At 45.3% G+C, this 57,671-nt stretch carries 29 protein-coding genes and 1 pseudogene (1 of these 30 running past the window's edge); 22 read left to right on the plus strand and 8 right to left on the minus strand.

Annotated features, from left to right (window positions below; genetic code table 11):
* Positions 1–324: 324 nt before the first annotated feature.
* Positions 325–504, minus strand: a pseudogene (locus N5O98_RS27620) (helix-turn-helix domain-containing protein); the annotation flags it as partial.
* A gap of 213 nt (positions 505–717) precedes the next feature.
* Between N5O98_RS27620 and N5O98_RS21345 the strand changes: the two are divergent.
* Entirely contained in the window at positions 718–1,257 is a 540-nt protein-coding gene (locus N5O98_RS21345; RefSeq protein WP_229103022.1) for a DUF4143 domain-containing protein, read from the plus strand.
* Here N5O98_RS21345 and N5O98_RS21350 read toward each other — a convergent pair.
* Positions 1,197–5,207, minus strand: coding sequence for a hybrid sensor histidine kinase/response regulator transcription factor (locus N5O98_RS21350; protein ID WP_022199730.1), 4,011 nt, complete (start codon positions 5,205–5,207; stop codon positions 1,197–1,199). The genes N5O98_RS21345 and N5O98_RS21350 overlap by 61 nt on opposite strands.
* 35 nt (positions 5,208–5,242) lie before the next feature.
* On the minus strand, positions 5,243–6,676 hold the full coding sequence (locus N5O98_RS21355) for a sialate O-acetylesterase (RefSeq protein ID WP_009040673.1): 1,434 nt from the start codon (positions 6,674–6,676) through the stop codon (positions 5,243–5,245).
* A gap of 266 nt (positions 6,677–6,942) precedes the next feature.
* Here N5O98_RS21355 and N5O98_RS21360 point away from each other — a divergent pair, with 266 nt between their 5' ends.
* The 10 genes from N5O98_RS21360 (at position 6,943) to N5O98_RS21405 (ending at position 21,951) form a co-directional block, all read left to right on the plus strand.
* A complete protein-coding gene (locus N5O98_RS21360) occupies positions 6,943–10,215 on the plus strand; it encodes a SusC/RagA family TonB-linked outer membrane protein (protein WP_008775361.1) in 3,273 nt (1,090 codons plus the stop codon).
* Between the two features lie 29 nt (positions 10,216–10,244).
* Positions 10,245–12,056 (plus strand): RagB/SusD family nutrient uptake outer membrane protein, encoded by a 1,812-nt coding sequence (locus N5O98_RS21365; RefSeq protein WP_022199729.1) that lies wholly within the window; start codon positions 10,245–10,247, stop codon positions 12,054–12,056.
* A gap of 20 nt (positions 12,057–12,076) precedes the next feature.
* Positions 12,077–13,891 carry a heparinase II/III domain-containing protein gene (locus N5O98_RS21370; RefSeq protein WP_022199728.1) on the plus strand — a complete coding sequence of 605 codons (1,815 nt, stop codon included), beginning with the start codon at positions 12,077–12,079 and terminating at the stop codon, positions 13,889–13,891.
* Positions 13,892–13,915: 24 nt separating this feature from the next.
* Positions 13,916–15,847 carry a heparinase II/III domain-containing protein gene (locus tag N5O98_RS21375; protein WP_022199727.1) on the plus strand — a complete coding sequence of 644 codons (1,932 nt, stop codon included), beginning with the start codon at positions 13,916–13,918 and terminating at the stop codon, positions 15,845–15,847.
* Positions 15,848–15,862: 15 nt separating this feature from the next.
* Positions 15,863–17,041: a glycoside hydrolase family 88 protein gene (locus N5O98_RS21380; RefSeq protein ID WP_022199726.1), complete on the plus strand. Its 1,179-nt coding sequence runs from the start codon at positions 15,863–15,865 to the stop codon at positions 17,039–17,041.
* 15 nt (positions 17,042–17,056) lie between these two features.
* Positions 17,057–17,530, plus strand: coding sequence for a hypothetical protein (locus N5O98_RS21385; RefSeq protein WP_004298778.1), 474 nt, complete (start codon positions 17,057–17,059; stop codon positions 17,528–17,530).
* A 29-nt stretch (positions 17,531–17,559) separates the two neighbouring features.
* The gene (locus N5O98_RS21390) at positions 17,560–19,599 is read left to right on the plus strand and encodes a fimbrillin family protein (RefSeq protein ID WP_118160993.1); all 2,040 of its coding nucleotides are present in this window, start codon (positions 17,560–17,562) and stop codon (positions 19,597–19,599) included.
* A gap of 809 nt (positions 19,600–20,408) precedes the next feature.
* On the plus strand, positions 20,409–20,603 hold the full coding sequence (locus N5O98_RS21395) for a helix-turn-helix domain-containing protein (protein WP_004298788.1): 195 nt from the start codon (positions 20,409–20,411) through the stop codon (positions 20,601–20,603).
* A gap of 11 nt (positions 20,604–20,614) precedes the next feature.
* Positions 20,615–20,938 carry a HipA N-terminal domain-containing protein gene (locus tag N5O98_RS21400; protein ID WP_022199724.1) on the plus strand — a complete coding sequence of 108 codons (324 nt, stop codon included), beginning with the start codon at positions 20,615–20,617 and terminating at the stop codon, positions 20,936–20,938.
* Positions 20,939–20,940: 2 nt separating this feature from the next.
* Positions 20,941–21,951, plus strand: a complete 1,011-nt coding sequence (locus N5O98_RS21405; protein WP_022199723.1) for a type II toxin-antitoxin system HipA family toxin — start codon at positions 20,941–20,943, stop codon at positions 21,949–21,951.
* Positions 21,952–22,038: 87 nt separating this feature from the next.
* Here N5O98_RS21405 and N5O98_RS21410 read toward each other — a convergent pair whose 3' ends face one another.
* Entirely contained in the window at positions 22,039–22,950 is a 912-nt protein-coding gene (locus N5O98_RS21410; RefSeq protein WP_004322625.1) for a helix-turn-helix domain-containing protein, read from the minus strand.
* Positions 22,951–23,173: 223 nt separating this feature from the next.
* Here N5O98_RS21410 and N5O98_RS21415 point away from each other — a divergent pair, with 223 nt between their 5' ends.
* From N5O98_RS21415 to N5O98_RS21425, 3 genes are read left to right on the plus strand one after another with little or no spacing between them, the layout of a single operon-like run.
* The gene (locus tag N5O98_RS21415; RefSeq protein ID WP_004313771.1) at positions 23,174–24,280 is read left to right on the plus strand and encodes an efflux RND transporter periplasmic adaptor subunit; all 1,107 of its coding nucleotides are present in this window, start codon (positions 23,174–23,176) and stop codon (positions 24,278–24,280) included.
* A 14-nt stretch (positions 24,281–24,294) separates the two neighbouring features.
* Positions 24,295–27,474: an efflux RND transporter permease subunit gene (locus N5O98_RS21420; RefSeq protein ID WP_022199722.1), complete on the plus strand. Its 3,180-nt coding sequence runs from the start codon at positions 24,295–24,297 to the stop codon at positions 27,472–27,474.
* 12 nt (positions 27,475–27,486) lie between these two features.
* Entirely contained in the window at positions 27,487–28,851 is a 1,365-nt protein-coding gene (locus tag N5O98_RS21425) for an efflux transporter outer membrane subunit (protein ID WP_004308479.1), read from the plus strand.
* A gap of 157 nt (positions 28,852–29,008) precedes the next feature.
* Here N5O98_RS21425 and N5O98_RS21430 read toward each other — a convergent pair whose 3' ends face one another.
* Positions 29,009–32,953 carry a hybrid sensor histidine kinase/response regulator transcription factor gene (locus tag N5O98_RS21430; RefSeq protein ID WP_118160990.1) on the minus strand — a complete coding sequence of 1,315 codons (3,945 nt, stop codon included), beginning with the start codon at positions 32,951–32,953 and terminating at the stop codon, positions 29,009–29,011.
* Positions 32,954–32,989: 36 nt separating this feature from the next.
* Positions 32,990–35,437: a glycoside hydrolase family 95 protein gene (locus N5O98_RS21435; protein WP_022199719.1), complete on the minus strand. Its 2,448-nt coding sequence runs from the start codon at positions 35,435–35,437 to the stop codon at positions 32,990–32,992.
* Positions 35,438–35,922: 485 nt separating this feature from the next.
* Here N5O98_RS21435 and N5O98_RS21440 point away from each other — a divergent pair, with 485 nt between their 5' ends.
* The 7 genes from N5O98_RS21440 to N5O98_RS21470 all read left to right on the plus strand — a co-directional run bounded on the left by N5O98_RS21440 (position 35,923) and on the right by N5O98_RS21470 (position 52,163).
* On the plus strand, positions 35,923–37,656 hold the full coding sequence (locus N5O98_RS21440; protein ID WP_004312058.1) for an ATP-binding protein: 1,734 nt from the start codon (positions 35,923–35,925) through the stop codon (positions 37,654–37,656).
* 838 nt (positions 37,657–38,494) lie between these two features.
* Entirely contained in the window at positions 38,495–41,821 is a 3,327-nt protein-coding gene (locus N5O98_RS21445) for a SusC/RagA family TonB-linked outer membrane protein (RefSeq protein ID WP_032856250.1), read from the plus strand.
* Positions 41,822–41,836: 15 nt separating this feature from the next.
* Positions 41,837–43,702 (plus strand): RagB/SusD family nutrient uptake outer membrane protein, encoded by a 1,866-nt coding sequence (locus N5O98_RS21450; protein WP_004312055.1) that lies wholly within the window; start codon positions 41,837–41,839, stop codon positions 43,700–43,702.
* Between the two features lie 28 nt (positions 43,703–43,730).
* On the plus strand, positions 43,731–45,623 hold the full coding sequence (locus N5O98_RS21455; protein WP_004312054.1) for a DUF5006 domain-containing protein: 1,893 nt from the start codon (positions 43,731–43,733) through the stop codon (positions 45,621–45,623).
* Positions 45,624–45,730: 107 nt separating this feature from the next.
* A complete protein-coding gene (locus N5O98_RS21460) occupies positions 45,731–48,055 on the plus strand; it encodes a glycoside hydrolase family 20 protein (protein WP_022199717.1) in 2,325 nt (774 codons plus the stop codon).
* Positions 48,056–48,127: 72 nt separating this feature from the next.
* Positions 48,128–49,261, plus strand: a complete 1,134-nt coding sequence (locus N5O98_RS21465; protein WP_022199716.1) for an acyltransferase family protein — start codon at positions 48,128–48,130, stop codon at positions 49,259–49,261.
* A gap of 22 nt (positions 49,262–49,283) precedes the next feature.
* The gene (locus N5O98_RS21470) at positions 49,284–52,163 is read left to right on the plus strand and encodes a hypothetical protein (protein ID WP_004312051.1); all 2,880 of its coding nucleotides are present in this window, start codon (positions 49,284–49,286) and stop codon (positions 52,161–52,163) included.
* Between the two features lie 200 nt (positions 52,164–52,363).
* On the opposite strand, the gene N5O98_RS21475 is transcribed toward N5O98_RS21470, so the two are convergent.
* Complete coding sequence (locus N5O98_RS21475; RefSeq protein WP_004312050.1) at positions 52,364–54,043, minus strand: SulP family inorganic anion transporter; 1,680 nt, start codon at positions 54,041–54,043, stop codon at positions 52,364–52,366.
* Between the two features lie 248 nt (positions 54,044–54,291).
* On the opposite strand from N5O98_RS21475, the gene rbr reads away from it, so the two are divergent.
* Positions 54,292–54,870, plus strand: coding sequence for a rubrerythrin (gene rbr, locus N5O98_RS21480; protein ID WP_004312048.1), 579 nt, complete (start codon positions 54,292–54,294; stop codon positions 54,868–54,870).
* Positions 54,871–55,000: 130 nt separating this feature from the next.
* Here the strand turns inward: rbr and N5O98_RS21485 are convergent, their stop codons facing one another.
* Positions 55,001–57,671, minus strand: partial view of a hybrid sensor histidine kinase/response regulator transcription factor gene (locus N5O98_RS21485; protein ID WP_118160991.1) — the 3' portion only. 1,283 nt of this gene lie beyond the right edge of the window; only the last 2,671 of its 3,954 coding nucleotides appear in the window; its start codon lies off the right edge, out of view — the gene reads right to left on this strand; the stop codon is at positions 55,001–55,003.

Consider the following 57,671-nt stretch of genomic DNA (forward strand, 5'->3'; position numbering starts at 1 on the left):
TAGCACCGCAAAACGCTGAAAATAGCACAGTTGCTAACTCGTTACCACTGTTTCTCAAATACTCAGTTAAATGTTTATTCTTCAAACGGTTATATTAAACCGTTGAAAATCTAAAATATAATTTAAACAGGGATATATTTCTTCTTGATAATACGTAAGAAAATTAATATAAGAGGGCGAACCTATAGAATTCAGAAGTTTTATACTTCCTATTCTATTGCTCGCCCTTTTATTGGCTTCATGAGCTGTTTCAGCCTATTCTGACAAGGGTATATTCTCACTTCGATGAGAAAAAGTTCTCATTGCAGTGAGAGTTTTTTCTCATTATAATGAGTATTTTTTCTCATCGCAGTGAGAATGCTTGAGAATGTGTACTTCCCTGATAATGTTTCCTTTCTTCACATAATCTTTCGGCAATATCCCGAACTGCTTCTGAAAGCAACGGGCAAAGTACGAAGGATTATTGAATCCTACAATGAAACAAACCTCATTGATCCGGTATTTACGCCAAGTGTTATCTGCAAAACGTTCTTTATAAAGAACACTCCTTCCAGATTAAAGGGCTTATTTACCTAATTATGTTTCCTGTAAATACTCATTTTACCGAAACATAGTTAGGTAAATAAAATAAAGTTCTTATATTTGCATGAATTGAAGGTTATTAAAAAACTGATTTTGGTATGGAAAAGACTCTGATACGCCAGAATGCCCAATGGAATGGCAAAATGTTTGATCAATATGGGGAGCCGTTTTTCTATACCGGCTGTGGGTAAGGCACTGAAAAGCAATGAAAATACAGTTGCGTCCTATCTCAACTTTTTGTGTGACAGTTATATTTGCGTCGATGTACGTAACTTTTCTTATTCTTTGAAAGAGACTTCCCGTTCCCAGCATAAGTGTTATTTCATTGACAATGGCTTGGTTTCAGCCAATGTCTTTCGTTATTCTCCGCAAAGTGGTAGTGCCTTGGAGAATCTTGTTTATAATGAGCTGAGAAATAAAGGGTATATGAATATTTCATTCGACAATAGTAAGACGGAATGTGATTTTTTGGCGTATAAAAACGGGAAAGCTTATGGCTTTCAGGTTTGCTATGAACTGAATGACATGAACCTGAAACGTGAACTGTACGGATTCGAACTGGAAAATGTGATGCTCGAAAAGAAGACCCTGCTTACTTACAACCAGAAGGAAACTTATGGGGATATTGAAGTTGTTCCCTTTTGGGAATGGGTTATGTCACCACCTTTCACATAATCTTTCGGCAATATCCCGAACTGCTTCTGAAAGCAACGGGCAAAGTACGAAGGATTATTGAATCCTACAATGAAACAGACCTCATTAATCCGGTACTCCCCTTTCCGCAAAAGTTCTCCGGCTGTTTTGAGCCGTATCAACCGGATATAATCATTGGGTGGCATTCCGGTCAGCCCTTTCAACTTGCGCTGTAAGTTGGAACGGCTGATAGCCATCTCCTCTGCCATCTTATCGATGGTAAATTCTTCATTGGTGAAATTGCGGGTAATGATTTCATTGATCGTGTTCAGCCATTTCACGTCTGTTTTGTTCATTAATGTCTGGTCGTATGACATATTCGGAACGGTTGTAAAGTGGTTGAACAGCATGCGCCGGTTTTCAAGCAGATTATTGATAGTGGCTTTCATGTGGCTTAGCGAGAAAGGCTTTTCTATATAAGCGTCCGCACCATAGTCAAGACCCGCAATTTTCGAATCGATGCTGTCGAGTGCCGAAAGCAGGATAAACGGGATATGGCAAAGCATATTGTCGGAACGGATGGACTTTAATAATTCGAATCCGTCCATGTGAGGCATGACGATGTCACTGATAATAAGATCTACTGTTGTGGTCTCCAGACACTCCAAGGCTTCCTTGCCATTGGCGGCTGTATGGATGGTGTAGGTATTTCCCAGATTCTTAGCCAAAAACTCCAGCATATCCGTCGTGTCTTCCACTACCAGAAGAGAGTAACCGGCGGGTTCGCCTTCTTCTTCCAAAGCGGGAACCTTGTCGGGCATGGAAGTAATGGAGGGGCTGACAGAGATGCTTTTCTCCAAATACGGAATTTCCACACATACCTCGCACCCTTCCGTATAGCTGGGATTGATATAAACCTTTCCCTTATGCTTCTCCACCAACAATTTGACGAGACTCAATCCGATGCCTACTCCCGATCCGTTATTTCCTGTATTTCCCACCTGATAAAACGGTTCGAAAACCTTGCTGCATTCCTCTTGCGGAATACCCGGACCGTCGTCACGTACACACAGGGAGAGCGTGCGCCTTTCAGAAGACAGATGTTCGTCCATAATGACCATAATGCGGGTGCGGGCATATTTCATGGCATTCGTCAACAGGTTGCTGACAATTTTAGTCAGAGCTTCCTGGTCTACATTATATTGCAGATGTTCTTTCGGCAGCGAGACACTGAAAGATATTCCGGTCAGGGAGATGGCACGGAAACGGTCGATGATGTCCTCTATCATTCGGTTGATGTCTACCTGATTGAATGAAAGCGTATAACCTTCCTTGTCCACTTTACGGAAGTCGAGCAATTGCTTGATAAGCTCCATCAGCCGGTTGGTGTTCTTCCGTATCACAGACAGGTTGCTTTCCACTTCACTGTTCCATTCATGTGTTTCCAAAATAGCTTCCAGCGGAGCTTTGATGAGACTTACCGGAGTCTTGATTTCATGCGCCACTTGGGTGAAGAATGTAATTTTCGACTGGAACAACTCCTGATTCTTGATTTGTTCCATCTCTTTCATCTTTCTTATTTTCACGGCCTGTTGCTTACGCAGATAAAGCCTTACCAGAAAATAAGTGAAGCCACATGCAATTAGTAAATAGAAAATCTTGGCGTAGATCGTTTTCCAGGGTGGAGGAAGAATTTCAATATGCAGGCAACAGTCGTTATTGCTCCAATATTCATCGTTGTTACTGGCTTTCACACGGAAAGTATATTCACCCGGAGGCAGGTTGAGAAAAGATACGTTATGTTTATCCGTGTATATCCATTCTTTGTGAATACCGTCCAGTTTGTAGGCATATAAATTCTTGCTGGGAGCCACATAACTAAGACTTTCGAACGTGATGTCGAACGACACCACCTGATAAGGAACAGTTACCTGTCCGCTAAGAGCAGGTATACGCTTGCTAAGGCTTACTTTGTCGTCGGGGCTATGCATATATACCGCCGAGATAGACGCTGTAGGTCTTACCTTATTAATAGATAATTTGAACGGATAAAAACAATTAAACCCGTTCACCCCACCGAAATAGAATTTCCCGTCACTGGCTTGCAGGGAAGAACGGAAATTGAACTGGTTGCTTTGCAACCCATCCTCGATGGTATAGAGCTGTGCCCGTTTGTTCTGCGGCTCATACCGGATCAGTCCCCTGTTGGAAGAAAGCCAATAGTTACCCGATTGATCGTCCAGTATGCCATAGATGATATTGTTTGGCAGATTCTCTTTGGTAGAGAAGTTTTCAAAACGGTCTTCCTGATAGTGATAACGGCAGATGCCACCGCCTTCGGTGCAGAACCATAGATGCTGTTTATGATCGATATACACACGGATTACCCAGTTGCTGCAAGGAGAATCAGGATTTGCCGGGTCATTGCGATAGTTGTGTAATTTGCCGGTTTGGCGGTTGTAACGCCAGATACCGTCCCTTTTGCTTGCCAGCCACAGGTCTCCGTATGGGTCTTCAACCATATCGTAGATAAAGATATGGCTTAAAGGTTCCAATGTCCGGAAAGAATCACTTTCCGGGTCATACTGACAGAACCCGGAGAGCGTTCCCAGATAAATGCTGCCATCCTTCGTTTGATAAATGGAGTAGATATGATCGTTAGGAATTGAATGTGGGTTTGCGCGGTTATGGCGATAGTTTTTCATTTTTCCCGTTTGAATATCCAGGATATATAATCCACGGGAGAAACTGCCAATCCACAATTTCCCTTCATTGTACAACAGTGCATGGATATTGTGATAACCGATATTAGGGTTATTGCTTCTCAACAGATGGTTTTTAAACTTCTTCGTGCGGGGATCAAAGAGGTTCAGTCCCCCGTCTTCGGTGGCAATCCAAATGTTGCCGTTGGGATCTTCGCAGAATTGGCTGATTACATTTCCCGAAAGAGAATTTTCCGTACCATTGGGATAATACCACTCGATATCCTTATGCTTGGGAGACAGGTAACTCACTCCACTGAAATAAGTCCCGATCCAAATTCCCCCCTCCCTATCTTGATAACAGGCATAGATACTTTCTTTATTTTGTTCGTCGTCGGTAGGCAGACATTCTCCTGTCGTGGTGTTGAATGTATAAAGTCCGTCGTCGGAGCCGAGATAGAAAGAGTTGGCCGTCCGTTGAAACAAGGTGCGGATGCGTGGAATGGTAAGCGTGTCCCCTTCTCCGAAATAATAGCGGAATTGTCCCGTTTCCTTATTGAACCGTGCCAGTCCTCCGTACCATGTGCCCGCCCATAATACTCCCTGCGAACTTTCCATCAAAGAGATAATCTCGTTGCAGGCAGGACGTCCGAAAGAAGTGTCCTCGGATATATACCCTGTGAAGTTGTCCGTGCGTTGGTTGTATTTCGCCAAACCATTCCGGGTACCTATCCAGATAGTTCCGAACGAGTCGTTGTAGATCACCCACACGTGATTGTCCGGCAATGAATGGGGATCGGAAAGAGAATGTAGATACTGCTTCAACGTACCTTTTTTCTCGTTGTAGACAAACAGTCCGTTGGTTGTTCCGATCCATAACTGCCTGTCATTGTCGTATGCCATTCCGAAGACACTGTTGACTGTCACTCCGTCTTCCGTCTGTGTATCGAATACGGAGAATTTCTCCTCCCGCGAATCGAATAAATACAGTTTTTCCGTACTGGCCACCCAAATCTGATTGTTATCCTGATGGCGGCAGATCGTTACTATATTCATATAACTGTTTCCACCGTTTTCTGACGAATGTCCGTAGTTGGTGAACTCGATACCGTTGAAACGATTCAATCCATCCTGTGTTGCAAACCACATATATCCGATGCTATCCTGAAGGATGCTTCGGACACAATTGCCCGATAACCCCGATCTAACGTCATATTTCTTGTAGATATTGGCGAAGACCAGGGAAACCGATGCTAGCAGTATACATATAGATAAGATGGATCGTTTCATAATTTCCTTTCTTTGTATCTCCTTTGTAGAAGCCTTTATTTCACATCATCCCACGTATCTGTGCGGAATGGGAAAGCACTCAATCCGAAAGTATTCCGCAGCGTGATATTTCCCACATAATTACGGAAAGCATAGCGCACGGCAATCGGTTGGGCTACCTCTTCACTCCACACTTCTACTGTGTTGGTACGTCCTACAATCTTTGCTTTCGCCGGATAGAACTTCTTGTCCGCTCCCGCAATCTCAAATCCTTCCAGTTCGGAGAAAGTAGGGAACAACCCCGCAGGTGCATTATCAAATGTCACTATGGCCTTTTTGTCCGCATAGTCCACTTTGGTCATCGTCGGACCGTTGGATGGCAATCGGCGAATACCGTATGTTTTAGTCAGTGCAAGCGTAGCCAACCGAAGCCCTACTACATCCTTCTGTGGCGGATGGATACAGAATTCATCACCAATATCCGTAGTAGGCACCATGCCCGAATTAGGAATTGTTTTCAGTGCTTCCATCTGTGCTTCCCGCAATAGAGCGGCCCCTGTATCACGGCTGTCCTTATATTTATGAGGAGCAATCTGCACATAATAGAAAGGCATATCGGGAGCCTCCCATACATTTCTCCATAGCTGCACCATAGCAGTCATCATCGGAGCATAGAATTGATAGTTGGATATATTCGATTCTCCCTGATACCAAAGGAAACCGCGTGCCGTGAAGTTCTTAACAGGCCATAACATCGAGTTGTACAGACATTCCAAACGCTGGTGCACCCCTCTTTTAGGATTTTTGGCAGCTTCAATGTTCATACCTTCCACGGTTTTCAATGTCGGTTCATCCATCCATGCTTCAATCGCCGAACCTCCCCAACTGTTGATAACCAGTCCTACCGGGAGATGGAGACTTTCAGTCAGTTGGCGGGCAAAGAAATAGGCGGCGGCACTGCAATCAATGCTCGTTTCGGGTGACGATACTTCCCATTTTCTTTTCTCGAAATCCGTGCGGCGTTCTGTATCATTGGTTCTCGGTACGGTAATAAAACGAATACGGTCGCGATAATTTCCCGAGTTCAGCAGCGTTTCAAGTGAGTGGTCAATGGGTTGTGCTGCATTTCCCATCATACGCATTTCCATGTTCGACTGTCCGGAGCAGATCCACACCTCCCCTATCAGTATATCCGAGAGAGTGACCGGAGTGCCGTCACTGATCGTAATAGAATAAGGAGTATATCCTCCTTCGGGAGTGTCTACTTTTACCAGCCAGGCCCCGTCTTTATCCGTAGATGCCTGATAAGTCCGGTTGTTCCACGAAGTGGTGACAGTTACTTTTTTGCCATCCGCCCAACCCCATAACTTAACGGAGCTGTTCTGTTGAAGTACCATGTGATCTCCCATCATTGCAGGGAGTTTTACTTTGCCTTGTGCAATCGGCAGGAATAAAAGTGATAAAATAAGAAGTAGAAAATGTTTTTTCATACTGTTTTTATTAGATATTCGACGAATAATTATTAGGTATCAGGCAAAAATACAACCTATTTTTAAATATGGAATAAAACTAGCTAGTCATTTTCTGATAAAAGCTGGTCGAAATCTTAAAAGCTTGTTTTTCCTTTCCATTCTCCGCCGAATTTTCTTAATTAGTGGCATCAATCGCCTAAACAGTATTATTAGATTGGCTAAATATCCCATTTCTTTGCAGGGTGAGTATTTAACAACCTAATTGTTTCATTAAATCTAATAAAATGAAAAAGAAGCATTATCTATTATTTTTATTGGCTTCGCTCTTTTTACTGACAGATGTGGTGTGGGCACAAACATCTGCCACGGTAAATGGAGTAGTGATCGATGAGAATGGAGAAACCCTGCCGGGTGTTTCCGTCGTCGAAGTAGGTACAACAAACGGTGTCCTGACAGACCTGAACGGACACTATACCTTAAAAACAACTTCTGCCAAACCTTCCGTTTCTTTCAGTTACATTGGTTATCAGACCACCACGCTTCCCCTGAACGGGCGTACGAAACTCGATGTACAGATGAAAGTGGAAACGAAAGTGCTGGATGAAGTAGTGGTAGTGGGCTACGGTGTACAGAAGAAAGTGAACCTGACCGGCTCCGTGACTTCCATCAACTTTGCCGACCAGACGGAAGGACGACCCATCATGAGTGTTTCTTCCGCCCTTTCGGGACTCGCCGCCGGTATGAACGTCACACAAGCTTCGGGACAACCCGGCTCGGACGGTGCCACCATCCGCGTCCGCGGTAACGGTACGTTCAATACCAACTCCCCATTAGTCCTGGTGGACGGTATCGAATGGAGCATGGATAATGTGAATCCCAACGACATCGAAAGCATCTCCGTACTGAAAGACGCTGCCTCCACAGCTATTTACGGTACGCGTGCCGCCAACGGAGTCATCCTTATCACCACCAAAAGCGGGAAAGGCAAACCGCAAATCTCCTATTCTTATTCGGGAGTTGTGCAGATGCCTTACAATAACCTCTCTTTCGTGAGCGACTATGCCCGCTATATGGGACTGGTGAACGAGGCTTGCGACAATGTGAATACCAAAGGTATCTTCTCGCAGGAAAGCATCGACCGCTGGAGGGCTGCTTCTGCCGATCCGAACGGGTTGAACGAGTACGGAGTACCCAATTACGTAGCTTATCCCAACACCGATTGGTTCGACGAAGTATTCGACACCGGATATTCGCAAGAGCACAATCTGTCTGTCTCCGGCAGTTCGGAGAAAGTGAAATACATGCTTTCTTTGGGCTATCTTGACAATCAGGGAGTCATGAACCGCTGGAACCTCGACTCAAGTACGCAGAAAATCAATTTCCGTACCAACCTGGAAGCCAAGATAGTGAAATGGATGACCGTCGGCACCCGTCTCTACGGACAAAAGCAAGATTACGGGATGGCTAATATCAGCAACGGATTCAAGTATCTCTATCAGACCACTCCGGGTGTATACCCCGGCGAACCGAACTACTGGGGACGTGCCGCACTGGCCAGCGAAGAATCTTCCAATGCCAATAATATCTTTGGTCAGATGGCAGGAGCCACCGGTTTCAATACCGTCTGGCGTCTCAACGCATCAGTCTACGGAATTATCACTCCCTATAAAGGGCTCAACATTGAAGGTACATTCAACTATTCGCCGACATTCACCGACAAGTCTTCTTATAGCCGCCAAAATGGTTATTGGGACTACGTCACCGACCAGCGCGTCAGTGAAAGCGCGTTGGAGAACGCTTCCATCACCAATACGAGTGCACGCACCTGGCGTCAGAGTGCCGAAATACTGGTACGCTACAATACAACTATCAAGAAAGACCACGACCTGGGCGCACTGCTCGGATATTCCGCACAGGAATATTACAGCAAGAGCTTTGCCGTTTCCCGTAAAGGCGCTACGGACTGGACGCTGAACGAATTAAGCACTTACGAGACGCTCGTCAGCTCTTCCAGCTCGGCACCCGCCAAATGGGGATTGCTCTCTTATTTCGGCCGTGTCAACTACGGATATAAAGGACGTTATCTCTTCGAAGCCAACCTTCGTGCCGATGCCTCCTCCCGTTTCGGTGTGAACCAGCGTTGGGGATATTTCCCCTCGTTCTCCGGCGGATGGCGTATCTCGGAAGAATCATTCATGCAAGGCGCATCGGACTATCTCTCTAACCTGAAACTCCGTGTTTCTTGGGGAAAGACAGGTAACAACTCTACGGGCAACTACGACTGGCAGGCAAACTACGCCACAGGCAATGTCGTAATCGACGGTGAAGGAACCAAAGGACTGGTACGCAAGAAACTAAGCAACGACAAGCTGCATTGGGAAAGTACCGCCACCACCGACATCGGACTTGATTTCGGCTTCTTCAACAACCGCCTGACGGGTGAGATAGACTATTATAATAAGTATACTTCGGACATTCTCTACCATCCCGAACTCTATCTTTCGATGGGTGTCGTAGGCTCTGCTCCCGAGAATCTGGGTGAAGTGCGCAACCGTGGTGTTGAATTTACCCTCAACTGGAACGACCGCATCGGAAAAGATTTCGAATACCGGGTGGGTATGAACTTCTCTTTCAACGCCAACAAAGTAATGAAGTTCAAAGGCGAACTCCAGAAATACTGGACGTATGATGCGCAGGGAAACAAAGTGAGCTATGTCAATAACTTCAGTGATGTGTCTGAATCCGGTTTCGGAGGTTATATCTGTGAAGGCCGCCAACTGGGGGAAACCTATATGTATAAGGTGTACAGAGGTTCCGGCGAAGGCTATACCGGAGGTGCGGTGGATATCCATGCGGGACCGAAGGACGGAATGATACGTACGAAAGAAGATATGGTATGGGTGCAGGCTATGATTGACTCCGGTTATTCGTTCGGAGGAATGAAGACGGTTGCCAAAGACCAGCTTTGGTATGGTGACATACTCTATGCCGACAGCAACGGTGATATGAACTACGGCGATACCAACGACCGGGATTTCTCCGGACACACCAGTGTCCCCAAATTCAACCTGGGTTTCAACTGTGCCTTCTCTTACAAGAACATTGATTTCTCCATGTTATGGTCGGGAGCTTTCGGGCATTACCTCAACTGGAATACTGATTACTACAACTCGACACTGGTCAGCCATGGATATGGCATTATCGAGCATATCGCCGATAACCATTACTTCTTCGATCCTTCCAATCCGGACGATCCGCGCACCAACCAGTCGGGCAAATATCCCCGTCTGACATACGGTACTACCTATAATAACAGAATCCAGAGCGACTGGAACGAATATAAGGCCGACTATTTCAAATTGAAGAATATCCAGATCGGCTATACGTTGCCGCAACGGATTTCCAGCAAGTTCTTTGTTAGCAAGCTCCGTGCTTTCGTGTCGATGGACAATATCCTGACGATTACCAGCTATCCGGGACTCGATCCGGAGATAGGAACAGAAATCGGTTATCCGTTGATGCGTCAGATCTCTTTTGGCGGACAGATTACCTTTTAATGATGTAGAACTAAAAAACAGAATCTGATATGAAAAAGATATTAATGATTTTAACGATGGCGCTGGCGGCTACCTCCTGCATGGATATTCTCGATGTGGCTCCGGAAGACCAAATAGCAAGTGAAAACATGTGGACCACGGAGGAGCTTGCCGACAAGGGAATGGCAGGACTCTACTTCCCGTTCTATGCCACCCAACTCTCCTCCACCCAGCTTCGTCGTGCCGACGGACTGAACCGTCAGGGAATCGAAGCTATGAGCTTTGCAACCGATTATTATTCCAACAACTATCCGGTGGAACTGCTTTCGCTGGCCACCAAACCTGCCAATGACTTTCAGGTGTGGTATGAATGGAAGTTCTGTTACACCATCATCCATGCGTGTAACGATGCGATTTCCAATCTGCATAAAGCGGATATGAGCGCTAATAAACTGGCGCGTTACCAATGCGAAGCCCGTTTCCTCCGTGCCTGGGCATACAATCGTCTGAATATGCTTTATCAGGGAGTCCCCGTTTATCTGGAACCCATCAATAACGAAGACTGTACCCGTGGTCAATCTTCGGTAGATGAGGTATGGCAAGTCATTCTGGATGATTTGACGTATTGCATCAACAATCCCGACTTCCCCCATAACACGCTGAATGAAAACTACGGCCGTCCCTCTAAAGGAGCCGCTTATGCCCTGCGTGGTATGGTATATATGTGGAAGAAACAATACAAGGAAGCGGGCAACGATTTCAAAGAAGTGGAAACGTGCGGTTATGGCTTGTGGACAGGCGAATATGCCGACTTCTTCAAATATGAAAACGAAAAGGATAAAGAAATGATCTTCTCGCTCCAGTTCAGCGAAGAAACCGGTTATTGTGATAACATTCAGCAAATGACCGGTGCCCGCGATACGTATGATGGCTGGACGGAAATAAAACCTTCCGCAGACTTTGTGGACTACTATAAGAACGCCGACGGATCGGACTTCAAATGGTCGGAAGTAGACGGCCTGGAAGACTGGGACTTGCTGACTCCGCAACAGCGTGAAATCTTTTTCTGCCGTGACGGATTGGAATCTATGTCCTCACAAAAAAATGCCCTTATCAAACGGGTTGGCGAAGATATTTATCAGAAATATTACCTGAACAGCGGTAATGAAGCCCGTATTAAAAAGGCGTATGACAGTCGTGACCCGCGTCTGCAACAGACCGTCGTCACTCCTTATGTGCCGGTGGACTGTTACAAGCCTAATTATGCAGGAGATGCTAACCAGATCGGTAAACAACTCCGTTGGCCGTTGAAGGAACAGGGAACGAATGGCGGAGACTTCTGGCTCGATAAACGTACTTCTGCTTTCTACTGCTATCGCAAGTACAATGAGTTTGAGAAAGGCCGTTTGATTAGCCGGAGCCGTTGCCATACCGACTGGCCGCTGATTCGCTATACCGATGTACTGTTGCAGTATGCCGAAGCATTGGCACAGACCGATCAACTGGGAGAAGCCATCCGTTTGGTGAATAAAGTACGTACCCGTGCCCACATGCCCGCACTGACAGAGGGCGGAAGCGGTCCGTGCGCAGTGAACGGAAAAGAAGACATGCTCGAAAGGATACGCTATGAACGTCGCGTGGAATTCTGCCTGGAAGGAATCAACTTCTTCGATGAAGTACGTTGGGGAACCTACAAAGAAACCAAATTCCAGGGAAAAGACGTGAATGGTGGCAAGTCCTGGTGGGGCGAACTGGTAGAGTATAACTGGTATTACACCGATTACATGTGGCCGTGGACTGCTCCTATCGTTGAAACGCAAAAGAACCCGAACCTGACTAAACGAAGCGGTTGGGCGTATTAATCATAAAGATTTGAATAAGGATGAAGAAAATACTTTTACTATTACTCATTTTTGTATCCGGTTGCACGGGTGTAGTTGCGCAACAGTTTGATTATGGCAAGATAGCGCCTCATCCCCGGCTGTTATTGCCGGAGGGTGGAGAAGAAGTTATCAAGAAAGCTATTGCGGAGTATCCCCCGTTGGCAGCAGTTCACCAACGGATCATGGAACTTTGCGACCGGACACTTACGGAACCACCTGTGGAACGTATCAAGGAGGGCAAACGCCTGCTGGCGATTTCGCGCATCGCATTGAAGCGTATCTATTACCTCTCATACGCTTACCGTATGACGGGAGATAAGAAATATGCTCACCGTGCGGAACAGGAGATGCTGGCCGTCAGTCGTTTCACCGACTGGAACCCCACTCATTTCCTGGATGTGGGTGAGATGGTAATGGCATTGGCTATCGGTTATGACTGGCTGTACGATTCTTTGCAGCCCGACACCCGCCGGGTAGTGCGCGAAGCAATCATCGCGAAAGGCTTCGACGCGGCAAAGAACACCCGTCATGCCTGGTTCTATACAGCCAAGAATAACTGGAATTCCGTATGTAATAGTGGATTGGCATATGGCGCGCTGGCTCTTTTTGAAGAGATTCCGGAGGTATCGAAAGGCATCATAGAGAAATGCATGGAGACAAATCCGAAAGCGATGGTAGGTTATGGCCCCGACGGAGGTTATCCCGAAGGATTCGGATATTGGGGGTACGGGACAAGTTTTCAGGTAATGCTCATTGCTGCGCTCGAAAGTGCTTTCGGCACAGACAATGGGCTCTCCCAAGCCCCCGGCTTCATGGAGTCTGCCCGTTTCATGCAGTATATGACGGCTCCGGGTGGAGACTGTTTCTGTTTCTCGGATTCTCCGGTAGAGGCGGAGTGCAACATGATGATGTTTTGGTTTGCAGGCAAAGCGAAAGACCTTTCCCTGTTGTGGATCGAACGTCAGTATCTCGACCGGCCGGATATGCCGTTTGCCGAAGACCGTTTACTGCCCAGCCTGATGGTGTTCTGTTCGCAGCTCGATTTGAAAAATATCGGCACGCCGAAGAAAAACTTCTGGTTCAGTCGCGGAGATACGCCTGTGTTTATCTACCGTGGCGGATGGGACAGCAAGGAAGATACCTATCTGGGAGTGAAAGGCGGTTCGCCTTCTACCTCTCATGCGCACATGGATGCCGGTTCGTTTATCTTCGAGAGAGACGGGGTGCGTTGGGCGATGGACTTGGGTATGCAGAGTTACATCACGCTCGAAAGTAAGGGAGTAGACCTGTGGAATATGTCGCAGAACGGACAACGCTGGGAAGTATTCCGGCTAAGCAATATCGCTCACAACACCCTGACGATTAACGGCGAACGCCATTTGGTAAAGAGTAATGCTCCGATCACCCGTACTTTCGAGTCGAAGAAACAGAAGGGGGCGGAAGTAGACCTGTCGAGTGTGTTTGCCAACAACGTGAAGAAAGCCGTCCGCACCGTGATATTGGATAAGAAAGACCATCTGGAAGTAACCGACCGGTTGCAGACGGGGGACAAGGAAGCTACCGTATCCTGGATAATGGTCACTCCGGCGGAAGCCAAAATTACAGGCAAGAACCGGATGGAATTAACCAAAGACGGACAACGGATGCTATTGACGGTAGATGCCGATACGGAAGTAGAAATGAAAACCTGGTCGAACGTGCCCCCGCATGAATATGATTTCCGCAATCCGGGAACCATCCGCGTGGGTTTTGAGACGGTGATTCCTGCCAATCGTGCCTCGCAACTGAAAGTACGACTTATTCCTTTGAAGTAGTAATACAAATAAATTCATTGAACCATGAAAACGATTCTTTTTAAAACAATCATCATAGCTTTCTTTGTAGGAACAGCCGTTAGTTGTTCCGATGAAGATGAGAACAGATTCCGTCCGGGATCTACCCATGAGAAACCGAATCCCACGGAGCCGGAGGGCGGATTGGATTATTCCAAACTGACCGCGGACAATCATCCCCGCCTGTTGATGAACGCCGAGGCCTTCACTGCGTTGAAAGCCAAAGTGGATGCTAATTCGAGTGCCAATCTGACCTTGCTCCATAATACCATTATGGGGGTATGCAACAGCAAAGGGATGAACGCCACGGCACTGACTTATAAATTGGATGCCAGCAACAAACGTATCCTCGATGTATCCCGCGACGCGTTGCTGCGTATTTTCACCTGTGCTTATGCCTACCGGATGACCGGCGATGCCAAATACCTGACTAAAGCGGAGACGGATATGAACGCTGTCTGCAACTTTCCCGACTGGAACTCGAAACGCCACTTTCTCGATGTGGGCGAAATGGCTACGGCTGTTGCATTCGGCTACGACTGGCTCTACAACGAACTAAGCGCAGCCACCCGTACAAAAGCGGCCAACGCACTGTTGAAGTTTGCCTTCCAACAGGCACAGAACAAGAACTGGAACCTCAACTTCTACGAAGCCACCAACAACTGGAACCAGGTTTGTAATGGTGGACTGGTCTGTGCGGCACTGGCTTCTTATGAAAACAATCCTTCCGAAGCAAAGGACATGATTGAAAAAGCATTGGAATCCAACAAACCTGCATTGGAAGTGATGTATTCTCCCGACGGCAACTATCCGGAGGGTAGCGGTTACTGGTGTTACGGCACGCTCTATCAGGTATTGATGCTTGCCGCCCTCAACAGTACGCTCGGCACGGATAACGGGCTTTCCGATACACCGGGATTCTCCAAAACGGCAGAGTATATGCTGTATATGACAGGCTTGAACAGCAAGTTCTTTAATTATTCCGACTGTGCCCCCTCCTCTACTGCGGCATTGGCTTCGTGGTGGTTTGCCGATAAATACAGTAACCCGTCCTTATTATATAATGAGCTGAAAATGTTGAAGAACGGCGAATACGCTTCCTGTGCCGAAAACCGCTTACTGCCAATGATTATGGCGTTTGCCAATAATCTGAATCTAGACGCAATCTCCGCTCCTTCCAATAAACTATGGAGTGGAAAAGGGGAAACGCCCGTGGTGATGGTACATACCGACTGGACGTACACCGATACGGATAAATACCTCGGAATCAAAGGCGGCAAGGCAGGTTCGAGCCACGGACACATGGATGCCGGTTCGTTTGTGTACGACGCGTATGGAGTGCGCTGGTCAATGGATTTCGGTCTGCAAAGTTATACAACGCTTGAGTCGGTATTAGCCGGTTTGGGTGGTGATCTTTGGGATATGGGACAGAACTCGATGCGTTGGGATGTATTCCGCCTGAATAATTTGAATCATAGCACGATTTCAATCAATGACGCCCGTCACCGGGTAAATGGGGCGGCTACGCTGACTACTACTATCAATACCGCTACGGAATTGGGAGCCACTTTCGATCTGACTGAAGTAGTGTCCGATCAGGCGGCGTCCGCTACCCGTACCGTGAAAATCGTGAACGATAAAGATTTAGTAGTCATGGATGAGATCAAGGCGAGAACGGATAAATCCGCCAAAGTGCGCTGGTGTATGGTGACGCCTGCCGTTCCGACGGTGGAAAGTAACCGCATCGTACTAACGAACGGAAGCAAAGTGATGTATCTCACAGCCAGCGGAAGCGTGAAGCCTACCTACAAGCAATGGAGTACCACCAGTGAGAACTCTTATGACCAGGCTAATCCGGGCACCTATATGGTCGGCTTTGAAGCAACGGTCACCGCCAATCAGACCGCCACATTTACCACAACCCTGTCCCCCAAATAAAAAAGAATGGAACGTATGAGAATTCTATTAATATCTATACTCGGACTTTTGACATTGGCCTCCTGCACGAAGCAGGAGACGATGGAGGCATTGATTGACCGTGTATTTATCGTTGCGGAGCAACAATACACGAATATGGACACCCGCCTGACAGAAAAGACACTTCCCCGCACACTCTCTGCCGACGGTGGGTTTGTTCCCTCGAATATCTATTGGTGGTGCAGCGGCTTCTATCCCGGTTCCCTCTGGTATATCTACGAATATACAGGCAATGAAGCAGTGAAAACACTGGCCGAGAAGAACACGCTGAAACTCGACTCTATACAATACGTGACCAGGGATCATGATGTCGGTTTCCAGTTGAATTGCAGTTACGGGAATGCTTTCCGGTTGACAGGTAATGAGGCTTATAAACAAGTGCTCTATCAGGGCGCCAAGTCCTTGTCAACTCGTTTCAATCCTATTGTCGGTGTGATCCGCAGCTGGGACTTTGTGCGCAAAGGCTGCGACTGGAAGTTTCCGGTGATTATTGACAATATGATGAACCTTGAACTGCTGTTGTCCATGTCGAAAGCCTACGCCGACGACTCTTTGCAGAACATTGCCTGTACGCATGCCAATACCACTATCCAGCATCACTTCCGGGATGATTATTCCACGTATCATCTGGTGGATTATGACCCTGAAACAGGTGCAGTACGCGGCAAGCAAACGGTGCAGGGCTTCTCGGACGATTCCTCCTGGAGCCGCGGACAGGCATGGGCCTTGTATAGCTATACGATGATGTTCCGTCTGACGGGGTATCAGAACTATTTGCTGCAAGCCGGGCATATTGCCGATATGCTGCTCCGCCGTTTGCCTGCCGACGGTATTCCTTACTGGGATTTCGACGCTCCGGTAGAAGAACAGACCTATCGGGATGCTTCCGCAGCGGCTATCATGGCCTCCGCCTTTATCGAACTAAGCCGTTATATCCCCGGCACGGACGCCAAGGAATCTTATCTTGCCATGGCAGAAAAGCAACTCCGTACGCTTGCCTCGAAAGAGTATCTGGCAGAACCGGGTACGAACGAATGTTTCATCCTGAAGCACAGCGTGGGTGCACTTCCTGATAAAAGCGAAGTGGATGTCCCCCTGACGTATGCCGATTATTACTTTTTAGAAGCATTGCTGCGGTATAAGAATCTACAATAATAAAACTAATACAATATGATTATGAAGAACTTACATATAAATATGGCATTTATCTTCGTTCTACTGCTGATAACTGCCTCCTGCTCGGACAAGGATGATTCGGCTCCGCGTGTCATTCCCACCATGAACCTGACAGTTTCGGAGATTGCGGACAATACGGCTCTGATTACTTCCGAGCAGCAAACAGGAACTACGTTCGGAGCGAAAGTCATTGAATTCTATCCGGTGGCCGACATTGGCTTTGATTATAACATTGAAGTGAAACTGGTGAAATTCGTAGAAGAGAACGGAGAACCCGTATCTCTGCCCTATACGCGCAAAATCACCGAAGGATTACGTCCGGGAGTGAATTACATCAGTGCGATTATCGCCTATAATGCCGAAGGGCGTGCCGTGTGTTCCGCTTTTCAGACCTGGAAAGCTTCAGGAACGGAAGGAGCATGGAGTGACGGCGGTTCTGCCGGTGATCTGGAAGAGAATGAATGGTAAAAATGGTGTAACTCAAAAGAATGAATGGTATGAAAAATAGATTATTTGCAATAGGTGCAATGATTCTCATGATGACAAGTTGCACGCAGGACGAACTTATTTCGTCCGATAACGGCAAAGAACCGGCAACGGCAGGTTCATGTCTGACATTGGTTGGACTCTCGTCTCCGCAGACGCGTGTTTCTATCGGTGACAAAACAGGGGATGTTTATCCGGTGCTCTGGAGCGAAGGGGATGCCTTGGGTGTTTTCTCCCGTACGGCAGGGACCGACATCAATAATGTGCAGTCTTTATTGAGTGATGAGTCGATCGGGCAGAACTCCGGCGTCTTTACTTCGGACGACGTGAAGATGGCGGAAGAAGGAGCTACGGAACTTCTTATTTACTATCCTTACCGGGCAAGTACGGAACTGGCCGAAAATGGCAACAAGATAACTTCTACCCTGTCTGTTGAGCAGGAACAAAGCCGTCCCGGCGATAGCCATCATATTGGAAAGTATGGTTTTGCGTTTGCCAAGGCTACAGTCAGCAGTCCGGATATGCTTGCTAAATTTACGTTGAACCATGCGATGGCGTATGTGAAGTTCAGCATCTCGTCCCAGGAGCTTTCTACGTACAAGCTAAAAAGTGTTTCTTTATATGACAAGGAGACAAAAACTCCTCTTTCCGGTGTATTCATAGCAGATTTGGATACGGACGAACTGACCTACGGTACAGATGTGAAACCGTATGCCACTGTTTCACTGACTACTCCCGAACTGCTCGCTTCCGCACAGGATATATACCTGACTACATATCCTGCCGATTTAAGTGGCAAAGAAGTGTACATTGTCATCACTTTGGAAAATGACCAGCAGACTGTTACCATTCCTATTCTCAAAGAAGGAAAGCAACTGAAAGCCAATGCTGTCAATACGATTGCTGTCAACAACCTGAAACTTTCGGATAACTCCTGCGAATGGTATGAGCCGGTAGAGACACGTTTATTGGCAGGAGGATGGGCTTATGGCGAGTCCAACTGTCTGTTGACGAATATTTCTACCAGTGGCGTGAGCAATACGATGAGTGTGAAAGCACGTGGTAACTTTATGGAAGTGGAAGAACCCAAGTATGCCAAGACTATTCTGGGTTGCGATTTGAACGTTAATCATAAGATGATTGCCGTGAATGGCTCTACTACGGACATCTCCCCGATTGGCAGTGATTACAATATTACGATCAACACCTATAAAGTAAGTGGAGGCTATGACGGCGGTTGCGGTCAGGTGGCTATCTATGGAGCGGATCAGACTACCGTCATCTGGAGTTTTATTATCTGGATGACCCCTACTCCGGCAGAACATCCTTATGGTAATACGGGATATGTAGTGTTGGATCGTAATCTGGGTACTTATATGACGTGTGAAGGAGACAACTGGAAGCAAAACGGTGTTTACTTCCAATGGGGACGTCCTACGCCGGTCGGCTGGTCGGGAACCGTGGGTACTAATATACCTACCGAAGCCACCAACGTCCGCTTCTCTATAGAAAATCCCCGTGCGTTGCTTTATACTAATAATGTGGAGAATACAAAATCCGACTGGTATCTGGGTGCATGGACTGGTGCACGTACCGATCGTAAAGATGACTTCTGGGGCAACCCGAACGAATCGAGCACTTATCTCAATCCTTCTGACGGTCATAAATCTATTTATGATCCTTGTCCGAAAGGTTACCGGGTTGTATCTCCTCGTGTATTGGATGAGATAGAGCAGAAAGGAGAATTTGTGAAACAGAGCGCAACTGCGGTATTTAAATATTGCTATGACGGTACGAATTACGCATATTGGCCGTTGGCAGGTTGTAAGTGGGGTTCCAACGGCGGTAATAATGGCAACAATACAGGATTGGATACCGCTAAGGGTGCCGCTTGCTATTGGTCTAACTCATCGGCTAGCAGTTATGGAAATGACAAGGATCAGGGAGCTACTTCTCTGTATTATAAAGTTTCCGATAAGACATGGACACATTCCTCCGGTCGTTCCCATGCGTTCTCCGTGCGTTGTATGAAAGATACCGAGAATCGTTGATTCTCTTCGTTGATTCTCTTCATTGAGAATATGAAATAGAATTCCCCGCTATATGAAAGTTTCTGCCTGTCTCCGGATACAAGGTACTTTCATATAACGGGGAATCTGTTCCGTTTTTAAGATATTCACGAAAAAAGGAAAGAAAGAAAAGGGCCAAACAGAAAATAAACTGCATGAACAATTGCAAGAATATACATTATATCTCTCTATTTTGTATTTATTTCCTTGAAATATGCACGATATGGTGTAATTAAACACTCTGTTTGCCGTAATCAAACCCTCTGTTTGGTTTAAACAAACCGTCCGTTTGCTATAATCAAACCCTTCGTTTCTTTTAAAGGAAGCTAAACTTGGTTTTTGAAGAGGATGTATTGAGCTACTTTGTCTTTTTCTACTGTTGATTTATAAATAGCAATCTGATGCATCTCTTGTGAAATGATAGCTGTTTGTGTTTTTGAATGGCTACTTTTATTGCAACTTGTTTGCTAATAGTACCTATCTGGTGTTATTTGCGAAATCTGTAACTCTAAATGGAGGGCGTTTTTCATGAAGTGCAAGGAAACGGCTCGAATGATGAAGAGCAGGACAGATAAAATATACAATTCTTCATGTTGGCACTTTTTTCAGCGATCAATGTCTTTCCTCTATAAGTATGTATCTCTCTTAAATCACCATATATGGTGAAAAGCATGATAGTATGCTTTTATACTATGCTATTTATGCGTAAATTCACTGTATATGGTGAATTAGCTTGTTTTTCTACTAAAAAGATTCTATCTTTGTGAGAAAGTCACTATATATGGTGAATTATGGATTTAATAGAGATAGGAAAACATATTCGCGAAAGGCGTAAAGAGTTGGGCTTGGATCAGGCTACGTTGGCAACTCTTGCAGGAATAGGGATTAACGCTTTGGTCCGCTTGGAACGTGGAAGTGGTAATCCCCGCTTCGATGTCCTTTTTAATGTCCTGAAAACTTTAGGACTTAGTATTCATATTCAATAATAGACACGCATATGAGTCGATCTGCCAAAGTCTATATAAAAGGTATTTATGCCGGTCTGTTAACAGAAATAGATCGTGAACACTATTCATTCTGTTATGATACGGACTATTATAATAATCCACAACTCCCAGCTGTCTCACTGACCATGCCCAAGACACAGCAGGAATATACCTCTTCCTATCTTTTCCCTGTCTTTTTTAATATGACATCTGAAGGGGATAATCGTATTATTCAAGCTAGAAACCTGCATATTGATGAAGAGGATGATTTTGGTATTCTTCTGGCTACTGCCCATACAGATACAATCGGAGCAATAACAGTTAAAAGAATGTGATAATGGAAACAGATATTCATATTTGTCCCTCACTTTTACGGGAGACTGGCGGAGAAAGCGGATATTCATCCAAAGCCTTGAAGCAGCTTTTTGACGGGAAAAATATATCTTGTGAATTACCTTATAAGCATTTTGACGATAATGTCGGTATTGATATCTTCAATAACAATAGCAAACGCATATCTGTTTCAGGAGTCCAGATTAAGTATTCTTTAGTTGCCGATGACGGGATATTGCGATTAACCAAAGAGGGAGAACAGGGCGAATTCATATTAAAGCCTGTCCCTAATAATCTTCGTAACAAGGAGTTTTGCCCTGCCAACGAACATTTGACAATGCAGATAGCTGCGCAAGTATATGGGATTCCGACAGCTCCTAATGGATTATGCTTTTTTCAGGACGGAACCCCTGCTTATTTTGTACGACGTTTTGATTTGTCGGAGAAAGGAAAGTTACAAAAGGAGGATTTTGCTTCTTTAGCCGGGCTTACCAGGAAAAATGGAGGTTCCGATTATAAATATGATAATCTGGCTTATGAAGAGTTCGCAGGAATTATAGATAAATACAGTTCTGTGCCACAAGTAGATAAACTACGTTTCTTTGAGCTTGTTTTATTCAATTTTGTCTATTCTAACGGCGACGCTCATTTAAAGAACTTTTCTCTATTGGAAGAGAAAAAAGGAAGATTCCGCCTATCTCCTGCATACGATTTATTGAATACTCATCTCCATATAAACGATGGTATCTTTGCCATGAGCAAAGGTCTGTTTGTTAATCCTGAATCGGATTATTTCGGTGCTGCATCGGCGGTTACAGGAAAAACATTCTATTATTTTGGTTTGAAAATAGGCCTACCCGAACGTTTGGTAAACTCTTGTCTGGAGAAATATACTAAGGTATATGAATTAACAGATAAACTGATTGAACATTCTTTCCTTTCTAAAGAACTGAAACAGCAATATAGACTTATGTATAAGTCAAGAATCGGGAGTTATCTTAGTGTTATTGAGTAATAATGTGCACATTATTACTCATTTTTTATAGTAAGATGAGCAAGACTCCCAAAAAGATTTTTCTAACATAAGAATCTATTCTTTTTGTCATTCTTCTTTTCTGTTCCGATAATTGGCCGGTGATGTTCCCAAATGCGCTTTTACGTATTTCCCGAAAAAGGACTGATTGGGGAAGTTGAACTCTTCCGCAATTTCCTTGATAGACTTTTCCGAACGTTTTAATCGGTATTTGATATGCTCCACGGCAGTTTCATTAATCAAATCCAACGGAGTCCTGCCACACGCCTGCTTGATGACTTTCGAGAAATGCTTCGGAGTGTAGCAAAGCTCGTTGGCAAAATAGCTCACCGAACGGTGCATCCCCTTGTCCTTCGATAACAGTTCCATGAACTTCCGCAAAATGTAATTCACCTGTTTGATGCCTTCTTTCGAACCTTCCGTGTTGCCGGCAGCTTCCATTTCCTTGTGAAGCTGTCCCAGCATCTCGCAAAAGATAGCGGAAAAGAGATATTGCATCACTTCTTTGTGGTAGCAATGAGGCTCATCGTTTATCTTGGCTATAATTAAATCCCGGTAGAATCCGAAGAAAGTTTTATCCTCCCCGTTGCCAACCGACTTCACCGGATTGTTATGGATATGAATGGCAGTATTCCACGTTTCCTTTTCCATTTTAATAATACGTTGCAGGAAACGGGTAGAGAATCCGGCAAGCCTGACTTTATATTTAGGACTAAGCATCGTATGACTGATAATCGTGTTGGGTAGACCGAGCAGCAGCTCGCCCGCCTGCAACTTGTAGGTCCGGTAGTTGACGTCCAGCTGGATGCACCCTTCTATGCAAACCGCGATGAGAAAACAATTCAGTTTGATTGTATCATTACTATAAGGAGTCCCCTCCAGACTGTTGACTATCGCAAAGTCATCATCTATATAATCAAGGACGTGCTGACTGTCCTTAAAATCCTCTATATCCACCGTAATAATGTTCTCTTTTTCCATGTTCTTTCCTTTTTTACTTTTTGCAAAGTTGGTGAATAATCGGGAAAACAGAATGTCCCATACTTCTTCAGATTTGTTTGATATGTCGTTTATTGCCAAATAGTTAGCTATAATAAACGTAAATGGCGAGAATGGGACATTTATGGAGGGAAATTGGTCACTGTTGCCTTGTTCTTTTCTCCTACTTTTGTCCAGGATTTAACAAAAGATCAAAAGAGAAAGTATGATTACAGTAAGCAAAAAATGGATACGGCTGATAGGGATTGTCGGTTGTACAGTGTGGATGGCATCTTGCAAGCAGGCATCGGATGCGGGAGTGAAATCTTCTTCTTATGCAGTAATGCAGATAGAAGCGGTGGATAAGGAATTTTCTTCTTCCTATTCGGCGAGCATACGTGGGCGACAGGATATTGATATTTATCCGCAGGTGTCGGGAACGATTGAGAAACTCTGTGTGACCGAAGGGCAAAAAGTACGCCGCGGGCAATCGCTTTTCATTATCGACCAAGTGCCTTACAAGGCCGCACTGAAAACCGCCACTGCCAATGTGGAAGCAGCACGTGCCGCGCTGGGTACTGCCGAACTGACCTACAAGAGCAACAAAGAACTGTATGCGCAGAAAGTAGTTTCGGAATTCAGCCTGAAAACGGCCGAAAATTCTTATCTCACCGCCAAAGCTCAACTGTCGCAGGCCGAAGCCCAGGAGATCAGTGCCCGCAACAATCTCTCTTATACCGAAGTGAAAAGTCCCAGTGACGGAGTCGTAGGTGCATTGCCTTATCGTGCAGGCGCATTGGTAAGTGCCAATATGCCCTATCCGCTTACTACGGTCAGCGACAATTCGGATATGTATGTCTATTTCTCCATGACCGAGAATCAGTTGCTTGCCCTCACCCGCCAGTATGGTGACATGGACGAAGCCTTGAAGAACATGCCGGAAGTGGAACTGCGCCTCAATGATAATTCGGTTTATGATAAGAAAGGTGTCATCGAATCCATCAGCGGCGTCATCGACCGGCAAACGGGTACTGTGGTGGCGCGCGTGGTGTTTCCCAACGAATCGCGGTTGCTTCATAGCGGAGCCTCGGGCACGGTGGTAGTGCCGAGCATTTATAAAGATTGTATCGCCATCCCGCAGACGGCCACCGTGAAGATGCAGGATAAGACGATTGTATATAAGGTAGTGGACGGGAAGGCTGTCTCTACCCTGATAACAGTGGCCGAAAACAATGACGGGCGCGAATATGTGGTGCTGGACGGACTGAAAGCAGGTGATGAAATCGTATCGGAAGGCGCCGGACTGGTGCGCGAAGGCACGCAAGTTAAATAAGAAGGAGATTGATTATGAAAGGAAATGTGTTTATAAAACGGCCGGTGATGGCTATCTCCATCTCTGTCCTGATTCTGGCCATAGGGCTTATTTCGCTCTTCACGCTGCCGGTGGAGCAATATCCTGACATTGCGCCTCCAACGGTATATGTAACTGCCAGTTATACGGGTGCCGATGCCGAGGCAGTGATGAACAGTGTCATCATGCCACTGGAGGAGAGTATCAACGGTGTGGAAGGCATGATGTATATCAGTTCCAGTGCTTCCAATGCAGGTTTGGCTATTATACAAGTTTATTTCAAGCAGGGCACAGACCCCGATATGGCGGCAGTCAACGTGCAAAACCGTGTGGCGAAAGCACAGGGATTGCTTCCGGCTGAAGTAACGAAAGTCGGCGTCAGCACGATGAAGCGGCAGACCAGCTTCTTGCAGATTGGCGCTTTGGTCTGTACGGACGGTCGATACGATCAGACGTTCCTCGCCAATTATCTGGACATCAATGTCATTCCCCAGATTAAACGTATTGAGGGAGTGGGAGACGTGATGGAGCTGGGCGATACGTACAGTATGCGTATCTGGCTGAAACCGGAACGGATGGCGCAATACGGACTGGTTCCGTCGGACATTACCGCCATATTGGGTGAGCAAAACATCGAAGCTCCCACCGGTTCACTGGGCGAGAGTTCGAAGAATGTTTTCCAGTTTACAATGAAATATCGCGGACGCCTCAAAAGCGTGGAAGAATTCCGGAACACGGTTGTCCGTTCGCGGGAAGACGGTTCCATACTTCGCCTGCAAGATGTGGCAGAGGTGGAGTTGGGTACGATGACGTATAGTTTCCGCAGTGAAATGGACAGTCAGCCGGCCGTTCTTTATATGATATTCCAGACAGCCGGTTCCAATGCTACCGCTGTCAACAAAGAAATCACTGCGCAGATAGAGCGGATGGAGAAGAATCTGCCGGCAGGAACGGAGTTCGTCACGATGATGAGTTCCAATGACTTCCTTTTCGCTTCCATACACAACGTGGTGGAGACACTGATTATCGCCATCATTCTGGTCATCCTCGTGGTCTATTTCTTCTTGCAGGATCTGAAGAGTACGCTGATTCCCTCCATCTCTATCATTGTGTCGTTGGTGGGTACGTTTGCCTGTCTGGTGGCTGCGGGTTTCAGTCTGAACATCCTGACATTGTTTGCTTTGGTACTTGCTATCGGTACGGTGGTAGACGACGCCATTGTGGTGGTAGAGGCGGTACAATCCAAGTTTGATGCTGGATACAAGTCTCCTTATCTTGCCACGAAAGATGCAATGGGCGACGTGACGATGGCTATTGTCTCCTGTACCTGTGTATTTATGGCTGTGTTTATTCCTGTAACCTTCATGGGAGGTACTTCGGGCGTGTTCTATACACAATTCGGTATCACGATGGCAACTGCCGTAGGTATTTCGATGATTTCGGCTTTGACGCTCTGTCCCGCTTTGTGCGCCATCATGATGCGTCCGTCGGACGGAACGAAGAGCGCCAAGAGCATCAATGGACGGGTACGTGCAGCTTACAATGCTTCGTTCAATGCCGTATTGGGTAAATATAAGAGAGGTGTGATGTTTTTCATCCGCCATCGCTGGATGGTGTGGACTTCACTGGCTGTTGCCGTTGCCTTGCTGGTTTACCTGATGAGTACCACTAAAACGGGACTTGTGCCGCAGGAAGACCAGGGTGTCATTATGGTGAATGTCAGTATTTCACCGGGAAGTACGCTCGAAGAAACCACGAAAGTGATGGACCGCTTGGAAAATATCCTGAGAGATACACCCGAAATAGAACACTACGCCCGCGTAGCAGGGTACGGACTGATATCCGGTCAGGGAACTTCGTACGGTACGATTATTATCCGCCTGAAAGACTGGAGCGAACGAAAGGGCAAGGAGCATAGCTCGGATGCTGTGGTGTCCCGCCTCAACGGACAATTCCAGGCGATAAAGGAAGCGCAGGTATTCAGCTTCCAGCCTGCCATGATTCCGGGTTACGGTATGGGTAACTCCCTCGAACTGAACCTTCAGGACATGACGGGTGGAGAACTGGCTACGTTCTATGATGCGGCTATACAGTTCCTCGGTGCTCTGAACGAACGTCCGGAGGTAGCGATGGCGTATACATCGTATGCTATCAACTTCCCGCAGATATCGGTGGAAGTGGATGCTGCCAAATGTAAGCGTGCAGGAATTTCGCCGAGTGCAGTGCTCGATGCGGTGGGCAGTTATTGTGGTGGCGCGTATATTTCCAACTATAACCAGTATGGTAAAGTATATCGTGTGATGATGCAGGCTTCGCCTGAATACCGCCTCGACGAGCAGGCACTGAATAATATGTTTGTACGCAATGGTACGCAGATGGCTCCGGTGAGCCAGTTCGTGACGCTGAAACAAGTGCTGGGACCGGAAACGGCCAACCGTTTCAATCTTTACAGCACCATCACCGCCAATGTGAATCCTGCCGATGGTTACTCCTCCGGCGAGGTGCAGAAAGTGATTGAAGAAGTGGCTGCACAGTCTTTGCCGGCAGGCTACGGATATGAATATGGTGGTATGGCACGCGAAGAAGCAAGTAGCGGTGGTGCGCAGACGGTTTTCATTTACGCCATCTGTATCTTCCTTATCTATCTGATTCTGGCCTGTCTTTACGAAAGTTTCCTCATACCGTTTGCCGTTATCTTCTCCGTGCCGTTCGGACTGATGGGGTCGTTCCTTTTCGCCAAAATACTCGGGTTGGAGAATAATATCTATCTGCAGACAGGGGTGATTATGTTAATCGGTTTGTTGGCTAAGACAGCAATTCTGATTACAGAGTACGCCATAGAGCGCCGTCGCAAAGGAATGGGTATCGTGGAATCTGCTTACTCTGCCGCACAAGTCCGCTTGCGTCCTATCCTGATGACGGTATTGACGATGATTTTCGGTATGCTTCCACTGATGTTCTCTTCCGGTGCAGGTGCCAACGGTAACAGTTCGCTGGGTACGGGTGTAGTAGGCGGTATGGTTGTCGGGACACTGGCATTGCTCTTTGTCGTTCCGGTTTTCTACATCATCTTTGAATTTTTGCAGGAAAAAATCCGCAAACCGATGGAGGAGGAAGCAGACGTACAGGTGCTTTTAGAGAAAGAAAAGAGTGAAGTTGAACGCGAACGTAAATAAATGAAAGAAAGAATGAAGAAGAATATCATCACATTAGTTGCCATCAGTCTGTCGTTGAGCGGTTGTGGCATCTATACCAAATACGAACCCGCCACTGTCGTGCCCGACGATCTTTACGGCGGGGAAGTGGTGACCGAAGACACTGCCGGTCTGGGTAATATGGACTGGCGGGAACTCTTCACCGACCCTTATCTGCAATCCCTCATTGAAGTGGGATTGCAGACCAATACCGACTATCAGTCTGCCCAGCTCCGTGTGGAAGAAGCACAGGCCGTACTGATGTCTGCCAAACTTGCTTTTCTGCCCGCTTTTGCTCTTGCTCCGCAGGGAACAGTGAGCAGTTTCGATACGCAGAAGGCTACGCAGACTTATTCGTTGCCCGTTACTGCCAGTTGGGAGTTGGACGTTTTCGGGCGTATGCGCAACTCCAAGAAACAGGCGAAAGCGCTTTATGCTCAAAGCGAGGATTACCGTCAGGCAGTCCGTACACAGTTGATAGCAGGTATCGCCAATACCTATTATACCCTTTTGATGCTGGATGAACAACTCGACATCTCCCGTCAAACGGAAGAGGCATGGAAAGAAACCGTTGCGTCTACCCGTGCATTGATGAATGCGGGATTGGCAAACGAATCCGCTGTGTCGCAGATGGAGGCGGCCTATTATCAGGTGCAGGGTTCGGTTCTCGATTTGCAGCAGCAGATCAATCAGGTGGAGAACAGTCTTGCCTTATTATTGGCGGAGACGCCACGCAACTATGAGCGTGGTGTATTGGCAAAGCAACAGTTTCCTGCCGACTTCTCGATAGGGATTCCTGTACGGATGCTTTCTTCCCGTCCGGATGTCCGCTCGGCAGAACGGACGCTGGAAGCGGCGTTCTATGGCACCAATGCGGCACGTTCGGCTTTCTATCCTTCCATCACTTTGAGCGGGAGTGCCGGATGGACAAACTCTGCCGGGGCGATGATTATCAATCCGGGCAAGTTTCTCGCGTCAGCGGTAGGTTCGCTTACGCAGCCGCTCTTTAACAGAGGGCAGGTGGTGGCACAATACCGCATTGCCCGTGCGCAACAGGAAGAAGCAGCGCTCGGCTTTCAGCAAACGTTGCTCAATGCCGGTAGTGAGGTGAATGATGCGTTGATTGCCTATCAAACCAGTCAGGGAAAAAGAATCTTGCTGGATAAACAGATCACTTCCCTGCAAACGGCTCTGCGAAGCACTACTCTGTTGATGGAGCATGGTAATACAACCTATCTGGAAGTGCTTACCTCCCGGCAGTCGTTGCTTAGTGCGCAACTCTCGCAGACGGCCAATCATTTTACTGAAATACAAAGTTTAATTAACCTATACCGTGCTTTAGGAGGAGGTCAGGAATAAACTGTATCATACTCTCTGTTTTCTAATTTAATGAAAGAAGGGCTGCCGGAGAAGTGATTCTGTGGCAGCCCGTTTGTTAATCGGTCAATATCGGTCAATATGCGGCGAATTGGCTTGCAGCCGGAAACTTCAGCCAGCATAAAGAATAATGATGGTATTATTTATCAGCCAGACCTTTCTTTTTCCTTTCTTTATATTGACTAGGTGTTTCCCCGGTATATTGCTTGAAAGCCGTACTGAAATAACTCGGAGTGGTAAACCCGGTTTTCTCTGCAATTTCAGAGAAGGGCATATCCGTGCCGGATATCAATGTAATAGCTTTTTCTATACGGAGCTTACTGATATACTCGTTCGCTCCCATGCCTGTAAGTGCTTTCAGTTTGTTATAAAGCGAAGAACGGCCCAATCCTACTTCCTGGCAGATAAACTGGATGCCCAGGTTGGAATTTTCTATATTTTCCTGGATGATACTATTCAGTTTAATCAGGAATGTTTCGTCTGTCAGGCTGATGGTGCTTTCTTCCGGAGTGGGGATTAATCCTGCATTCAGATACCTTTTCTTGGTATATTCCCGGTTTTTCAACCGGTTGCGGATAAGTTCCATTAGCATTTCCACTTCGAAAGGTTTGCTTAAATAGCCGTCCGCTCCATTCTTGTAACCGCTTATTTGGCTTTGCCTGTCATCTCTGGCAGTTAGCAGAATGACTGGGATGTGACTGATATTGATATCCTCTTTAATCGTTTTACAAAGTTTATACCCGTTCATCCGAGGCATCATCACGTCACTGACTATAATATCAGGGACATGGCTTCTGACCAGTTGAAGGGCTTCCACCCCGTCTCCGGCGATAATTATCCGTTTGAAGTATCCTTCGAACGTTCTTTTCAGAAAGTCTGTCATATCCGGATTGTCATCCACTACGAGAATAGTGTATGGAGTGGTGTCGAATACCTCTTTCGCGGACGGCTGCCCGCTGTTATCATCCATCATCAACTCGTTCAGATAAGCTTTTGGCTCGCAGATGATTTCTTCCGGTTCCTGCCTCAACGGCAACTCAAAGAAAAAGCTGGCTCCGGTTTCTTCATTATCCTGTGCGCCGATAGAGCCGCCGTGCAGTTCCACCAGAATCTTGGAGTAAGACAAGCCGATTCCTGTTCCGCTCTGTTCTCCCGTTCCCTGGTAGAAGCGGGTAAAGAGCTTGTGCGTATCCACTTGTTTCAGTCCGCATCCCTGGTCGATGATGGAGATACGCACCCGGTTTTCTTCGGGCAGCAGTTCCGAAGCAATCGTTATTTCCGTGTCCTGCGGACTGTGTTTCAAGGCATTGATAAGCAGGTTACTTAGGATAATCTCGCATTTGTCCTTATCGAAACTGACTTTCTCTATCCGTGGGTCGAGCTGATAGCGGATATGCACATTCTTTGCTTCCCCCTCACTGATAAAATCCTGCGAAACGTGTTCAATCCATTGATTGAGCGGATGAGGCTGAATTTGCAGTTTACTCTCCCCTACTTCCATTTTCCGCACGTCGAGCACCATATTAATCAAGTTCTTCATCCGTTGTGCCTGCCGGTAGATGGCTTTTAACGGCAGATATTGGCTGTCTCCGGAAGAGAGCGACTTCAAAATCTGATTGAGTGGCGCATGAATCAGCGTCAGCGGAGTCCGTAGTTCGTGGCTGATATTGATAAGAAAACGTACCTTTTCCTCGTACATCTGTTTCTCATGCTCTTTCATCGCCCATTTCAGTTTTTCCTGATTACGTTTCAATGTTCTGCGGAAAGTTTCGATGATTATGGTGGCAATGAGAATGGTGCAACCGAGAATGAACCACCACGTGCGATACCATGGCGGGAGTACGGTTAGTTCTAGTATTTTCTGGTTGGGAATCCAGCTGCCGTCTTTCGCTGTGCATGAAGCCATAATTTTGTAATTGCCCGGTGGTAACGACCGGATTACCAATTCCGGCTGGTACGATTCGATATACTGGTCGTTCAGCCCCTCTATCCGATAGCGGTAGACTTTCTTACGGAAGATATCCTCTTCTTTCGACATGATTCGGATGGTGATATTGCTGTCCCATGGGACAGAGATTGCTGCCGGATGACTATATAGCTTGTTCTGTGCAGGCTCACCATTGATGATAATATCCAACAGTTGCAGTTCCGGCATTTCCGATGTATTCAGCAGCAGCTGGCCGTCAATGCGCAGCATACCCTTTACACCGCCGATATAGACATCCCCCTCATTGTTTACCAACCGGGCGTTGGGCAGATATTCGTTTTGGATAGCTCCGTTCGACTCTCCGAAGAGAACGAACTTCTGTTCCTGTATAAGCCAGGCGAAAAGCAGATTATCCGCACCTATCCATACTTTGCCCCTCTGGTCGCATTGCACCATGTTGACTTCGGTAAACAGGTTGGTAAGGATGTGCGTCTGCTTTTGGGAAACGGGGTTGTAGTGGATAAGGCCGAAATTGCTTCCTATCCAGAAATCGCCGTGCTCGTCGTGTGACGCCGAACTGATTACGGTATCCTGATAACATTCGAAGGTTGTTTGCAGCAAGGAATCCCCATCGTGCAGTTCGTAGATATGTTTGAAATCGTTGATGTAAGTCCGGTTGTTCTCGTGCTTGAAGGGGACGAGCGTGCCGACAATACTTTTCCCTTCTTCTCCGGTGACCTTGTCGAATTTCTTTTCTTTCAGGTGATACTGGTAGACATGGTCGCCCAGTAATAACACGGTGTTGGGGGTGTTCTGATATAAGTTGACCGATTTACCCCGGTTGCAAAGTTGTGTCGTAGTTTCTTTGTCGACAATGGTAAAAGGCTGTTTCTCCCCGGTTGCGGGGTTGAATATGAATACTCCTTTGGAGAAAAGGGAAATCAGTAGTTTTCCGGGAGTGAATCCGCTGATAAACGCTATTTTATCGTTCCAGGTAGAAAGATAATGGGTGAATTTCTCGGTACGCGGGTTAAAGAGGTTGATACCGCCGCCGTCCGTACCAATCCAGATACTGTCGGGCGATTGGCGGTAAAGGCTTCGCACGGTGCTGTTGCTTAGTCCGCGGTCGTTGCCGGGGACTACGTCGGTGTAGGTTTTCATGAACACTTCCCGGATGCTGATTAATCCGTTGCAGGTGCTTCCTGCCCATATATTGTTATTGTGGTCGTTGTGCAGGCAGAGAATGGAGTTGGCGGGGAGAGAGTAGTTTTCACGTCCCGGGATATATTCCAGTTGGGAGATTTCCCCGGTTTCGGGGGTGAGGATATTGATTCCGCCGCCGTCTGTTCCTATCCACAGTTGCCCTTCCCTTTCGGCGAGGCTTAGGACGATGTCGTTGCTGAGGGCGGAGTTGCGGGTGGAGTACGAAGCCAGTAGTTTGCCGTCGTATGAGTAGCAACGAAGTCCGCCGCTGTAAGGGGCAATCCATATTCTTTTCCGGCTGTCGGTCATCATGGTGGTAATTTCCGGCCCGCAGTCGAAAGGGGGGCGTCTGTGCTCTCCGGTATGCAGGTCTACGAGGTATATGCCTGTCCAACGGCTGCAACAGAGCAACGTCTTTGAATCCCACATACTGAGAGCGTTGATTTTAAAAGAGTTGGCGTTGAAATATTGCAGAAGCCGGAGAGAAGAATCGTCATAACTATATTTGTAAATCCTGTCCTTGCCGCCAAAGAGGATTCCGTCCGGGACAAGGCAGAAGGAATAGGCGGTGATATTCTTCCCGTCCTCGTCCGTGGGGAACGTGAAGTCGTTGCTCTGCTGTTGGTAGCGGGCAATACCTTTTTCGGTCAGTACCCAGATGTTGTGTTGCTTGTCTTCGGCAATTTGATAAACCAGGTTGTGGAGAAGCGAGTTCGGGTCGTTTGCCTGGTGTTTGTATCTTTTCAGTTCGTGCCCGTCGAACTTTCCCAGTCCCGATTTGGTACCTATCCATACGAAACCCTGCTCATCCCGGAGAATACAGCGCACGTTGGAAGGCAGCCCTTCTTTCAGAGAGATTTGTTTAAAGTAATAGTGTTCTGCCCGGAGAGGGAGAACACCGACTAACTGTATGATAAAGAAAAGGCTTGACAGAACAGCGTATTTTGTTTTCATGTGAAGCAGGTTTGTTTGTGATGACAGATGCTTTCTTTATAGAACGGTCAACCTGTCTCCTTTTAAAGTGATTTCGTATTTCTTCTCTTTTACGGTCTTGAACTTGAGCGTCATGTCTCCGTATCTTACGTTGCAGGGAACCCCGGATTTGGAATGAATGATAGCTTTCTCCAGTTGTCCCTCTTTCCAGGAGACAGAAACCTCAAAATTCCCTTTGGCGCAGATTCCGCTTATCGAGCCGTTTGCCCAGGCATCCGGCAAAGCGGGAAGAAGTTGGATGAATCCCATGTGGCTTTGCAATAACATCTCGGTTATTCCTGCCGTACCGCCGAAGTTTCCGTCTATCTGGAAAGGCGCATGGGTATCCCAGAGGTTATCCAACGTACCGTTTTTCAACAAATTGCCGTACAGTTTATACGCATGGTTTCCGTCTTGCAGTCGTGCCCATTGGTTGAGTTTCCAACCCATGCTCCAGCCGGTAGCGCCGTCTCCGCGATGTTCCAGTACCACTTTGGCTGCCTGTGCAAGTTCGGGGGTAGTCACGGGAGAGATGGTATGTCCCGGATGCAATCCGAACAGGTGGTTGACGTGCCGGTGTTCATCTTTCGGATCGTCTATGTCGGTAGACCATTCCAGTAACTGGCCGTAGCGTCCTATGCGGTACGGAACGAGTTTGGTCAATACGTTTTCCCATTGCTTGCGCTCTTTGGCGTCCGTTCCGAGTACCTTGCTTGCCTGGATAGCGTCCAGTAATATTTCACGTACTACGGCATGCGCGAAAGTGACTCCCTCGTCCACCGGACCGTGTTCGGGAGAGGTGGAAGGCGCGGCGGTGTAAGTCCCGTCGGGCTTGTGCCACAAGTGGTCTACCGCAAACTGTGCGCTGCTTTTGATAAGGTCGTAGCCGATTTCCTTTAAGAATTTCGTGTCACGCGTATAATCATAATACTCCCATATATGCGTTGCCAGCCACGGACCGGCAGTAGGATTCAGGTTCCATGCCATAGATTTGCTGGATAAGGGAGCTGTGAATCCGAAGATATTGGCAGAGATGGATGCTGTCCATCCGCGGGCGTTGAAATAGGCTTGTGCTGTCTTCTCGCCGGGTTTTACCAAGCTGCGTATAAAGTCAATCAAAGGCCATGTACATTCAGAGAGATTGGTGGGGCACGCAGGCCAGTAATTCATTTGAATGTTGATGTTATTGTGGTAATCTACCCGCCACGGGCCGTCGGTATTGTTGTGCCACAATCCTTGCAGGTTGGCTGGCATGTTGCCGGGGCGCGAACTGGCTATGAGCAGATAGCGTCCGAACTGATAGTACAATTGTTCGAGCTGATAGTCCGGCACGCCTTTCTTATAGCTAGCCAGTCGTTTGTAGGTCGGCAGGTTGGGAGTGCCGATTTCCGGATTGATTTCAAAACGTACCCGATTGAACAGCGCGGTATAATCGGCTTCGTGATTACGATAAAGCTCGTCATAACCTTTTTTCAGGGCATTGTCCATCATAGCCAGAGTCGTTTGTGACGGGTCGTTGCCGACGTAGGCTTTCGGGTCTTTGAAGTCTGGGGCAAAGTTCATCTTATAATCGGTATCTGCCGTAAGCAGGAATACCACTTCGTCAGCATCCTTCACAATAATCCGGTCGTTTTCTGCTTTCAGTGTTCCCCCTTTGTGGATAGCTTTGATTCGGAAAGCGAATTTCATTCCGTTGTTATTGAGAACGCCGGTATATACTAATCCGTCGTTTCCATCTGCTTCCAGATGGCTTTTTGCTTCGTTGTTGGGACAATAGCTAAGTACAAGATTCTGTTTTCCGCCTTTGTCGGCAGTAAACTTCATGACCATGACACTGTCCGGATAGGATATGAAATATTTTCGTTGATACCGTATCCCGTCCTTATCGAATTGCACCACGGCCATAGCCGAATCCAATGACAGGATGCGGCGGTAACTGCTCATGTTGATTTCGCTGAGTCCGGTTTCCACATAAAGTTCTCCCATCGTGGTAAAAGCACCGAAGCGGAACGGAGTCTCGTCTTTTTCTTCATAAGCTCCCAGCCCGTTGAAGTTTTCTTGTGTGAGATACCCCGCCTTTTGGGAATCTCCGTCCAGAAAAGCCTGTCGTATTTCTTTCAATACACCTGCCGACTGTTTGTTTACATTCCAATAATATTCGGCGCCTTTGGCAGTATTCGGTCCACCTTTCCAAAGCGTCTTTTCATTCAGTGTGATTCGTTCCGCGGATATGGAGCCCATGATATTTGCTCCCAGACTACCATTCCCGATGGGTAGCGAACGGCTTTCCCATGTCTTGTCCGGATTCGCCCCTGTGCCCGAAGCGCGTAGCCAGACAGCTTGTCCGTCGAGATTGTTGGGAGTGTCGAACCATATGGAAAGTCCTTGTGTATAATCCACCGTTTCTATTGATGATGCAGTGAGTGAAAAGAGAGTGCAAAAAATAAGGAAGCAGAGTTTCTTCATAAGATGTATTATTTATAAGGAATGTGATGTGCAAAGGTATTGTTTTTTTAGGATTTCAGCGAACGGCCTGCTTTCGATTATAACCAATAAGCTTTTAAAAATCACCAAAAGTGCTTCTTTGTGTAGGTAGTAAGATGTTTCTAATGAGAAACTGTATGACGAAGGGCATAAGGACCTCATTGTAATATCGACCAAAATGAACATGTTTATAGATAAGGTCCGTAAGAAAGCAACGATGATGAATCCATTTCCTGTGGCAGCCCGCTTTGTTTCAATAATGCAACTTTCTTTATGACAGTTATTACCTAAACAGTTTCTGCTATAAATCTCATCCGGCTAATAGCATGAAAAAATAAAAGGATTTATGTCTGTCACTTCAATGCGGCAATCTTTCAACTTTCTTTCCCTTTCTTTGTTCTTTCTGCTGAAATATGCTACTTTTGTATTATCCTCATAGATATGAGAACTAAAGAAAGGAACAAATCATGGAAGAAGTAAAAAGAATCCCTTATGGAGTTTCCAACTTTGTGGAAGTGGTGGAGCAGAACCAATATTACGTGGATAAAACGATCTATCTGCCTTTGTTGGAAGAGCAACCCAGTAATTTGTTCTTTATCCGTCCCCGCCGCTTCGGCAAGAGCATCTTTCTGAGTATGCTCCGGGCTTATTATGACATCGCTCAAAGAGAAAAGTTCGATAAACGCTTCGGCAATCTATGGATAGGCAGTCGCCCTACACGGCTGCAAGGGACTTTCCAGATACTCTTTCTTGACTTTTCCCGTGCCAGCGGTGGTAGTGGTACGTTGGCCGAGAACTTCGACCGTTACTGCTGTATGGTCATGGATTTGTTCGGTATGTCCTATGAATCTTATTATTTTCCGGGATTTGCTCAGGAGATGAAAGCACAGCCCGATTTTGTAAGTAAACTGAATTATCTGAATCTTCATGCGGCTGAAACCGGAGCGCATCTTTATCTTATCATTGATGAATATGATAACTTCACCAATGTGGTGTTGAATGAGCAGGGCAAGGAAGTCTATCATGCGCTGACCCATGCTAGCGGCTTTTACCGTGAAATCTTCAAGAAGTTCAAAGGTATGTTTGAGCGCATCTTTATGACCGGTGTCAGCCCCGTGACGTTGGATGACTTGACTAGCGGATTTAATATCGGTTGGAATATCAGTACCAAGCACCAGTTTAATATGATGCTGGGATTCAGTGAAACGGATGTGCGTGAGATGCTCCAATACTATAAGGATGCCAGACAGTTGCCGGGCAATGTGGATATAAGTGCGATGATAGAGGAAATGCGTCCGTGGTATGACAATTATTGTTTTGCCGAAGAAAGTCTGGAACGTGACCCGAAGATGTTCAATTGTGACATGGTGCTCTATTATTTGCGCAACTATATGGATTTGGGCAAATCACCCAAAGAGATGATAGACCCCAACACCCGTACTGACTACAACAAGATGAAGAAACTCATCCGTTTGGACAAATTGGACGGTAATCGCAAAGGCGTGTTGCGCAAAATCACCGAAGAGGGGCAGATTATCACCACATTGACGACTACCTTTCCCGCTATTGATATCACCAAGCCGGAGATTTTTCCCAGTCTGCTCTTTTATTACGGTATGCTTACCATCACTGCTACTCGGGGCAACTATCTGGTGTTGAGTATTCCCAATAATAACGTGCGTAAGCAGTATTACGAATTTCTGTTGGAAGAATATCAGGATAACCGGCATATCAATCTGAATGACCTTGGCTTGATGTATTATGAAATGGCTTACGAAGGTCATTGGCGTGAAACGATGGAATTTATTGCTCATGCCTACAAGGAAAACTCTTCCGTGCGAAGCTCCATCGAAGGCGAGCGCAACTTGCAAGGCTTCTTTACTGCTTACCTGAGTACAAATGCCTATTACCTGATAGCTCCGGAACTAGAATTGAATCACGGTTATTGTGACCTGTTTCTTATGCCTGACTTGATACGCTATGACGTGAAGCACAGCTATATCATCGAACTGAAATACCTCTCCACCAAGGATTCCGAAGCGAAAGCCGAAGCCCAATGGCAAGAAGCTGTAGAGCAAATAAAAGGTTATGCCGTTGGTGCTAAGGTGCGTCAGATGGTGCACGGAACCGAGTTGCATTGTATTGTGATGCAGTTTCGCGGATGGGAACTGGAACGGGTGGAGGAAGTCATGCAGAAATAAGCTCAATTTATACTGTCATTTCTCATTTTAGGCAAAATATATCTGTAATTCCCTTATTTCAACAAAGAGTTGTCTGATTGCCAGACTTTGTATGATAAACTAATTTATGCGCTAAATCTATATATTTAGCTTGGTAGGCATATATACTCACCACGTGGGCTTATGGTTGCTTACCTGTGGACTGGAAATATTTTAGACAGAAGAACATAAGAACAAAAGATAAAGCAGTTATGTGTAATTATTATTGTAATAAAATAAGTGTTAAAGATGACTCAACCTATTAAAATGGATAAACAGATTTCTTAAACATTCCAAACGAAGAGTATGATTCTGTAATATATTGATATATAAATATTTATCTTTTATCTTTTTCCCTTTAAAACCAACGACCTGTTGCACACCGAGAAACAAAGTGTTCGACACCGAGAAACACATCGTTTCTCGGTGTCGAACAAATCGATAGATAAGGCTCGGAGTATAGAATAAACAAATCGTCCGTCTTTTTCTATTTTATGGATTATTCCATAGATATATGCATCAATATATATTCCCATAATTACCCTATTGCATCTGAAATGTAATATTATAGAGTATGGTACCGATTTTAAACTAATTTTTTGAAAAACAATCATTCCCCCCGATGAAATGGTTTGATTTGGTGAAAAGTGAATATTTAATGGCTATTTTTAAAATAACTCTTTTTAAAAGCTACCCTACCTTTGTGACAAGAATGTTAGTCGGAAAAGTTATCCCGGTTCTTCATTCTTAAATCTAATGCCTGTGAGATTTATTTTGTTCGCTAATAGAAATATGAATCTTTATTATTAAATGTAGTATTATGAAAAAAAAGAAGCTTATGAAGAAACAAAGCTGCTTTGTTGTTCTTTTGATGATGCTCCTGTTATTTCCTTCGGGAGCGTTTGCGCAGCAACAAATGATTAAAGGACAAGTGGTGGATGATAAGGGGGAAACCATTATTGGAGCTACGGTCATGGTAAAAGGGGCAAAAGAAGGTACGTTGACCGATATTGACGGTAACTTTTCTGTCAAAGGTAAAGTCGGCAATACCTTATCTATCTCTTATGTCGGTTTTTCTCCTCTCGAAGTAAAAGTGACAAAACTTGAAGGTAATCGTTTCATATTAAAGGAAGACTCGAAACTTCTTGATGAAGTCGTTGTGGTGGGTATGGACAAGCAGAAACGTAATACCATTACGGCTGCTGTGTCTACTGTAGCTTCCGATGCTATAGTCAATCGTCCTGTAACCGATTTGACCAGTGCCCTTCAAGGTAATGTAGCCGGTCTGAATTTTGTGACCGACGCAGCTCCTGACGGCGTTGGTGGTGAAACAGGCGCGGAAATCAAGTTCAATATCCGCGGTGTCGGTTCTATTAATGGTAACGGGGGCGAGCCTTATGTATTGGTGGACGGAGTGGAACAAAGCCTTCAGAACGTAAATCCAAATGATATCGAAACAATTAGTGTATTGAAAGACGCTTCTGCCGCTGCCGTATATGGTGCACGTGCCGCTTATGGTGTGGTATTAGTAACTACAAAAAGCGGTCGGCAGGAAAAGACACGGGTTTCTTATCGAGGCACAGTAGGTTTTAGTTCACCTATCAATATGCCGGAGATGATGAACTCTCTTGAGTTTGCTAAATATGTGAACGAACGGAATGATAATGATGGCGTGAATCATAAATTTTCTGACGCTCTTATAGAGAAGATGGAAGGATTCATGAAGAACCCCTATTCAGCAGAATTTCCAGGTATAGGTCCCAATCAAAACGGGACAGACTGGGCTTCTTCAATGGATGCGGTATATGCGAATACAGATTGGTTTGATTATTATTTTAAAGATACTGCTATTCGTCATTCACATAACCTGAGTGTAACCGAAGGTTCGGAAAAGTTCAACTATTATGTAGGTTTGGGTTACACTTATCAGGATGGTTTACTTGACAAGGTAGATGATAACCTGAGCAAATATAATGTAAATACGAAATTCCAGATTATAGCCAATAAATGGTTGAAGTTCAATTTCAATAATAATATAACATTGAGTATCCTTAAAAGGCCGATGGCCAACCAGACCATCTTTTATGGAACTCTTGGACAAACAATACCAAATGCTCCTACTCATTATCCGATTGATTCGGAATATAATGATGCTTCTGAGTTCCGTTATCTAAAAGAATCCCATTATGTACAGAACCGCATATCCGATGCAATGTCTTTTGCTGCTACCATTACCCCGTTACCGGGTTGGGATATTGTAGGGGAAATGAAAGTACGTTTTGATGTAGAAGACAACAGTTTCAAACGTGGATACCCTACAGTAGAAAAACCTGATGGAGAGTTAAAGGTTGACATAGGTACCAAGCAGGGATATGTATATCCGGGTATGGAATGGAAGAATTCCAAATGGGGTTCTTATACTCGCGGTAATGCATTTAATTATTATCTTTCTCCGAATGTATCGACATCTTACGTCCATACATGGGGAGAACACTACTTCAAGGCTATGGCAGGTTTTCAGATGGAGTTGCAGGAAAACTCCAATGGTTTCACTTATAAGGATGGAATTTTAGGTAGTGATATTTATTCATTTGCGAACTCCAATGGTACATTGTCTGCCGGTGAAGACCGTACTCATTGGTCCACAATGGGTATGTATGCCAAGTTGAACTGGAATTATCAGGAGACATATTTTCTGGAATTCAGTGGACGTTATGACGGTTCTTCCCGTTTTGCTCCCGGAAACCGTTGGGGATTCTTTCCTTCCTTCTCTGCCGGTTATGATATAGCTCGCACAAACTATTTCAAATCATGGAATCTTCCATTTTCCCAGTTGAAGTTGCGTGTTTCTTACGGACGCTTGGGTAATCAGAATGGCGCCGGATTGTATGATTATCTTGGAGTGATGGATTTGGTGTCAAACTCATCCAATGCTTGGTTACTGCCGGGAGTAAACGCCACTCCTGCCAAAGGAATGATTGCCAAAACTCCGAAAATGGTCAGTCCTTATATTACCTGGGAGAAGGTGGATAATGCCAATTTAGGTCTTGACCTGCTGTTATTGGATAACCGTCTGACAATAACTGCTGATATTTACCAGCGTACAACGCATGATATGATTGGTCCGGCTGAAGCAATTCCGGCTATCGGAGGTATCAGTAAAGACGACCGTGCAAAAGTAAATAATGCGACTCTCCGTAATCGTGGTTGGGAGTTGTCCGTCAATTGGCAGGATCAATTGAAATGCGGATTCAGTTATGGTGTCGGTTTTAATATATCCAATTACAAGGCAGTAGTCACGAAGTATAATAATCCTGAAGGACTGATATTCAATAACCATACCGGTCTGGCACGTAACAGAGGGTATTATGAGGGAATGGACATCGGTGAGATTTGGGGATATGAAGCTAATGATCTTTTCATGACTAACCGTGAAGTGGATGAATATTTGAGAACGGTAGACCTTAGCTTCTTTAAAGCTGACAACCAGTGGCAACGCGGTGACGTAAAATATATCGACTCCAATGGTGACGGGAAGGTAGACCCGGGAAAAGGAACTTTGGCGGATCATGGTGATTTGAAAGTAATCGGTAATACAACCCCTAAATATTCTTTCGGTATTAATCTGAATGCAGGCTATAAAGGATTTGGAATATCAGCTCTTTTCCAGGGAGTAGCCAAGAGACAATTCCCGATGGCAGGTGCTACTTACCTGTATGGAGGAAATTGTTACTTCAAAGAGCATCTTGATTATTTCAATGCATGGCATCCTGATGGATATTTACCACGCCTGACAGATAATTCTAAAGACAAAGAAGTGAATATAGGCTATAATACAACTCGTTATTTACTCAATGCAGCTTATATGCGTCTGAAGAACTTGACAGTCTCTTATTCTTTCAAACCACAATTGGTGGAAAAGATTGGCTTGAGTAATTTGAAAGTATATTTCACTTGCGATAATCTGTTTACAATTTCCAAGTTGCCGCAACAGTTTGACCCTGAAACACTGAATCAGGTGAATGGTTGGGTAGGAGGTAGTAATGCTTCTGCTCCCGCCCTTACTTCACCGCTGACTGCAAATGGTAACGGGCGAGTTTACCCATTGAACCGGAACTTTGTATTTGGAATTGACATCACATTTTAATTAGAGAGGAACATCATGAAAAAGAAAATAATTATACTGACTGCTTTTATAGGGCTGGTGTTGTCCGCTTGTTCCGACTTTTTGGATCGGCAACCGTTGACAATGCCTGAAAACGAAGGCTTCCTGGCTGGTCGCGAACAAGTAGAGAACTATATCAATGCTTTATATACTTCATTGCCGGCTCCGACGCAATATGGAATGAGTGTCCGTGGTGAAGAGGTGAACAGCGATAACATTTTGGCTGAAAAATATGACAGACGCCTGAATGGTGAGAATAATCAGTTCAGTGGCTCGACCGATTGGGAAAAAGGCTATCAGAACCTGCGTAATGTCAACTACTTCTTTCACTATTATAAAGTTGATGCAGGACTTGAGACTGCTGAAGTACTCTCGCTTAGAGGAGAAGCCTATTTTTTGCGTGCTTATTGGCATTTCTACCTGCTCACCCGTTTTGGAGATATACCTATAATGGATGATTTTTGGGATGAAAACGCTACGGTAGCCGGCTTACAGAAACCTGCGTCCAAGCGTGCGGATGTTGCCCGTTTTATATTGAATGACTTGAAGGCCGCTATCGGTGAAATTCCGGAAGCACGTGCAAATTTATTTACGCGTAGTAAATATCAGGGACTGCGTATCAGTAAGGAGGCCGCTACTATTTTGGCTATGCGGGTGGCGCTTTATGAAGGTTCGTGGGAGAAATACCACAAAGGTACTAAGTTTGCAACGGAAGACAATTCTACGGAATTTTTTCAGGAAGTATTGAACTGGGGAGACCAGCAACTTTTTACTGCTGGCTTGACATTGAATACGAAAGACACTGATAAGGAGTATGTAAATACCGAAGATGCTTTTGCACACTTATTTAATAAGGAAGATCTTTCTCAAATACCGGAAGCTGTTCTGTGGAAAAAGTATTCAGTGGCTGATGGTGTCTTTCATAATTTGGGTGGTTTACTCGCTTCAGGAGCAGTAGATGGCCAGGGACCGTCCGGCCTGTCAAAGTCATTGGTGGATAACTATTTAAATGCCGATGGAACTTTTATTAATCCCAAAGACGAGAAGTTCAAGGATTTTAATGAAACATTTGAGGGACGGGATGCGAGACTTCTCGTTACAGTAATGCATACCGGATGTAAATATCGCTCTAATGCAGGTTCTTCTTCCAATAAGCCGATGAATGTGAGGGCTTATGATGCGACAGGCACTGATGATGAAATGAAAGAAAAGAATAAAGATATTGTCTCTCCTAACTTGAACGGCGACGGTAATAGCAAGAGTGTTACCGGATTCCATATCAGATTAGGTATTGACACTACTTATGTGGAAGGGAATACGCAGACTGGCATTATCCTGTTCCGGTATGCGGAAGGATTACTTTGTTATGCTGAAGCAGCGGCAGAATTGGACAAATGGAGCGACGATGTATTGAACAAAACATTGAAACCCTTGCGCGAAAGAGCAGGCGTGACATGGATAGAGCCGCAAGCAGATGCTAATTTCCCATTTACCGGGCTTACTCCCTTGATACAGGAAATTCGTCGTGAAAGACGTTCGGAACTGGCACTTCAGGGATTCCGTCTGGACGATCTGATGCGTTGGGCGGAAGCCGGAACATTGAAAGGAATCAACGGTCGTGGCAGGGGTGCATATCTGGGCGAAGAGAGTGTCCTTTACAAAAGCTTTTCACCCAAAGGGCGCGAATCATTGGAATTGGTATTGAAAGATAACGACGGGTGGATGGATCCGTTACAGCAATATTTGCCTGAGGGTTACCTTTTCGACCTGAACCGGGATTATTTATTACCGATACCACCGGATGAACTGCAATTAAACCATGAATTGAAACAGAATCCGGGCTGGGGAGATGTTAGCGAATAAGTATCTCAATTTAATAAATTACACAATTATGATAAAAAGAATACTATATACATTTTTACCTGTTTGCCTGCTTTCAATAGGTTTTGCAGGGTGCGAGGACGATGCGGTAGAACCACTGCCGGAAACTGTACCTTTAATAGTGGAATCAAGTGCCAAGAGCTTTGTAATGGGTGAAGAGCTTACCCTTACTTTGAAAGTGAATGACGCTAAGAATCCGGAACGTGTGACAAACGAAGATTTTGATATTTATCTGACTGCTAAGGACGGAGAAAAAGATGTATCAAAGACAGCCTTTAAAGCATTTCCTTCAATGGTTACCTTCCCGAAGGGAGTCAGTTCTTTTGATATAAAACTACCGATTACAGAAAGTGGAATTAAGCCCAAACAAAAGTTGTATGTGAATGTAATGTCGTTTGTACGTGGCTATACGGTGACTAATCCAACTCAATCGATTGTTATTTCTGATCTCCATTACACAGTTGTATCAATAAAAAATAATTCGGACAGGGTTATTGACGAAGGTGATGAGTTTACTATTTTGGCAGAAGTTCCTGTGCCGGTCACGGATGATATGGATATCCATATCACTGTACCTGATGAGCAAAAAGATTTCTATGTAACGTTACCCCCCGTCACATTGACGATAAAGGCAGGAGAAAAATCTGCAGAAGTGAAAGTTAAAACTAAACACAATATGGAACCTACCAAAACGGAAACGTTGACTTTGAATTTTACGACCGTTTCTGCAGTTCATCCGTTGGATAATGAAACATTGGAAATTACGATGAAGGACCTCGAAGCTGAAAAGGGAGATGGGATTCTTGATGAGCGTTGGGTTTACGAACGTCCGGGAATTGCATTTGCTTCAAGTGGCAGGTTGGCAGCAGCCAAGACACAATATGGAGATGATAAGGTTGTTGAAATGAAAGAACTGGATCCGCATCCCAATACAGATTTAGCTACGGCAGGCTGGAAGTTCTACAATGCATGGGAATTCCATAGTTTCGGAAATACAGGTGATATGTGGAATACTAATGGTGCAGGTAATTCATGGGGTAATAAAGTTCCTCTGTTTTTGGCAGATCGTAATACGGTGATTGTACAGAATCATGCGGCTTGTGTCAATGTGCAATTCTCTAATATAACCGATCAAGGATATCTGAAGATGATAGAAATGAAAGTTCCGTCGAAGGGTACAGGGCCGGCAGCAGGAAAAGATAGGGATTATGGTACTGCTGCTTTCTATGGATGTGGAGTTAATACTACATATAAAGCTAATAGTCAGTTAATATCAGAAGGTTGCAGAATGGAAATTCGTGCCCGGCTTCGTGGTGAGAAAAATGGCTTTAACATGGGGATTTGGCTGATATCTGATGAGTCGGGTAAATATAATACTTACACGGAAGTTGATATTCTCGAAAATCCGACAGGTCCTGTTACAGGAAATAAAGCGCATCAGACATTCCATACGGGAATTTCAGGAACCGATAAAAAAACTCAAACTGCAAATCATACGATAAATATAAATGAATGGAACATTTATTGGTTTGAGTGGCGTTCTGATTCGGAAGTCGCACTGGGCATTAATGGGCAAGAGACTGTATGCTATAAAAAAGCTGATTGTCCTGCAGGCTATTGGACTTTTACAGATGAACAAAACTTAAATGGGTTGAAATTTATTCTTACCATGGGAGCACCTAATAAATGGGGGCTTGGAGGTGGAACTGAGGTTAATGGTGTATGGTCTCCTGATGCCGGCTGGGATTCTGGTTTTGCAAGCTATGATAATTATGAACGGGATCGTGATAATAATGCTATTCCTCGTTTGGAAATAGATTGGGTTCGTACTTATATAAATAAATCTTCAGTAGCAGAGTATGACCAAGGTAGAAATAGGCATACAGGAACGAAGTTTTATTAATTCTTAGTTGCCTTAATCAAATTTCGCAAGTGCCTTATTCAGTCTTCAATAAAAAGGGGCAAAGAGGTACTTGCGATTTTTTTAATAAATAAACTGACTGTCAAACCATGACGAAATACATCTTAATCATTTGTATGCTGTTTGCATCCATATCGGGTGCATGCGCGGACAACTTGACATCACCCCCTGTTTCAATAGTTCCCCGTCCGGTGCAGGTCGTGCCGGGCGAGGGTAACTTCACCTTCTCCGCCCGAACCTTGTTTTCGGTAGAGAACCATGAGCAGGCTGTCATCGTCCGCAACTTTATAAACTTATTCAAGAGAAGTTCGGGAATAACCCCACAGTTGGCAATAGGTAGCAGTGAGAAGAGTCATGTCCGTTTTACGACTGACTCTTCTTTAAAAAGCGAAGCCTACCAGTTGGAGATTACTCCGGAGCAGATACAAGTAAAAGCATCGGATATAAAAGGCTTTTTCTATGCATTGCAGACCATCCGCCTGCTGTTGCCGTCGGCTGTCGAAGGCAACCGTCGGGTTGAGAATATCCAATGGAGCATTCCCGCGGTAACCATTCAGGATGAACCGCGCTTCGGCTATCGGGCATTGATGCTGGATGCCGCCCGCTTCTTCATTCCCAAAGAGAACGTGTTGCGTATCATCGACTGCATGGGCATGCTCAAAATCAATACGCTTCATTTCCACCTCACGGATGATAACGGCTGGCGGGTAGAAATCAAGAAATATCCCCGCCTGACGGAAGTGGGTGCATGGAGAGTGAACCGCATGGATGTTCCTTTCTATTTCCGCCGTAACGCCGAACCGGGAGAACCGACCCCTATCGGAGGATTCTATACGCAGGAAGACATCAAGGAAATGGTGGCATACGCTGCCGACCGCCAGATAGAGGTTATCCCCGAAATAGATATGCCCGCCCACAGCAACGCCGCACTGGCTGCCTATCCGCAACTGGCTTGCCCTGTGGTGAATAGTTACATTGGAGTCATTCCGGGCTTGGGCGGAGGAAGTTCGGGAGTGATTTACTGTGCCGGAAACGACAGCGCCTTTACATTTCTGCAAGATGTTCTGGACGAAGTGATGGCAATCTTCCCCTCGCGATATATTCATTTGGGAGGAGATGAGGCGCAGAAAGGATTCTGGAAGAAATGCCCGCTTTGCCGGCAGCGCATGAACAAAGAGCATCTTGCCGACGTAGAAGATCTGCAAGGTTATTTCATGAAACGGATGAGCGACTATGTACGCAGCAAGGGACGCGAAGTGATAGGTTGGGACGAACTGACAAACAGCAGTTTCCTGCCCGAAGGCGTTATTATTCAAGGTTGGCGCGGACTCGGCGCGGCTGCCTTGAAAGCTGCTGAAAAAGGACACCGGTTCATTATGACTCCTGCCCGCATCATGTACCTGATCCGCTATCAGGGCCCGCAATGGTTTGAACCCCAGACCTATTTCGGCAATAACACACTGAAGGACGTCTACGATTACGAACCTGTGCAGGCGGACTGGAAACCGGAATATGCTTCCTTACTTATAGGCGTACAGGCATCCCTATGGACGGAGTTCTGCAACAAACCGGAAGATGTGGACTATCTGCTCTTTCCCCGTCTGGCCGCCCTTGCGGAAGTGGCATGGACGAAGAAAGAACGCAAGGATTGGACTTCATTCCTGAAAGGACTGGATGTCTATAATGAACATCTGACAGCTAAAGGTATCGTCTACGCCCGTTCGATGTACAACATCCAGCATACGGTCACTCCAAACGACGGGATGCTCGAAGTGAAACTGGAATGTATCCGCCCCGACATGGAGATACATTATACGACGGATGGAAGCGAGCCTACGGCAACTTCACCGCTCTACGAAAAAATAGTGCCTGTAAAAGAGCCGCTTACACTGAAAAGTGCTACTTTTGCGCAAGGCAGGCAGATGGGAAAAACATTGATACTCCCTGTCCGGTGGAACCTGGCTACCGCCAAACCTGTATCGGGAGACAGTCCGTCTGTAAAGCTCCTGACGAACGGAATACGTGGAAGCTTGAAATATTCGGATTCCGAATGGTGCACTTGGAATGATAATGATTCCGTCTCTTTTACAATTGACCTGCTGAAGCCGGAAACGCTGAACACATTGACATTGGGCTGCATCACGAACAATGGGATGGCTATCCATAAGCCGTCGTCCGTGAAAGTGGAAGTTTCGGATGACAACTCTAGTTTCTGCGAAGCTGCCATGCGGAGTTTCACGCCCGAAGAGATTTTTCGTGAAGGAAACTTTATAGAAAACTTGCCGTTGAAGCTGAGAGGTACACAAGCGCGTTACGTACGTGTGACAGCCAAAGGCCCGGGAGTTTGTCCGGCATCTCATGTACGGCCGGGACAGGTGTCGAGAATCCTTTTTGACGAAATGATACTGGAATAAGGCAAAGGGTACAAACATGAATAAAGCGACATTGGATAAAACGATAATCAAGTTTATACAAAAGCTATACTTATGAAAAACAAATTACCGGAAAACAATTCCATCCGTCTTGCCTCATTGGATATTCTAAGAGGTTTCGATTTATTTCTCCTGGTCTTTTTTCAACCTGTATTCGTGGCATTGGCACGGCAGATGAATATGTCATTTCTCGATAGCATACTTTATCAGTTTGACCATGAGGTTTGGGAGGGATTCCGTTTCTGGGATTTGGTAATGCCGCTTTTCCTCTTTATGACGGGAGCTTCCATGCCGTTCTCACTATCGAAGTATATAGGGACTACGGGAAGTTATTGGCCTGTGTATCGGAGAATCCTGAAGCGTGTTTTTCTCCTGTTTATCTTCGGAATGATTGTTCAGGGAAACCTGCTCGGTCTGGACGCCACGCATCTTTATTTGTATTCCAATACATTGCAGTCTATTGCTGTCGGTTATCTTATTGCTGCGGTCATTCAGTTGCACTTCCCGTTCAAGTGGCAGGTAGGGATAACGTTGCTACTCCTTCTCGTCTACTGGGTTCCGATGACGTTTTTGGGGGATTTCACACCGGCGGGGAACTTTGCGGAACAAGTGGACAGATGCGTTTTAGGGCGATTCCGTGACGGTGTTTTCTGGAATGAGGACGGAACCTGGAGCTTCTCGCCATCCTACAACTATACATGGATGTGGAGCAGCCTGACATTCGGAGTGACCGTCATGCTCGGAGCGTTTGCCGGAAAGATAATGAAAGAGGGCAAGGCAAATCGGAAAAGGGTGGTGCAGACGTTGCTAGTTGTCGGACTTGCTCTTGTTGGCCTGGCGTTACTGTGGAGTTTGCAGATGCCTGTTATCAAACGTATCTGGACAGGCAGCATGACCCTGCTTTCCGGCGGCTATTGCTTTCTGCTGATGGCATTGTTCTATTACTGGATTGATTATAAAGGATATACCCGGGAATTGAACTGGCTGAAAGTGTATGGCATGAATTCCATTACGGCGTATCTGCTGGGCGAAGTTGTGAATTTCCGTTGCGTTGCCGCTTCGGTCAGTTACGGGCTCGAACAATATCTGGGTGGTTATTACTCCGTATGGCTTACCTTCGCCAATTATCTGATTGTCTTTCTCCTGTTGAGGGTGATGTATAAGCGCGGATTATTTTTAAAGGTTTGATAAATGAAAGAATAAAAATAGTATGATTAAACGAATATATTTGCTGTTGATGTTGTTTGGAGGATGTTTGTTTTCCATGAGGGCAGCTGTAAAGGAAGAGATTTATGTCAATCATATAGCAGATACTGTGGAGATTGGCAATGAATTCCTCGCTCGCAAGTTTCTGGTGAAGAATGATAAAGTCCGCACGTGCATGATTGAAAATAAGCGTATGGGGAAGGAAGTTTCCCGTATTATTCCCGAAACCATTTCGGAGGATTTTATCATCCGTACGTTGAGTGCGGATTCGGTCGTTGCGGATATTCATTCTTCTGATCTTTTCTTGCAGAGAGTACAGGTCACGGATGAAGGGAAGAACGGCAAGAAGCTGGTTTTCCATTATAAGGGCTTCCGCCATCAGGAGGTGGACTGGCAGGTGGACATGGTTCTTACATTGGAGGAAGGGAAGCACTATATGAGGAAATATCTGGAGATTACCGTCCCCGATTCGCAACGCCATCTGGCGCGTCTGGATTATATTGATTTCGAGCCGATGAGCCTTCCCGAAGGATATGCTGTCTGGACGCATCCGGTGATGGAACAGGGAGTGGGCGGTGTCAGCGGATATTACATCTCTTTGGGGCAACCGGTGTACATACAGGGCATGTTCTTCGGACTTGAATTTCCGGCTTCGGAGACGGAGATTGAGGGTGATCGGAAAGTACGTATCCGCTATTATTCGGGAAAGAGCTTTGAGATGCTTGCTTCGGAAGGCCGTCTGGCGGACAGCGGGACGTTTACCACCTGGAAAGAAGTGACCGGTGCCACCCGCAGTACGGATATGGATGTCATTCAGACGGACTTTTTCAGTTATATCCATGATATTTCCGTTCCGGTCGACTTCCGTATCCAGTACAATTCATGGTATGACTTTATGCTCGACATCAACGAGAACAATATCCTCGACTCTTTCCGTGAAGTGGAACGCGGACTGACGCAGAACGGAGTTCGTCCGATTGACTCTTATGTGGTGGACGACGGTTGGAATGCTTACGGTCCGTGGCAGGAAGAGAACAAGGCCAAATTCTGGTCGTTCAACAGCAAATTCCCGAACGAACTGTCCACCCCTTCGGATTTGTCACACCGTTTGTCCTCTAATTTCGGATTGTGGCTGGGCCCCCGCGGAGGTTATAATTATTATATCAAGTTCGCGCGGTTTCTGGAAGAAAACGGGAATGGAAAACTGAACTGCAACTCAAGTGATATTTGCACCAACCATAAGGTGTACTGCGAGAAACTGAAAATGTTTTTTCTGGACTGCCAGCAACGGTTTGACGTGAATTACTGGAAACTGGACGGTTTTCTGGTTCGTCCGCCGCAACCCGACCCGCAGGGGAATTATATCTCCGGCGGTTATCAGGGAATGTGTTATGTCACCGAGCATTGGGAACGTTGGATTGATATATTTCAGGCGATGCGCGACCAGCGCGGGGCGAAAAGGAATGATTTGTGGATTAACCTGACGTGTTATGTCAACCCCAGCCCGTGGTTCTTGCAATGGGGAAACTCCGTGTGGATGCAGAACTCGCAGGACATCGGGCGGTTGAACGTAAAACGCCCGTCACAGCTTGACCAACTTTTGTCTTACAGGGACGACCGTTATTTCGATTTTGTGAAGACACGCGCGTTCCAGTTCCCTTTGGCGCATCTTTATAACCACGACCCGATTTATGGCAATACCGCCAATCTCGCCGGAAAGATGGATGATGATGAATTCCGCACTTACCTGATGATGATGGCTACCCGCGGCAGTGCTTTCTGGGAACTTTATTATAGCTATAACATGATGAACGAGGGGCAGAAATGGGTGATAAATGCCGATGTACTGCACTGGATTAACGACAACTATGAGACTCTGAAACATGCTAAACTGATAGGACAGACTCCCGCAAAAGGAACTCCTTACGGCTATTCGGCATGGTCGGGACAGGAAGGGATTATTTCTGTCCGCAACCCGTCCGATGAAGTGAAAGAGTTTACCTTCCCGCTCGACCGCACTATCGGAATGCCTGAAGGATTGAAAGGATTGCATCGTACCTATGTGTGGGCGTACCGGACGGATGAACAGAAGGCAGAGGACACGGAGAACCATTTGTTTGATTATGGCGGACAAATCTCCCTTAGTTTGCAGCCGGGTGAAGTGCGGATTTGGAAATTCAGTACCGTGCCTGATAAGGAAGCCCCTGCTCTGCGGATAGTGAAGACCACCTCTCCGACTTCCCTGACGGTCGAGCTTAATGAGCCTGTGATACTGAAAGACGGAATATTTTCCGTTTCGGGAAATGAGGTAACCGCTACTTCGCTTTCAGCGGACAGGCGTGTCGTGACACTAACATTGGCTCGTGAAATGAGAGAAGATGATAAATACCGCCTGAATATTTCGGGAGTGACAGATGACGCAGGAAATACGGAAGCATTGCGCACCGCTTTTTTCTATTTCGAGAATCAGGAGATACCTGTTTTGACAGGAGTCAGTGGCAGCGGGGATTTTAATCTGTCTTTCTGTTTGAAAACCGATAAGAACGCTGTTTCCTTGTTGCGTCAGGGAAAAGACATTTTGGTGGATTTGGATGCGGAAGGGCGGCTTGTATTCGTGGTAAAAGGGTTGAAAGTCGTATCCGGACAGGCTGTTGATGATGATAAAGAGCGCATTGTGTCTTTATGCCGTGAGAAGAATGGAATGTTGAAAATCTATCTGAATGGTGAATTGGAGCAGTCGGTTTATGATGTGGCAATAGTGAATCCGAATATTAAAGCAACTCCGGTTATTGTAAATGCTTCATTAGAGAATACTCTCGGACAGTTGAAGATTATGAATCGTGCGCTTGATTATAAAGAAAACAAGAACATGGTTCTGAAATAAAAGAGGTTGTGACTGTATCAAATAGAGGTCAGCATGATAGAATAAATGATGATAATATCCTGTTTGCAGGAGATATAGATGCTGTGTGTTGGATATATAGATCCAACACGCAGGTCATATATGCCGTACACATTGGATCTATATGTCCAATACGCACGGTATATATGGCTTACAGGCTTACAAGTAGCTGATAAACAGCACTATTTTACCAGACTTTTTGCCCTCTCCAATGCTACATTGATATTCGGGCAGATATTCTCTTTTCCCAGCAACTCGTAGAATCCGGCTTTTTCCAGTACATTATGCACGTTCTCGTTGACTCCGGAAAGGATAACGGTAGTCTTTTCCTTCTGTGACATTTCGCAGAGAGTAGTCAGGTTGTGAATCCCTGTGGAATCGATGAACGGAACCTTGCGCATACGGATGATACGTACTTTGGGGCGGTCTCCCAGTTGTGTCATTGTCTCTTCAAACTTGGTAGCGATACCGAAGAAATAAGGGCCGTTGATTTCGTATACCTCTATGCCTTTGGGAATCATCAGGTTTTCTTCGTGTACGGCAATATCCGATTCCTTGTTCGGGTCAATCTCGTCGGTAATCACCGAGATTTCGGTAGTCTCCATGACACGCTTCATAAAGAGGACGCAGGCAATGACCAATCCTACCTCGATAGCGACAGTCAGGTCGAAGATAACGGTCAGGAAGAACGTGATAAGCAGTACGGTAACGTCCGATTTCGGATTCTTCAGTAAAGCTCTGAATACACGCCATCCGCTCATGTTGTAAGATACGATGACCAGTACGCCGGCAAGGCATGCCATCGGAATATATTGTGCGAGTGGCATCAGGAAGAGCAGAATCAACAGCAATACTACTGCATGAATGATTCCGGCTATCGGTGTCTTACCCCCGTTGTTGATATTCGTCATGGTACGGGCGATAGCACCTGTGGCGGGAATACCTCCGAACAAAGGGGCTATGATATTGGCTGCTCCCTGTGCGATCAGTTCTGTATTGGAATCGTGGCGGTCGCCTATCACACCGTCGGCTACCGTGGCAGACAGCAGGGATTCGATAGCTCCCAATACGGCAATGGTGATAGCCACCGGAAACAATTCCCTGATAGCTTCCCAATCCAGCGCAGGCACAACGGCATCGGGCAACTCTGATTTGATGGTGAAGCGGTCGCCGATTGTCTGGATGCAGTCGATTCCTCCGAAGGTTTTCATCAGGTAAACGGCTACCGTGACTACGATGATGGCAATCAGCGAGCCGGGAATTTTCTTTGAGAACTTCGGAGTGATAGCGATGATAATAATGCTGACAATACTAACGATGGTATTCCACCAGTTGATTGTATCGAAGTGACGGAAATAAATCATCCACTTCCCGACGAAGTCTCCCGGCACTTTCTCGTCTCCGAAAGATAAACCGAAAATATCGGCGATTTGGGTCGTGAAAATAGTGACAGCGATACCGCTGGTAAATCCGACGATGATAGGATAAGGGATGAACTTGATAACTGCTCCGAGCTTGAATACTCCTAATAATACAAGGAGTACGCCCGCCATCAGAGTGGCTACAATCAGTCCGGCCTCTCCGTATTGTTGTATGATGCCATAGATAATGACGATAAATGCTCCTGTGGGACCGCCAATCTGGACTTTGCTGCCACCCAACAGGGAAATGATGAATCCCGCAATGATAGCGGTGATAATACCTTTTTCGGGCGAAACTCCCGAAGCGATACCGAAAGCAATAGCCAGAGGAAGCGCCACGATACCTACGATAATGCCGGCCATCAGGTCCGCCATAAACGTTTCTTTCGAATAATTCTTTAGACAAGAAACCAGTTTGGGTTTAAATTCAAATAGCTTCATTTTTAGATGTTGTTATACGTATATTCCGTCTTTTTTGTAAAGTAGATGTTGCAAAATTAGATAAAATAATCGAAATAAGTATGTTTTTGAACATACTATTTGTCTGTTGATAGATTTCATCAATGAGGCAATCGATTTTATTCATCAAAAAAAGATGGTTTATTATGAACAAATCGCTTATATTTGCGTTATAAATAGTACGACAAGTTACGTTTGGTAATCAACCAATTTTAAAATAGATTAGAATTATGGCTAAGAGTATTAAAGGAACTCAAACAGAGAAAAATCTGTTGACTTCATTCGCAGGAGAATCACAGGCAAGAATGCGTTACACTTATTTCGCAAGTGTGGCTAAAAAAGAAGGCTACGAACAAATTGCAGCTATTTTCACTGAAACTGCCGATCAGGAAAAAGAACATGCAAAACGTATGTTTAAGTTCCTCGAAGGCGGTATGGTAGAAATCACTGCCAGCTATCCGGCCGGTGTAATTGGTAATACACTTGAAAATCTTCGCGCTGCCGCAGCGGGTGAACATGAAGAATGGTCACTGGATTATCCTCACTTTGCTGATGTGGCAGAACAGGAAGGTTTCCCGATGATTGCTGCTATGTACCGCAATATCTCCATCGCAGAAAAAGGTCACGAAGAAAGATATCTTGCCTTCCTGAACAATATCGAAAATATGACTGTATTCGCTAAAGAAGGCGAAGTGGTATGGCAATGCCGTAACTGCGGTTACATTGAAATCGGTAAGGAAGCTCCCGAAGTTTGTCCGGCATGTCTGCATCCACAGGCTTATTTCGAGGTGAAGAAGGAAAACTATTAATCTACGGATGGATAGATAAATCTCGGATGATTTAGATAAAGAAAATGCCGCTTGCAGTAATCTACAAGCGGCATTTTTTGGTAACGAGAAATACAAATTGCTATCTGAATGACAGATTGGCAGGATTTATCTATTGATTCCGGTAATCCTTGGGAGATACACCGTATTGCTTTAAAAACTCCCGATAGAAATAAGATTTATTAGAGAATCCACATTTGAACATAATCTCGGATACGGTCAACTTGGTTGTCCTTAACAACTTGGCTGCATATTCCAGTCTGATGCCTCGTACAAATTCACTCGGAGTCTTATCTATTATTTCTTTGAACTTCCGATACAAGGTAGCTTTGCTCACTCCTACAAATTCGGCAATAGAAGAAGGGCTTAATAACTCATCATCTATATTATTCTTTATGAAGTCTGTTACATTCTGTATTAACTCTTCGTCTTCCGGATGAAGAACAATCCCGTCTTTTACTTTCACAGAAGACATGCTGGAATTGAAATAGTCCTTTAAAAGCATTTGTCTCGACAGCAGATTCTCTATGGTGGAGATAACCTGCCTCGGGTGAAATGGTTTGACGATATAAGCATCCGCACCATGGTTAAAGGCATTAATCTGGTCTTCTACAGAAGCCTTTGCCGATATTCCTATGATCGGAATATAACTTGTTTTCAAATCGGATTTCAATTTATTAATCAAGCTCAAACCGTCCATATTGGGCATGACAATATCACTTATAATAATATCAGGATGATTATGTTCTATCTCTTTCAAAGCCTCCACGCCGTCTTTTGCTTCGTGTATCACATAATCAAAGAGGACATCTTTCAGCAGGTCTCTGATATTCTTTTCATCTTCCACTATCAGTATGACAGTATCTTTGCGAGGGGATAAGTGATCCTGCCCGTTCTTTTCTTTCTGCAACGAATCTTTTTCATCCGTTACAACAAGTGAATGATCGGATGGCAAAGAAGGAATCACGACTGAAAATTCAACACTTTTTCCCAGTTCACTATTTACACTTATCTGCCCGCCTAATAATTCAACCAGACTCTTTGTTAGATTTAAACCTATGCCATTGCTTACAGAGTTACCCAATTTAGGAGTATCAAATATCTTATACTTATCAAATATCTCTGCCATCTGTTGTTCTGTTAATCCCTTACCGGAATTTCTTACGAGCAAGTATAAGGTTTTATCAGGCTCATTTTGTGATATTTCAACATGAATATATCCGTAACGAGGAGTATATTTGAAAGCGTTCGACAGTAAATTGAATATAATTTTTTCCAAAGCATTGCGGTCGGAATAGATCTCTGACGTATCATGAGTCTCTACCTTGAAGTCTATTTTATTCTCTTTCAGGATATCCACATAATTGTTGGAAGCATATTCCATCAATGATTTTACGTCCACATTTTCAGGATGCAAATCCATATTGCTCGATTTAGTTTTACGAAACTCCATCAACTCACTAATCAGCTTCTGCATCCTTTCGGCATTATTCTTTATTATTTGGAGATATTTCTTTGTACTACCATCTAACCCGTCCTGTTCCAACAAGTGCTGTGCAGGTGTATAAATCAAAGTTAGGGGGGTAAAGAATTCATGTGCCACATTAGTGAAGAAATTGAGCCGGGATTCATAAATCTTCTGTTCATGCCGTTTCTCTACCTGGGCTATAAGAACCTGGCGGCTTAACCGTATGCGATTTTTGATAACAGACTTTGTGATATAGAAGATAATAATGCACAATATGGCATAGATAATCAATGCAGGAACACTAAGCCACCACGGATAACCTACTTTTATAGTTAAGCGATAAATGTTATCTCCCCATACTTTGTCGCCATTTGTGCTCTTCACTTCAAGCTGGTACTCACCCGGAGGAAGTTGGGTAAAGATAATATTCGGATTATTACCCATTTCCACCCAATCATCCGAATGGTTCTTCAAGCGATAAGCATATTCACAGTTTTCATTATTAATAAAGTCTTTGGCTATGAAATTGAAAGTCATGAATCTTTCTTCATAGCTAAGTTTCAACACTCCTTTTCTGATACGTTCATTAATGTCCTGTACCGTATTATATATCTTCAAACTACTTAATATAAGTGGAGGATTAAACTCGCGCAAATGTATATTTCGAGGATTGAAATAACTAAACCCGCTTACTCCTCCAAAGTACAAGAAGTCACGATGATCCTTGAAGAAAGCTCCATCAGAGAATTCATCATTCTGCAATCCGTCATTCAAGGTATAATTATCTATTTTATTGTTTTTTACATTCAGGCTAGACAATCCCTGGTTGGTACTGATCCATATCTTTCCTTCGTGGTCTTTTAATATTCCATGAATCGTTTTATTATTCAATTTCTCGTCGGCATATTGTATCAGGTGAAAATCATTCTCCTCCTTTTTCAATTCGTTCAGTCCATAACTTGTTCCTATCCATATACCAGTATCATCACGCAGTAAGCACAATACATCATTATTGGTGAGTAAAATCCGACTGTCCATATCCTCCAATGATTTTATGCTATTATCTTTCATATTGATACAGTTCAAGCCTCCGCCACGTGTGCCAAACCATAACATATTGTCTTCCGGATCGGATGTAATGGCATAAACAACATCGTTATTCAATGAGATATTCTTATCCGACGAATTATATTGCCTGAATCCTTTAACGTGATAACGACCTTGCTCTCTGGAAATATTTATTTTGATTAAACCATATCCTGATGTTCCCACCCATAAAAGAGAATCATTGTTCGTAAAATAAATGTTGTACACA

The organism is Bacteroides sp. LFL-34 (assembly GCF_027257075.1).
Classification (GTDB): Bacteria; Bacteroidota; Bacteroidia; order Bacteroidales; family Bacteroidaceae; genus Bacteroides; species Bacteroides ovatus.

Coding starts and splice junctions, on each gene's coding strand:
- N5O98_RS21345 (WP_229103022.1), top strand. CDS start 718: ATGGCAAAATGTTTGATCAATATGGGGAGCCGTTTTTCTATACCGGCT.
- N5O98_RS21350 (WP_022199730.1), bottom strand. CDS start 5,207: ATGAAACGATCCATCTTATCTATATGTATACTGCTAGCATCGGTTTCC.
- N5O98_RS21355 (WP_009040673.1), bottom strand. CDS start 6,676: ATGAAAAAACATTTTCTACTTCTTATTTTATCACTTTTATTCCTGCCG.
- N5O98_RS21360 (WP_008775361.1), top strand. CDS start 6,943: ATGAAAAAGAAGCATTATCTATTATTTTTATTGGCTTCGCTCTTTTTA.
- N5O98_RS21365 (WP_022199729.1), top strand. CDS start 10,245: ATGAAAAAGATATTAATGATTTTAACGATGGCGCTGGCGGCTACCTCC.
- N5O98_RS21370 (WP_022199728.1), top strand. CDS start 12,077: ATGAAGAAAATACTTTTACTATTACTCATTTTTGTATCCGGTTGCACG.
- N5O98_RS21375 (WP_022199727.1), top strand. CDS start 13,916: ATGAAAACGATTCTTTTTAAAACAATCATCATAGCTTTCTTTGTAGGA.
- N5O98_RS21380 (WP_022199726.1), top strand. CDS start 15,863: ATGAGAATTCTATTAATATCTATACTCGGACTTTTGACATTGGCCTCC.
- N5O98_RS21385 (WP_004298778.1), top strand. CDS start 17,057: ATGATTATGAAGAACTTACATATAAATATGGCATTTATCTTCGTTCTA.
- N5O98_RS21390 (WP_118160993.1), top strand. CDS start 17,560: ATGAAAAATAGATTATTTGCAATAGGTGCAATGATTCTCATGATGACA.
- N5O98_RS21395 (WP_004298788.1), top strand. CDS start 20,409: ATGGATTTAATAGAGATAGGAAAACATATTCGCGAAAGGCGTAAAGAG.
- N5O98_RS21400 (WP_022199724.1), top strand. CDS start 20,615: ATGAGTCGATCTGCCAAAGTCTATATAAAAGGTATTTATGCCGGTCTG.
- N5O98_RS21405 (WP_022199723.1), top strand. CDS start 20,941: ATGGAAACAGATATTCATATTTGTCCCTCACTTTTACGGGAGACTGGC.
- N5O98_RS21410 (WP_004322625.1), bottom strand. CDS start 22,950: ATGGAAAAAGAGAACATTATTACGGTGGATATAGAGGATTTTAAGGAC.
- N5O98_RS21415 (WP_004313771.1), top strand. CDS start 23,174: ATGATTACAGTAAGCAAAAAATGGATACGGCTGATAGGGATTGTCGGT.
- N5O98_RS21420 (WP_022199722.1), top strand. CDS start 24,295: ATGAAAGGAAATGTGTTTATAAAACGGCCGGTGATGGCTATCTCCATC.
- N5O98_RS21425 (WP_004308479.1), top strand. CDS start 27,487: ATGAAGAAGAATATCATCACATTAGTTGCCATCAGTCTGTCGTTGAGC.
- N5O98_RS21430 (WP_118160990.1), bottom strand. CDS start 32,953: ATGAAAACAAAATACGCTGTTCTGTCAAGCCTTTTCTTTATCATACAG.
- N5O98_RS21435 (WP_022199719.1), bottom strand. CDS start 35,437: ATGAAGAAACTCTGCTTCCTTATTTTTTGCACTCTCTTTTCACTCACT.
- N5O98_RS21440 (WP_004312058.1), top strand. CDS start 35,923: ATGGAAGAAGTAAAAAGAATCCCTTATGGAGTTTCCAACTTTGTGGAA.
- N5O98_RS21445 (WP_032856250.1), top strand. CDS start 38,495: ATGAAAAAAAAGAAGCTTATGAAGAAACAAAGCTGCTTTGTTGTTCTT.
- N5O98_RS21450 (WP_004312055.1), top strand. CDS start 41,837: ATGAAAAAGAAAATAATTATACTGACTGCTTTTATAGGGCTGGTGTTG.
- N5O98_RS21455 (WP_004312054.1), top strand. CDS start 43,731: ATGATAAAAAGAATACTATATACATTTTTACCTGTTTGCCTGCTTTCA.
- N5O98_RS21460 (WP_022199717.1), top strand. CDS start 45,731: ATGACGAAATACATCTTAATCATTTGTATGCTGTTTGCATCCATATCG.
- N5O98_RS21465 (WP_022199716.1), top strand. CDS start 48,128: ATGAAAAACAAATTACCGGAAAACAATTCCATCCGTCTTGCCTCATTG.
- N5O98_RS21470 (WP_004312051.1), top strand. CDS start 49,284: ATGATTAAACGAATATATTTGCTGTTGATGTTGTTTGGAGGATGTTTG.
- N5O98_RS21475 (WP_004312050.1), bottom strand. CDS start 54,043: ATGAAGCTATTTGAATTTAAACCCAAACTGGTTTCTTGTCTAAAGAAT.
- rbr (WP_004312048.1), top strand. CDS start 54,292: ATGGCTAAGAGTATTAAAGGAACTCAAACAGAGAAAAATCTGTTGACT.